The sequence below is a fragment of the Prescottella sp. GW823-FHT02E09 genome, from assembly GCF_058797375.1.
Genome location: NZ_JBXAJP010000002.1, coordinates 688,893 through 745,058, shown reverse-complemented (window position 1 = coordinate 745,058; position 56,166 = coordinate 688,893). Strand labels below are relative to the sequence as shown.

General features: G+C 69.6%; 59 protein-coding genes (2 of these 59 running past the window's edge). 41 read left to right on the top strand and 18 right to left on the bottom strand.

Annotated features, from left to right (window positions below; genetic code table 11):
* Nucleotides 1–1,628, bottom strand: the 5' portion of a protein-coding gene (locus tag AC1RIF_RS07660) for an alpha-1,4-glucan--maltose-1-phosphate maltosyltransferase (RefSeq protein WP_492600751.1). 382 nt of this gene lie to the left of the window's left edge; only the first 1,628 of its 2,010 coding nucleotides appear in the window; the start codon lies at nucleotides 1,626–1,628; the stop codon falls past the left edge of the window.
* A 219-nt stretch (nucleotides 1,629–1,847) separates the two neighbouring features.
* Here AC1RIF_RS07660 and AC1RIF_RS07655 point away from each other — a divergent pair, with 219 nt between their 5' ends.
* Entirely contained in the window at nucleotides 1,848–2,456 is a 609-nt protein-coding gene (locus AC1RIF_RS07655; protein WP_492600750.1) for a DUF1109 domain-containing protein, read from the top strand.
* 64 nt (nucleotides 2,457–2,520) lie between these two features.
* Nucleotides 2,521–5,121: an alpha-glucan family phosphorylase gene (glgP, locus tag AC1RIF_RS07650; RefSeq protein WP_492600749.1), complete on the top strand. Its 2,601-nt coding sequence runs from the start codon at nucleotides 2,521–2,523 to the stop codon at nucleotides 5,119–5,121.
* An 8-nt stretch (nucleotides 5,122–5,129) separates the two neighbouring features.
* Here glgP and AC1RIF_RS07645 read toward each other — a convergent pair whose 3' ends face one another.
* From AC1RIF_RS07645 to AC1RIF_RS07625, 5 genes are read right to left on the bottom strand one after another with little or no spacing between them, the layout of a single operon-like run.
* Entirely contained in the window at nucleotides 5,130–6,779 is a 1,650-nt protein-coding gene (locus AC1RIF_RS07645; protein ID WP_492600748.1) for an ABC transporter permease, read from the bottom strand.
* On the bottom strand, nucleotides 6,776–7,696 hold the full coding sequence (locus AC1RIF_RS07640; RefSeq protein WP_492600747.1) for an ABC transporter ATP-binding protein: 921 nt from the start codon (nucleotides 7,694–7,696) through the stop codon (nucleotides 6,776–6,778). Before AC1RIF_RS07640 ends, AC1RIF_RS07645 begins: the two co-directional genes overlap by 4 nt.
* A 56-nt stretch (nucleotides 7,697–7,752) precedes the next feature.
* A complete protein-coding gene (locus AC1RIF_RS07635) occupies nucleotides 7,753–9,813 on the bottom strand; it encodes an ATP-dependent DNA helicase (protein WP_492600746.1) in 2,061 nt (686 codons plus the stop codon).
* A gap of 25 nt (nucleotides 9,814–9,838) precedes the next feature.
* Entirely contained in the window at nucleotides 9,839–10,411 is a 573-nt protein-coding gene (locus AC1RIF_RS07630; RefSeq protein WP_492600745.1) for an isochorismatase family protein, read from the bottom strand.
* Complete coding sequence (locus tag AC1RIF_RS07625) at nucleotides 10,408–11,823, bottom strand: nicotinate phosphoribosyltransferase (RefSeq protein ID WP_492600744.1); 1,416 nt, start codon at nucleotides 11,821–11,823, stop codon at nucleotides 10,408–10,410. The genes AC1RIF_RS07630 and AC1RIF_RS07625 overlap by 4 nt, the downstream gene beginning before the upstream one ends.
* On the opposite strand from AC1RIF_RS07625, the gene clpS reads away from it, so the two are divergent.
* The 7 genes from clpS (at nucleotide 11,822) to rdgB (ending at nucleotide 16,894) form a co-directional block, all read left to right on the top strand.
* Complete coding sequence (clpS, locus tag AC1RIF_RS07620) at nucleotides 11,822–12,175, top strand: ATP-dependent Clp protease adapter ClpS (protein WP_492600743.1); 354 nt, start codon at nucleotides 11,822–11,824, stop codon at nucleotides 12,173–12,175. The genes AC1RIF_RS07625 and clpS overlap by 2 nt on opposite strands.
* 45 nt (nucleotides 12,176–12,220) lie before the next feature.
* The gene (gene aosR / locus AC1RIF_RS07615; RefSeq protein ID WP_492600742.1) at nucleotides 12,221–12,796 is read left to right on the top strand and encodes an oxidative stress transcriptional regulator AosR; all 576 of its coding nucleotides are present in this window, start codon (nucleotides 12,221–12,223) and stop codon (nucleotides 12,794–12,796) included.
* Nucleotides 12,793–13,866, top strand: a complete 1,074-nt coding sequence (locus tag AC1RIF_RS07610; protein WP_492600741.1) for a P1 family peptidase — start codon at nucleotides 12,793–12,795, stop codon at nucleotides 13,864–13,866. The genes aosR and AC1RIF_RS07610 overlap by 4 nt, the downstream gene beginning before the upstream one ends.
* Nucleotides 13,867–13,923: 57 nt before the next feature.
* Nucleotides 13,924–14,574, top strand: a complete 651-nt coding sequence (locus AC1RIF_RS07605; protein WP_492600740.1) for a rhomboid family intramembrane serine protease — start codon at nucleotides 13,924–13,926, stop codon at nucleotides 14,572–14,574.
* 150 nt (nucleotides 14,575–14,724) lie between these two features.
* Nucleotides 14,725–15,483, top strand: a complete 759-nt coding sequence (locus AC1RIF_RS07600; RefSeq protein ID WP_492600739.1) for a cyclic nucleotide-degrading phosphodiesterase — start codon at nucleotides 14,725–14,727, stop codon at nucleotides 15,481–15,483.
* A 20-nt stretch (nucleotides 15,484–15,503) separates the two neighbouring features.
* Nucleotides 15,504–16,286: a ribonuclease PH gene (gene rph / locus AC1RIF_RS07595; RefSeq protein ID WP_492600738.1), complete on the top strand. Its 783-nt coding sequence runs from the start codon at nucleotides 15,504–15,506 to the stop codon at nucleotides 16,284–16,286.
* Complete coding sequence (rdgB, locus tag AC1RIF_RS07590; protein WP_492600737.1) at nucleotides 16,283–16,894, top strand: RdgB/HAM1 family non-canonical purine NTP pyrophosphatase; 612 nt, start codon at nucleotides 16,283–16,285, stop codon at nucleotides 16,892–16,894. Before rph ends, rdgB begins: the two co-directional genes overlap by 4 nt.
* Nucleotides 16,895–16,949: 55 nt before the next feature.
* Here the strand turns inward: rdgB and AC1RIF_RS07585 are convergent, their stop codons facing one another.
* The gene (locus AC1RIF_RS07585) at nucleotides 16,950–17,333 is read right to left on the bottom strand and encodes a DUF3817 domain-containing protein (protein WP_492600736.1); all 384 of its coding nucleotides are present in this window, start codon (nucleotides 17,331–17,333) and stop codon (nucleotides 16,950–16,952) included.
* Nucleotides 17,330–17,728 (bottom strand): transcriptional regulator, encoded by a 399-nt coding sequence (locus AC1RIF_RS07580; protein WP_492600735.1) that lies wholly within the window; start codon nucleotides 17,726–17,728, stop codon nucleotides 17,330–17,332. Before AC1RIF_RS07580 ends, AC1RIF_RS07585 begins: the two co-directional genes overlap by 4 nt.
* Before the next feature lie 268 nt (nucleotides 17,729–17,996).
* Here AC1RIF_RS07580 and rpsP point away from each other — a divergent pair, with 268 nt between their 5' ends.
* From rpsP to AC1RIF_RS07555, 5 genes are all read left to right on the top strand, one after another.
* Entirely contained in the window at nucleotides 17,997–18,446 is a 450-nt protein-coding gene (gene rpsP, locus AC1RIF_RS07575; protein ID WP_492600734.1) for a 30S ribosomal protein S16, read from the top strand.
* Nucleotides 18,446–18,688: an RNA-binding protein gene (locus AC1RIF_RS07570; RefSeq protein ID WP_003939023.1), complete on the top strand. Its 243-nt coding sequence runs from the start codon at nucleotides 18,446–18,448 to the stop codon at nucleotides 18,686–18,688. The genes rpsP and AC1RIF_RS07570 overlap by 1 nt, the downstream gene beginning before the upstream one ends.
* Before the next feature lie 7 nt (nucleotides 18,689–18,695).
* Nucleotides 18,696–19,262: a ribosome maturation factor RimM gene (rimM, locus tag AC1RIF_RS07565; protein ID WP_492600733.1), complete on the top strand. Its 567-nt coding sequence runs from the start codon at nucleotides 18,696–18,698 to the stop codon at nucleotides 19,260–19,262.
* A 10-nt stretch (nucleotides 19,263–19,272) separates the two neighbouring features.
* Nucleotides 19,273–19,971 (top strand): tRNA (guanosine(37)-N1)-methyltransferase TrmD, encoded by a 699-nt coding sequence (gene trmD / locus AC1RIF_RS07560; protein WP_492600732.1) that lies wholly within the window; start codon nucleotides 19,273–19,275, stop codon nucleotides 19,969–19,971.
* Nucleotides 19,972–20,060: 89 nt separating this feature from the next.
* Nucleotides 20,061–21,437 (top strand): flavin monoamine oxidase family protein, encoded by a 1,377-nt coding sequence (locus tag AC1RIF_RS07555; protein WP_492600731.1) that lies wholly within the window; start codon nucleotides 20,061–20,063, stop codon nucleotides 21,435–21,437.
* On the opposite strand, the gene AC1RIF_RS07550 is transcribed toward AC1RIF_RS07555, so the two are convergent.
* Nucleotides 21,434–22,414, bottom strand: a complete 981-nt coding sequence (locus AC1RIF_RS07550; RefSeq protein WP_492600730.1) for a serine hydrolase — start codon at nucleotides 22,412–22,414, stop codon at nucleotides 21,434–21,436. The two genes, AC1RIF_RS07555 and AC1RIF_RS07550, sit on opposite strands and share 4 nt — an antisense overlap.
* Before the next feature lie 139 nt (nucleotides 22,415–22,553).
* Here AC1RIF_RS07550 and AC1RIF_RS07545 point away from each other — a divergent pair, with 139 nt between their 5' ends.
* Complete coding sequence (locus tag AC1RIF_RS07545; protein WP_492600729.1) at nucleotides 22,554–23,543, top strand: DUF6454 family protein; 990 nt, start codon at nucleotides 22,554–22,556, stop codon at nucleotides 23,541–23,543.
* Nucleotides 23,544–23,649: 106 nt separating this feature from the next.
* Nucleotides 23,650–26,013, top strand: coding sequence for a Tex family protein (locus AC1RIF_RS07540; protein ID WP_492600728.1), 2,364 nt, complete (start codon nucleotides 23,650–23,652; stop codon nucleotides 26,011–26,013).
* 75 nt (nucleotides 26,014–26,088) lie between these two features.
* On the opposite strand, the gene AC1RIF_RS07535 is transcribed toward AC1RIF_RS07540, so the two are convergent.
* Nucleotides 26,089–26,760: a GAP family protein gene (locus AC1RIF_RS07535; RefSeq protein WP_492600727.1), complete on the bottom strand. Its 672-nt coding sequence runs from the start codon at nucleotides 26,758–26,760 to the stop codon at nucleotides 26,089–26,091.
* A 109-nt stretch (nucleotides 26,761–26,869) separates the two neighbouring features.
* On the opposite strand from AC1RIF_RS07535, the gene AC1RIF_RS07530 reads away from it, so the two are divergent.
* The 9 genes from AC1RIF_RS07530 (at nucleotide 26,870) to dprA (ending at nucleotide 34,296) form a co-directional block, all read left to right on the top strand.
* Nucleotides 26,870–27,844 carry a formylglycine-generating enzyme family protein gene (locus AC1RIF_RS07530; RefSeq protein ID WP_492600805.1) on the top strand — a complete coding sequence of 325 codons (975 nt, stop codon included), beginning with the start codon at nucleotides 26,870–26,872 and terminating at the stop codon, nucleotides 27,842–27,844.
* Nucleotides 27,844–28,728: a hypothetical protein gene (locus AC1RIF_RS07525; protein WP_492600726.1), complete on the top strand. Its 885-nt coding sequence runs from the start codon at nucleotides 27,844–27,846 to the stop codon at nucleotides 28,726–28,728. Before AC1RIF_RS07530 ends, AC1RIF_RS07525 begins: the two co-directional genes overlap by 1 nt.
* Before the next feature lie 74 nt (nucleotides 28,729–28,802).
* A complete protein-coding gene (gene rplS / locus AC1RIF_RS07520; RefSeq protein ID WP_031939962.1) occupies nucleotides 28,803–29,144 on the top strand; it encodes a 50S ribosomal protein L19 in 342 nt (113 codons plus the stop codon).
* Between the two features lie 97 nt (nucleotides 29,145–29,241).
* Nucleotides 29,242–30,009: a signal peptidase I gene (lepB, locus tag AC1RIF_RS07515; RefSeq protein ID WP_492600804.1), complete on the top strand. Its 768-nt coding sequence runs from the start codon at nucleotides 29,242–29,244 to the stop codon at nucleotides 30,007–30,009.
* A gap of 50 nt (nucleotides 30,010–30,059) precedes the next feature.
* Nucleotides 30,060–30,746, top strand: coding sequence for a ribonuclease HII (locus AC1RIF_RS07510; protein ID WP_492600725.1), 687 nt, complete (start codon nucleotides 30,060–30,062; stop codon nucleotides 30,744–30,746).
* A gap of 48 nt (nucleotides 30,747–30,794) precedes the next feature.
* Entirely contained in the window at nucleotides 30,795–31,112 is a 318-nt protein-coding gene (locus tag AC1RIF_RS07505) for a DUF2469 domain-containing protein (protein WP_005513927.1), read from the top strand.
* Nucleotides 31,113–31,307: 195 nt separating this feature from the next.
* Complete coding sequence (locus tag AC1RIF_RS07500; protein ID WP_492600724.1) at nucleotides 31,308–31,664, top strand: YraN family protein; 357 nt, start codon at nucleotides 31,308–31,310, stop codon at nucleotides 31,662–31,664.
* Entirely contained in the window at nucleotides 31,664–33,172 is a 1,509-nt protein-coding gene (locus AC1RIF_RS07495; protein ID WP_492600723.1) for a YifB family Mg chelatase-like AAA ATPase, read from the top strand. Before AC1RIF_RS07500 ends, AC1RIF_RS07495 begins: the two co-directional genes overlap by 1 nt.
* Nucleotides 33,169–34,296, top strand: coding sequence for a DNA-processing protein DprA (dprA, locus tag AC1RIF_RS07490; RefSeq protein ID WP_492600722.1), 1,128 nt, complete (start codon nucleotides 33,169–33,171; stop codon nucleotides 34,294–34,296). Before AC1RIF_RS07495 ends, dprA begins: the two co-directional genes overlap by 4 nt.
* A 35-nt stretch (nucleotides 34,297–34,331) precedes the next feature.
* Here dprA and hadA read toward each other — a convergent pair whose 3' ends face one another.
* Nucleotides 34,332–34,865 carry a (3R)-hydroxyacyl-ACP dehydratase subunit HadA gene (hadA, locus tag AC1RIF_RS07485; RefSeq protein WP_492600721.1) on the bottom strand — a complete coding sequence of 178 codons (534 nt, stop codon included), beginning with the start codon at nucleotides 34,863–34,865 and terminating at the stop codon, nucleotides 34,332–34,334.
* Nucleotides 34,866–35,017: 152 nt separating this feature from the next.
* Here hadA and AC1RIF_RS07480 point away from each other — a divergent pair, with 152 nt between their 5' ends.
* Nucleotides 35,018–36,148, top strand: coding sequence for a GIY-YIG nuclease family protein (locus AC1RIF_RS07480; protein ID WP_492600720.1), 1,131 nt, complete (start codon nucleotides 35,018–35,020; stop codon nucleotides 36,146–36,148).
* Between the two features lie 86 nt (nucleotides 36,149–36,234).
* Entirely contained in the window at nucleotides 36,235–37,008 is a 774-nt protein-coding gene (locus AC1RIF_RS07475; RefSeq protein WP_492600719.1) for a siderophore-interacting protein, read from the top strand.
* An 8-nt stretch (nucleotides 37,009–37,016) separates the two neighbouring features.
* On the opposite strand, the gene AC1RIF_RS07470 is transcribed toward AC1RIF_RS07475, so the two are convergent.
* Entirely contained in the window at nucleotides 37,017–38,276 is a 1,260-nt protein-coding gene (locus AC1RIF_RS07470; RefSeq protein WP_492600718.1) for a multidrug effflux MFS transporter, read from the bottom strand.
* 61 nt (nucleotides 38,277–38,337) lie between these two features.
* Here AC1RIF_RS07470 and AC1RIF_RS07465 point away from each other — a divergent pair, with 61 nt between their 5' ends.
* Nucleotides 38,338–39,276, top strand: coding sequence for a tyrosine recombinase XerC (locus AC1RIF_RS07465; protein WP_492600717.1), 939 nt, complete (start codon nucleotides 38,338–38,340; stop codon nucleotides 39,274–39,276).
* On the opposite strand, the gene AC1RIF_RS07460 is transcribed toward AC1RIF_RS07465, so the two are convergent.
* Nucleotides 39,261–39,839, bottom strand: a complete 579-nt coding sequence (locus AC1RIF_RS07460; protein WP_492600716.1) for a M23 family metallopeptidase — start codon at nucleotides 39,837–39,839, stop codon at nucleotides 39,261–39,263. The two genes, AC1RIF_RS07465 and AC1RIF_RS07460, sit on opposite strands and share 16 nt — an antisense overlap.
* Nucleotides 39,840–40,158: 319 nt before the next feature.
* On the opposite strand from AC1RIF_RS07460, the gene rpsB reads away from it, so the two are divergent.
* From rpsB to AC1RIF_RS07425, 7 genes are all read left to right on the top strand, one after another.
* Nucleotides 40,159–40,992: a 30S ribosomal protein S2 gene (gene rpsB / locus AC1RIF_RS07455; protein WP_492600715.1), complete on the top strand. Its 834-nt coding sequence runs from the start codon at nucleotides 40,159–40,161 to the stop codon at nucleotides 40,990–40,992.
* Nucleotides 40,993–41,109: 117 nt separating this feature from the next.
* Entirely contained in the window at nucleotides 41,110–41,934 is an 825-nt protein-coding gene (tsf, locus tag AC1RIF_RS07450) for a translation elongation factor Ts (protein WP_492600714.1), read from the top strand.
* A gap of 279 nt (nucleotides 41,935–42,213) precedes the next feature.
* Complete coding sequence (gene pyrH / locus AC1RIF_RS07445) at nucleotides 42,214–42,942, top strand: UMP kinase (protein WP_492600713.1); 729 nt, start codon at nucleotides 42,214–42,216, stop codon at nucleotides 42,940–42,942.
* 79 nt (nucleotides 42,943–43,021) lie between these two features.
* A complete protein-coding gene (gene frr / locus AC1RIF_RS07440; RefSeq protein ID WP_492600712.1) occupies nucleotides 43,022–43,579 on the top strand; it encodes a ribosome recycling factor in 558 nt (185 codons plus the stop codon).
* Between the two features lie 2 nt (nucleotides 43,580–43,581).
* Nucleotides 43,582–44,442 (top strand): phosphatidate cytidylyltransferase, encoded by an 861-nt coding sequence (locus AC1RIF_RS07435; RefSeq protein ID WP_492600711.1) that lies wholly within the window; start codon nucleotides 43,582–43,584, stop codon nucleotides 44,440–44,442.
* A complete protein-coding gene (locus tag AC1RIF_RS07430; protein ID WP_492600710.1) occupies nucleotides 44,439–45,182 on the top strand; it encodes a class I SAM-dependent methyltransferase in 744 nt (247 codons plus the stop codon). The genes AC1RIF_RS07435 and AC1RIF_RS07430 overlap by 4 nt, the downstream gene beginning before the upstream one ends.
* A 50-nt stretch (nucleotides 45,183–45,232) precedes the next feature.
* Entirely contained in the window at nucleotides 45,233–46,522 is a 1,290-nt protein-coding gene (locus AC1RIF_RS07425) for an alpha/beta fold hydrolase (RefSeq protein WP_492600709.1), read from the top strand.
* A gap of 3 nt (nucleotides 46,523–46,525) precedes the next feature.
* On the opposite strand, the gene AC1RIF_RS07420 is transcribed toward AC1RIF_RS07425, so the two are convergent.
* Together AC1RIF_RS07420 and AC1RIF_RS07415 are read right to left on the bottom strand one after the other, a co-directional pair.
* Entirely contained in the window at nucleotides 46,526–47,365 is an 840-nt protein-coding gene (locus tag AC1RIF_RS07420) for an HpcH/HpaI aldolase/citrate lyase family protein (RefSeq protein WP_492600708.1), read from the bottom strand.
* A 71-nt stretch (nucleotides 47,366–47,436) separates the two neighbouring features.
* Nucleotides 47,437–47,838 carry a LapA family protein gene (locus tag AC1RIF_RS07415; protein ID WP_492600707.1) on the bottom strand — a complete coding sequence of 134 codons (402 nt, stop codon included), beginning with the start codon at nucleotides 47,836–47,838 and terminating at the stop codon, nucleotides 47,437–47,439.
* A gap of 80 nt (nucleotides 47,839–47,918) precedes the next feature.
* Here AC1RIF_RS07415 and rlmN point away from each other — a divergent pair, with 80 nt between their 5' ends.
* Entirely contained in the window at nucleotides 47,919–49,031 is a 1,113-nt protein-coding gene (rlmN, locus tag AC1RIF_RS07410) for a dual-specificity RNA methyltransferase RlmN (protein WP_492600706.1), read from the top strand.
* Nucleotides 49,032–49,101: 70 nt separating this feature from the next.
* Here the strand turns inward: rlmN and AC1RIF_RS07405 are convergent, their stop codons facing one another.
* On the bottom strand, nucleotides 49,102–49,371 hold the full coding sequence (locus AC1RIF_RS07405; protein WP_492600705.1) for a DUF2631 domain-containing protein: 270 nt from the start codon (nucleotides 49,369–49,371) through the stop codon (nucleotides 49,102–49,104).
* A gap of 149 nt (nucleotides 49,372–49,520) precedes the next feature.
* Here AC1RIF_RS07405 and dxr point away from each other — a divergent pair, with 149 nt between their 5' ends.
* The 4 genes from dxr (at nucleotide 49,521) to AC1RIF_RS07385 (ending at nucleotide 54,110) form a co-directional block, all read left to right on the top strand.
* Nucleotides 49,521–50,678 (top strand): 1-deoxy-D-xylulose-5-phosphate reductoisomerase, encoded by a 1,158-nt coding sequence (dxr, locus tag AC1RIF_RS07400; protein ID WP_492600704.1) that lies wholly within the window; start codon nucleotides 49,521–49,523, stop codon nucleotides 50,676–50,678.
* A 6-nt stretch (nucleotides 50,679–50,684) separates the two neighbouring features.
* Entirely contained in the window at nucleotides 50,685–51,917 is a 1,233-nt protein-coding gene (locus AC1RIF_RS07395; protein ID WP_492600703.1) for a M50 family metallopeptidase, read from the top strand.
* A gap of 79 nt (nucleotides 51,918–51,996) precedes the next feature.
* Nucleotides 51,997–53,151, top strand: coding sequence for a flavodoxin-dependent (E)-4-hydroxy-3-methylbut-2-enyl-diphosphate synthase (ispG, locus tag AC1RIF_RS07390; protein ID WP_492600702.1), 1,155 nt, complete (start codon nucleotides 51,997–51,999; stop codon nucleotides 53,149–53,151).
* 122 nt (nucleotides 53,152–53,273) lie between these two features.
* Entirely contained in the window at nucleotides 53,274–54,110 is an 837-nt protein-coding gene (locus tag AC1RIF_RS07385; protein ID WP_492600701.1) for a GNAT family N-acetyltransferase, read from the top strand.
* An 11-nt stretch (nucleotides 54,111–54,121) separates the two neighbouring features.
* Here the strand turns inward: AC1RIF_RS07385 and AC1RIF_RS07380 are convergent, their stop codons facing one another.
* Nucleotides 54,122–54,922: a nuclear transport factor 2 family protein gene (locus AC1RIF_RS07380; RefSeq protein WP_492600700.1), complete on the bottom strand. Its 801-nt coding sequence runs from the start codon at nucleotides 54,920–54,922 to the stop codon at nucleotides 54,122–54,124.
* Between the two features lie 67 nt (nucleotides 54,923–54,989).
* Entirely contained in the window at nucleotides 54,990–55,865 is an 876-nt protein-coding gene (locus tag AC1RIF_RS07375) for a helix-turn-helix transcriptional regulator (RefSeq protein WP_492600699.1), read from the bottom strand.
* A 98-nt stretch (nucleotides 55,866–55,963) separates the two neighbouring features.
* On the opposite strand from AC1RIF_RS07375, the gene AC1RIF_RS07370 reads away from it, so the two are divergent.
* On the top strand, nucleotides 55,964–56,166 hold the beginning of the coding sequence (locus tag AC1RIF_RS07370) for an AMP-binding protein (RefSeq protein WP_492600698.1). Its footprint extends 1,420 nt past the window's final position; the window shows 203 of its 1,623 coding nt (coding positions 1–203); it begins with the start codon at nucleotides 55,964–55,966; its stop codon lies beyond the right edge, outside the window.

Below are 56,166 nucleotides of genomic sequence, written 5' to 3'. Positions count from 1 at the left end.
CACGGTTCGAGGGATTCGCCCCGGGCCCGGGCGTCGGCGAAGTCACGCGGGCGCAGCTGGTACTTCTCCGAGTCCAGGTACTCCTCGCTGCCCGGGCGGACCGCGGCGTGCTCGAACAGTTCGTAGCCGGAGTACACGCCCCACGTGGGGGACAGCGTCGCCGCGAGCGCGGCCCGCACCGCGAACATGCCGGGGCCGCCGTGCTGCAGGCTCTCGTGCAGGATGTCCGGCGTGTTCACGAACAGGTTGGGGCGGGCCTCGTCGGCCTTGGCGGCGATCTCGTGGCCGAACTCGGTGAGCTCCCACTTGTTCACGCGCCACGTGAAGTACGTGTACGACTGCGTGAACCCGCGTCTCGCGAGCCCGTAGAGGCGCGCGGGCCGGGTGAAGGCCTCGGACAGGAACAGCACGTCCGGGTCGGTCCTCTTCACCTCGCCGATGAGCCACTCCCACAGGCTCGGCGGCTTGGTGTGCGGATTGTCGACGCGGAAGATCTTGACGCCCAGCCGGACCCAGTGCCGCACGACACGCAGGACCTCGGCGTGGATGCCGTCGGGATCGTGGTCGAAGTCGATCGGATAGATGTCCTGGTACTTCTTGGGAGGGTTCTCCGCGAACGCGATGGTGCCGTCCGGCAGTTGCGTGAACCACTCGGGATGCTGTTGCGCCCACGGATGATCGGGCGCGCACTGCAGCGCGAGGTCGAGCGCCACCTCCAGTCCCAGTCGCGCGGCGTCGGCGACGAACGCCGCGAAGTCGACCTCGGTCCCGAGTCGGGGATGGATCGCGTCGTGACCGCCGTCCGCGGATCCGATCGCCCACGGCGAGCCGACGTCGTCGGGTCCCGCGGTGAGGGAATTGTTGGGGCCCTTGCGGTTCACCTCCCCGATCGGATGGATCGGCGGCAGGTACACGACGTCGAAGCCCATTGCGGCGATGCGGGGCAGATCCGCCGCCGCGGTTGCGAACGTGCCGTGCCGGGGGGCGCCGTGCGTGTCCCGGCCGCCGGTGGAGCGGGGAAAGAACTCGTACCAGGATCCGAACAGGGCGCGTCGACGGTCGACCACTACGTCGTACGGGCGGGACGCGGTCACCAGCTCGCGCAGCGGTCGTGCCCGCAGCGCCTCCGCGACCTCGGATGCGAACGCCGGCGCGACCCGGACCGGCAGCTGGCGGTCGGACCGCAGCGACGCCGCCACCGTCAGCAGGCGGTCACGGTCGAGCCGGTCCGCGCCGTCGGCCGCCCGCTCGAACAGGCGCGCCCCGAGCTCGAGGTCGTTGGCGAGATCCGCCGGCCCCTGACCGACGCCGAGCTTGGCCTCCACCGCGTGACGCCACGTCGTGATCGGATCGCCCCACGCCTCGATGCGGTAGCTCCAGGTCCCGACCGCGGTCGGGGTGAACGTCGCGTGGAACGCGTCCAGCTGCGGCCCGGGATGCATGGGGATCCGCACGGTGTCGGACGGTCCGCCGGGGCCCTCGACGACCAGCGTCGCCGCCACGGCGTCGTGTCCCTCGCGCCACACCGTCGCGGACACGGGGAACACCTCGCCGACCACGGCCTTGGCCGGGAAACGACCGCCGTCGATCGAGGGCAGCACGTCGTCTATGGCGAGGCGACCTGTCACACGTACTCCGTTCGGGCTCCGACTGTCCGGGGCGGGGACAGTGTCGGATCAACGGTAGTTCAGAGGCTCGTGCGGCGTCGGGATCGTGGCGACGAAATCGGAGCAGCCGGGGGTTCAGCCGACAAAGCAGCAGCGAAGTAGTCACCCGCGCCCCTCCGGTTCGGCCCCCGCCGTCGACGGAAACCGGAGGGTGCCCGCTTGCGCCGGTACCTTTCCCGTATGGGGGAGCTTCAGGGTGGTCTCGAGGACATCGACACACGGAGCAGCCCGCCCGGCCGCGTCCTCGCCGCGATCGTGGGCGTCGCCGTGGGAGTTCTCGTGTGCATCCACTACGACCGGTGGCCGTCGAGGTTCGGGGCCGCGCGGTGGGCGGATCCGCTGCTGTTCGGGGGCGCAGCGATTCTCGTCCTCGCCGTCGCGGGCCTGGTGTGGGCGATCCGCACGCTGTACTTCGTGGGCCGGGACCGGCGCTGGTCGTGCTGGGTCCTGGTTGCGCCCGCGACAGTGATCGTCTCCGTGGCCGGTGCGCTGCTCTTCCCACCACCGAGCTTCGACGACCTGCGGCCGGATTTCGAACGCGTCGCCCTCGAGGTGCTTGCCTCGCCCGATCGGTCGCGTTCGAACGTCGAGCTCGGCCGCTTCGACTTCCTTTTCGTTCGGAAGGATGCCGGTGGGTCGGTCTATTTCGTCGACGCCGGTGGTCTCGGAATCTCGACGAGTTCCGGGTGGGCCTACTTGCCGGACGGGTCACCGGCAGGCTTCGACGACTTCACCGCGACGCATCTGGGCGGACCCTGGTACGAATTCAGCGCGGTTTGGTGGGACTGATCGCTGGCGGGAGGAGTCTCGACTCGGCGCGTCACCGGGCCCGAACATGGGTAGTGTTCGCGGCGTGAAAGCCCTGCGTCGGTTCACCGTCCGAGCCCATCTGCCCGAGCGTCTCGCGGCCCTGGGGCCGCTGTCGACCAACCTGCGCTGGTCGTGGCACCCGGCGACGCAGGACCTGTTCGCGTCGATCGACCCCGCCCTGTGGACGGCGGTGCGTCACGATCCGGTCCGGATACTCGGCGAGGTGGATCCGTACCGGCTCGACGAACTGGCCGTCGATCAGGCGTTCCTGGCGGAACTGGACCGTGTGGCCGCCGAGCTGGACGACTATCTGACCCGGCCGCGCTGGTATCAGGACCAGCTCGGGAAGGGCGCCGCGCTGGCCACCGGGATCGCGTACTTCTCGATGGAGTTCGGTGTCACCGAGGTGCTGCCGAACTACTCCGGTGGGCTCGGCATCCTCGCCGGCGATCATCTCAAGGCCGCGTCGGACCTGGGTTTGCCGCTGATCGGCGTCGGGCTGCTGTACCGCTCCGGGTACTTCCGGCAGTCGCTCACCGCGGACGGCTGGCAGGCCGAGCACTACCCGGCCCACGACCCGCAGGGGCTGCCGCTGCGGCTGCTCACCGAGAGCGCCGAGGACGGCGGACCGGGCGCGCCGGTGCTGATCCACATCGCGATGCCCGGCGGTCGCGTGCTGCGCGCACGGGTGTGGATCGCGCAGGTCGGCCGGGTGCCGCTGCTGCTGCTCGATTCGGACATCGCGGAGAACGATCCGGAGCTGCGCGCGGTGACCGACCGGCTCTACGGTGGCGACCAGGGCCACCGGATCAAGCAGGAGATCCTGGCCGGCATCGGCGGCGTGCGTGCGGTCCGCGCCTACACCCGCGCGCACGGTCTCGCCGACCCCGAGGTGTTCCACATGAACGAGGGACACGCCGGTTTCCTCGGACTCGAACGCATCCGGGAGCTGATCACCACCTCCGCACTGGACTTCGACGCCGCACTCGCGGCGGTACGCGCGGGCACCGTGTTCACGACGCACACGCCGGTCCCGGCGGGCATCGACCGGTTCCCGACCGAGCTGGTGCGCCGCTACTTCGGTGGCAGCGAGGGGGAGCAGGAATCGACGCTGCTCCCCGGACTGGGGGTGGACCGCATCCTCGCGCTCGGTGGCGAGAACGACCCGGGCGTGTTCAACATGGCGCACATGGGTCTTCGGCTGGGCCAGCGCGCCAACGGGGTCTCGAAGCTGCACGGCGAGGTGAGCCGGGCGATGTTCGAATCCCTGTGGCCAGGCTTCGACGCCGCCGAGGTGCCGATCGGCTCGGTCACCAACGGCGTGCACGCCCCGACGTGGGCGGCCCGCGAATGGATGGACCTTGCCCGCCGACTCGTCGGGCCGGACCTGCTGGAGGAGGCCCGCGGCTGGGAACGGTTGCGGGAGATCGACTCCGGCGAACTCTGGTCGACCCGGAACACGCTGCGGGCGCAGCTGGTCGACGAGGTGCGCCGCCGAGTGCGGGCGTCGTGGCTCGAACGCGGCGCGACCGAGGCCGAACTCGGCTGGACGACCGAGGTGTTCGACCCGAAGGTCCTGACCGTCGGGTTCGCGCGCCGGGTGCCGACCTACAAGCGCCTGACGCTCATGCTGCGCGACGCCGAGCGATTGAAGGCACTGCTGCTCGACGAGAGCCGTCCGGTGCAGCTCGTCGTCGCCGGTAAGAGCCATCCCGCCGACGAGGGCGGCAAGGCGCTGATCCAGCAGGTCGTGCGGTTCGCCGACCAGCACGACGTCCGGCACCGGATCGTGTTCCTGCCCGACTACGACATGTCGATGGCCCGGTACCTGTACTGGGGTTGCGACGTGTGGCTCAACAATCCACTGCGGCCACTCGAGGCGTGCGGGACGTCGGGCATGAAGTCGGCGCTCAACGGCGGACTGAATCTGTCCATCCGCGACGGCTGGTGGGACGAGATGTTCGACGGCGAGAACGGCTGGGCCATCCCCACCGCCGACGGTGTCGCCGACGAGACCCGCCGCGACGACCTCGAGGCCACCGCGCTGTACGAGCTGCTCGAGCGGTCGGTGCTGCCCCGCTTCTACGAGCGCGACGAGAGTGGCCTGCCGACCCGCTGGCTCGAGATGGTCCGGCACACGCTGCAGACGTTGGGTCCGAAGGTGCTGGCGTCGCGGATGGTGCGCGACTACGCGGTCGAGTACTACGCGCCGGCGGCGGACGCGGCCCGGAAGATGCTGCCCGACAACTTCGCCGGCGCCCGCGAGATGGCCGAGTACCGGCGCCGCGTGGGTGCGGCGTGGCCGGGCGTGCAGGTGGCGCAGGTCGACAGCGCCGGGCTGCCCGACAACCCGGAGATCGGCGCCGACCTCTCACTGCGCGCGTTCGTGCGCCTGGGTGGCCTCGCGCCGACGGACGTCGTGGTGCAGGCGGTGCTCGGAAAGGTCGGGCCCACCGAGGAACTCAGCGACGTCACGACCGTGCCGATGGTGCACACCGGGGCCGACGGACTGGGGGAGGTGTTCGAGGCGACCACACCGCTGCCGGTGTCGGGGTCCGTGGGCTACACCGTCCGCGTCCTGCCGCACCACGACCTGCTGGCCACCGACGCCGAACTGGGTCTCGTCGCGGCGCCCTACGTCTAGTCCTATCGTCAGGACTGGATGTCGCGGCGGCGGAAGCCCACCAGCGCGAGCGCGTAGAGCGCCGCCGCGATGACGAGCAGCACGATCAGCGGCACGACGTCGAACTCGTCCGCCGGCAGGTTCGGGGTGAAGTGGAACGGCGACCCCCACCCGGTCCAGTCGGGCAGTACCTCGAGGAACATCCCGATCACCAGGGCGTAGCCGATGTACACCCACACCACCGCCAACAGTCGCGGGAACCAGGCGTACACCGCCGCGGTGAGCCCGATGAGCGTCAGCGTCGCGGGCACGCCGTTCGCGGCGGCGCCGACGAGGCGCCCGAACATCGCACCGTCGTGCAGGGTCGCGGCCGCGGTGATGCCCATCGCGGCGCCGGCCGCCAGCACGATCATCGCGGTCGCGATCGTGATCACCACCAGTTGCGCGCCGAGCCATCGCCAGCGGGAGACCGGGCTCGCCAGGACGTCCTCGGCCCGGCCGGACGTCTCCTCGTTGCGGGCGGACTGGACGGCGGTGAGCGCGTACATGCACGCCATGATCGTCAGGAACACCAGGTACAGCGCGAACGCGCCCTGTGCGGCGTTGGCCTCGCCTCCCGGCAGCAGCCCGGCCAGACGGGGGTCCTGGTTCACGAAGTCGGCGACCTGCTGGCCGAGCGCACCGATCGGGAACGCGAGCGCGAAGACGCCGATGCCCCACGCCACGATCTGGTTGCGCTGCATCCGCACCGTCAGCGCCGCGATCCCGGTGAGGGCGCCGCTCGCGCGGGGCCGCCCGCCCCGCGGTGCCACCAGACCCGCGCCGACATCCCGCCGGCCCACCACCGCGTAGGCGAGGGCGACACCGATCACCACCGCGCCGAGCCCCAGCAGCAGAGGCCACCACCGCTCGTCGACATAGGCGCGCGTGGACTGCGCCCAACCGATCGGCGACAGCCAGGACCACACGCTGCCGTCCTCCTTGGCGCGGACGTCGCCGATCGCGCGCAGCAGATACGCGACGGCCACCGCGACGAGCCCCAATCCGCTTGCGGTGCGGGCATGCTCGGTGACCTGGGAGAACAGCGCCGACGTCGCGCCGAACGCGAGACCGACCATGAACACCCCGGCGGCCAGATTCCACGACCCGAGCGCCGGCAACCCGACCGCGGTCAGGCCGAGCCCGAGGACCAGTCCGATCAGCAGGTTCGCCAGCAGCACCACTGCGAGTCCTGACGTGATCGGCGCGAATCGGCCGACCACGGCCGAACGCAGCATCTCGGCGCGACCGGACTCCTCCTCGGTCCGCAGGTGCAGAGTCACCAGCAGCACCGACATGACCGCGACTGCGATCATCGTCATGCCCGCGATCTCGTTCGCCACCATCGCGCCGAGTGTGTAGTCGGACAGTCCGTAGCCGGGTCCGGCCAGCGCCGTCGCCGCCGGTGACTCGATGAGGGCGGCGCGTGCCTGCCGCGATTCGGGCGTGGGATACAGGGTGTTGTAACTCGACGCCAGCAGCACCGTCGACCCGCCGACCGTGATCACCCACGCGGGCAGCCGGATCCGATCGACCCGCAACGCCAACCGGGTGAGCGTCCAGGTTCCGGCGAGACGGTCCGTCGGCGAGGTACCGACGGGCCCGGCGACCCGCTCGACGCCCGCGACCTGCGCCGTCATCGTCGCTCGATGCCCAGCGAGTCGAACTCGTCGCTGTACTCGCGCAGGAAAAGATCCTCGAGGGTCGGCGGGTGCGCGGTGATCGTCAGCACGCCGAGCCCGGTGAGCGTCGACATCACCGAGTCGATCCGGTCGGAGTCCACGTCGAAGGTGACGCCGTTGGCCTGGTCGTCGAGCGACTGCAGATTGTGCACGCCCGGCAGCGCGGCGATCCCGTCCGGAGACTCGCGGGTGGTGGCGGTGATCGTGGTCCGGGTCAGGTGGCGCAGCTCGCGCAGCGTGCCGCTCTGCACCGTCCGCCCCGAACGGATGATCGTGACCACGCCGCACAGCGATTCCACCTCGGCCAGGATGTGGCTCGACAGCAGGATCGTGCGGCCGTCGCGGGCCGCCTCGCCGATGCACTGCTGGAACACCGCCTCCATCAACGGGTCCAGGCCAGACGTCGGCTCGTCGAGGATCAGCAGCTGCGCGTCGGCGGCCAGCGCCGCGACCAGCGCGACCTTCTGCCGATTGCCCTTCGAGTACGTGCGGCCCTTACGGGTGGGGTCGAGTTCGAATCGCTCGAGCAGGTCCTGGCGGCGCTTCTCGTCGAGGCCGCCGCGCAGCCGCCCGAACAGGTCGATGGCCTCACCGCCGGTGAGATTGGGCCACAGATTCACATCGCCCGGCACGTACGCGAGGTGGCGGTGCAGGCTGACGGCGTCGCGCCACGGGTCGGCGCCGAGCACGGACACCTCGCCGTCGTCGGCGCGCAGCAGACCCAGCAGCACCCGGATGGTCGTGGACTTGCCGGAACCGTTGGGGCCGAGGAAGCCGTGGACCTCACCGGGGGTGACCTCGAGATCGAGGCCGTCGAGGGCATGGACGTCACCGAATCGCTTGGCGAGTCCGCGAACCGAGATCACCGGGTCCATCGCCCGAGCATAGGGCGGATGCGGGAGCGTCGGCCCAGTTTTGCCGGGGTGCGTGCTCAGGGCCGCGACGCCGCGATCCGGGCGAGTGCCTGCCGGACCACCTTCGGGTCCGCGGTCTCCCAGAACGGCGGCAGCGACGCCCGCAGGTAGCCGCCGTAGCGGGCGGTGGCCAGTCGGGAGTCGAGGACCGCGACGACACCCTTGTCGTCGACGCTGCGCAGCAGACGGCCCACCCCCTGCGCCAGCAGCAGGGCGGCGTGGTTCGCGGCCACCGAGAGAAACCCGTTGCCGCCGCGCGACTCCACGGCCTGCTGGCGGGCTATGAGCAGCGGGTCGTCCGGGCGCGGGAACGGGATCCGGTCGAGGATCACCAGACTCAGTGACGGCCCCGGCACGTCGACGCCCTGCCACAGCGACAGCGTGCCGAACAACGTGGTCGCCTCGTCCTCGGCGAACTTCTTCACCAGCGTGCCCGTGGCGTCGTCGCCCTGGCACAGGATCGGGACGTCGAGGCGTTCGCGCATCTCCTCGGCGGCGGCCTTCGCGGCGCGCATCGACGAGAACAGCCCCAGCGTGCGGCCACCGGCCGCGGTCACCAACTCGGCGATCTCGTCCATGAAGGCGGGGGACAACCCGTCCCGCCCGGGCGGGGGCAGGTGCCGGGCGACGTACATGATCCCGGCCTTCGCATGGTCGAACGGTGAGCCGACGTCGAGCGAATTCCAGCGCAGCGCACCGGCGTCCGACGGCGCCTCCTTGCCGATCGCGGTCGCGGTGTCGCTGCGGGCCGGCGACTCCGGTGGCAGGCCCCAGTTGACGGCGAGCCCGTCGAACGAGCCACCGACCGTGAGTGTCGCCGACGTCAGCACCACCGTCGACTCCGCGAACAGGCTCGCCCGCAGCAGCCCGCCCACCGACAGCGGCGCCATCCGCACCACCCGGCGCACGTTGCCACGGTTCTCGTCGACCGAGAGCCACACGACGTCCCTGCGCTTGGCCGGGTCGGGCTCGTCGAACGCGGTGAGCACGCGGACCGCGCTGTCGTGGATCTCGTCGATCGCCGACAGCGCGGCGTTGCGGGCGGCCGCGGCTTCGGGGTCGGCGGCCGCCATGCCGGGCTTGGACGGCCCGATTGCCGTCCGGACGTTCCACGCGGCGTCGCGGACCGCGGCCAACGCCATCCCGACCCCGTCGGGCAACCCGTCCCAGCGCCCGGCGGGCAGATCCTCGAGCAGTTCCGCCCAGCCCTCGGCGGCGCCCTCGAGCCGGTCGACGTCCTGCTCCTCGACGATCTTGATGCTGCGGCGGGCGGCCGCGCTGATCGCCGACGCCGACAGCTCCGCCGTCGCGACGCCGGTGACCCGGTCGACCAGCTCGTGGGCCTCGTCGATGACGACGACGTCGTGTTCGGGCAGCACCGCGATGCCGGAGATCGCGTCGATCGCGAGCATCGCGTGATTGGTGACCACGACGTCGACCTGCGCGGCCTCGGCGCGGGCCCGTTCGGCGAAGCAGTCCTCGCCGACCGGGCAGCGCGACTTGCCGAGGCATTCGCGGGCGCTGACGCTGACCTGGCGCCAAGCCTGGTCGCTGACGCCGGGTACGAGGTCGTCGCGGTCACCGGTCTCGGTGTCCGACGACCACTTCGTCAGCCGCTGCACCTCGCGGCCCAGACGCGAGATCGCGAACGCGTCGAACAGTTCCGCCTCGGGCGGATCGTCCTGCGCCATGCCGGTGTGGATCTTGTTCATGCACAGGTAGTTGCCGCGGCCCTTGAGGATCGCGAACTGCGGGCGCCGTCCCAGCGCGGAGGTGAGCGCGTCGGCCAGGCGTGGCATGTCCCGGTCGACGAGCTGGCGTTGCAGCGCGATGGTCGCGGTCGAGACGACGACGGTGCGGCCGGACTCGACGGCGTGCCGGACGCTCGGCACGAGGTAGGCGAGCGACTTGCCGGTACCCGTCCCGGCCTGCACCGCGAGGTGCTCGCCGGTGTCGATCGAGTGGGCGACGGCGGACGCCATCGTCAGCTGGTTCTTGCGTGGCTTGCCGCCCAACGTCCGAACCGCGACCTCGAGAAGTTCCGGGACATTGGGCAGCTCTCGGGCACGGTCGGACACCGCAACAGGGTACTGCGCGGGACCGTCAGGTCCGGTCGCCGACCTGCCCGACGAGTTCGACGCCCGCCGCGTCGAGTTCGGCCAGCGCGGCGTCCACGGTGACGGGCGACACGCCGGCGGTGAAGGGGAGCAGCACCCGCGTGCGGAAACCCTCGGTGGCCGCGTCCAGCGCGGTCGCGCGGACGCAGTGGTCGGTCGCGATGCCCACCACGTCCACGGCGTCGATGTGATGGCGGCGGAGCCACGCGGCGAGCGACTCGCCGGTGGGGGAGACGCCCTCGAAGCCCGAGTACGCGGCGCTGTACTCGCCCTTCGTGAACACCTCCTCGATCGGCCCGGTCTCGAGCGCCGGATGGAACTCGGCCCCCGGTGTCCCGGCCACGCAGTGCGGCGGCCACGTGTCGACGAAGTCCGGCTCCTCGGAGAAGTGCGCGCCCGGATCGACGTGGTGATCACGGGTTGCGACGATCGCCGCGTACCCCGGGCCGAACAGGTCGTTGACGTCGGCGGCGACCGTCGCGCCGCCCGCGACGGCGAGCGAGCCGCCCTCACAGAAGTCGTTCTGGACGTCGGTGACGATCAGCGCCTTCCCGGTCACGGCCGCCACCCCTCTCCGACGAAACGGGACGGGACGGCCGGATCTCCGTGGGAGAGCTTGAGACCCTCCCACGGCAGGCTCACGAGATTGCTCGCGAGCAGCGCGCGGGCGTCCTCCAGCGTCGGCAGATCGCCGCGGATCTCGCCGCCTCGCACCATCGGGGCGAGCAGTTCCCGAGCCTCGAGGCCGCCGGTGTCCGGCACCGGCGCGTGCGCGCGGTACAACACCTCCTCGACGATGGTGCCCGACGGACGGCTCAGCCGCACCGCCCGCTTCGTGCCGCCGCGCGACTGCTTGTGGCTACTGCGCTTCTCCACCGGGACGCCGTCGACCTCGACGAGTTTGTAGACCATGCCCGCCGTCGGGGCCCCGGAACCCGTCACGAGCGATGTTCCGACGCCGTACGCGTCGACCGGTTCGGCGCGCAGGGCCGCGATCGCATACTCGTCGAGATCGCCCGACACGACGATCCTGGTGCCCGTCGCGCCCAGGCCGTCCAGTTGCTCACGGACCTGACGGGCGAGCACACCCAGGTCGCCGGAGTCGATGCGCACCCCGCCGAGACCGGTACCTGCAGCGGCGACGGCGTTCTCGACGCCCTGAGTGATGTCGTACGTGTCGACCAGCAGCGTCGTTCCCACCCCCAGCGCAGCCACCTGGGCGCGGAACGCGGCCTCCTCGTTCGAGGCGCCGTCGGTGGTGTGCAGCAGCGTGAACGCGTGTGCGCTGGTGCCCGCGCCCGGTACCCCGTGCCGCCGCACCGCCTCGAGGTTGGAGGTGGCGTCGAATCCCGCGAGGTAGGCCGCGCGGGCGCACGCGACCGCCGACTCCTCGTGCGCTCGCCGCGACCCCATCTCGATCAGCCGACGACCGTCGGCCGCACCGACCATGCGTGCGGCCGCCGACGCGATCGCGCTGTCGTGGTTGAGGATCGACAACACCAGGGTCTCGAGTAGGACACATTCGGCGAACGTGCCACGCACCGACAGGATCGGTGATCCGGGGAAGTACAGCTCGCCCTCGCGGTAGCCGTCGATGTCACCGGAGAATCGGAAGTCGCGCAGCCAGTTCACGGTGGAGGTGTCGAGGAAGCGGGACACGATCTCCAGCTCGGGGTCGCCGAACCGGAAGTGCGCCAACGCCTCCGGGATTCGGCCCATGCCGCCGACGACGCCGTACCGGCGTCCGTCGGGCAGCCGGCGGGCGAAGACCTCGAAGCTGCAGCGGCGGTGCGCCGAGCCGTCGGCGAGGGCCGCCTCGAGCATCGTCAGCTCGTACTGGTCGGTGAAAAGCGCGGTACTCGGACGAAGCGCGGTGCACTCTGCGGGAACGGTTGCCACGGGCCCAACTTTACGATTCGGGCGGCGGACGCGGGTGTCGAGTTCCGGAGCCACGCCGTACCCTGGACCCATGGCGCCGAGTTCCACACTGACTTTCCCGACCGCACTTCCGGTCGGCAAGATGCCCGCCGCAGCGCCCCAGGTCTCTCCGGCCGAGGCGGAGATCGAAGAGATGACCGAGGCTCAGGACCGGCCGTGGGTGACCGTGGTCTGGGACGATCCCGTCAATCTCATGCACTACGTGACGTACATCTTCCAGAAGCTCTTCGGCTACAGCAAGGCCAAGGCGACGGACCTGATGATGCAGGTCCACAAGGAAGGCAAGGCGGTCGTGTCGAGCGGTTCGCGCGACAAGGTCGAGAACGACGTGCGCAAGCTGCATGCGGCCGGCCTGTGGGCCACCATGCAGCGCGACAGCAGCTAGACGCTCCATCCATCCCTCTCGACGGTTAGGAACCCGGGTACAGACGTGCGGACTTGGACCAGGAAGAACTCACTCGGCGGACTGAAGCTGCGCTCGGAGATGGACGCCCACGAGGCGGCGGTACTGAGGTCGTTGGTGACGTCGGTGTCCGGGCTGCTCGAGGAGCGTGCCGCGTCGGCGCCGACGGACGAACTGGCCGCGCTGACAGGCCTGCGGACCGGCAACAGCGAGACGCCGTCCGACGAGGTCCTCGCCCGGCTGTTGCCCGACTTCCAGCGCGCCGACCCCGACCGGCCCGACGACGATCCCGAGCGCGGCAACGTCAACAGCGCCCTGCGCAGCCTCCACGAGCCGGAGATCATCGACGAGAAGATCGCCGCCGGGTCCGTGGTCCTGCGGACGGTGCCCGCCGAGGGCGGCCGGGTCGTCATCACCCCGGAGCAGGCCGACGCGTGGCTGGCCGCGCTCAACGACGTCCGGCTGGCGCTGGGAACCAATCTCGGCATCGACGCCGACACCCCGGACGAACTCGAGGAGGGCGACCCGCGGGCCCCGCACCTGGACGTCTACCACTGGTTGACGTGGATGCAGGACTCTCTCGTCCAGGCGCTGCTCTCGTGACGGCGGCGGCGGGGGCGTCGAACTCGCTGTGTGACGTCGCGGGTGTGCTCGTCGGCCACGACCACGTGCTCGACCCCGATGCGACGCTCGGTGGCGGTGCCGCCTCCGGATGCACCGTCGTGCTGGTGCCCTCGGGTGCGACCGCGGGCGTCGACGTGCGCGGCGGTGGTCCGGGCACCCGCGAGACCGATCTGCTCGACCCCAGCCACTCGGTGCAGCACGTGCACGCCGTCGTGCTGAGCGGCGGCAGCGCGTACGGCCTCGCCGCGGCCGACGGGGTCATGCGGTGGCTCGAGGAACACGACCACGGCATCCCGATGGGGGCTCCCGGTCAGGTGGTCCCCATCGTGCCCGGCGCCGTCATTTTCGACCTGCCCGTCGGTGACTGGAACGTCCGGCCCACCGCCGACTTCGGGTATCGCGCGGCGGCCCGTGCCTCGGACACCGTCGCCACCGGCAGCGTCGGGGCCGGGACCGGAGCTCGCGCGGGCGTCATCAAGGGCGGGGTGGGCACCGCGAGCACCGTCATCGACGGTGGTCCGGCCGACGGCGTCACCGTCGCGGCCCTCATGGTCGCCAACCCGGTCGGCTCGGTGTGGGACCCCGACACCGGTCTGCCGTGGGGGCTGTCGCTCGCGGACGCCGAGCGACGCGGGATGCGGCTGCCGTCGCCCGACGATCTCGCCGCCGCCAACGCGTCGGGGGTGAAGACGACCGTGCTCAACACCACGATCGGCGTCGTCGCGACCGACGCGCCGCTGTCCAAGGCCGCGTGCCGGCGGGTGGCGGTCGCCGGACACGACGGCCTGGCCCGCGCCATCCGCCCGGCGCATTCGCCGCTCGACGGCGACACGATCTTCGCGCTCGCGACCGGCGGCCACGACGTCCCCGCCCCCGAGGGCGTCCCGGCGGCGTTCCCGACGGAACTGCCTATCCTCGACGTGGTCTGCACCGCGGCTGCGGAATGCGTGCAGCGTGCGATCGTCGACGCGATCCTGTCGGCCACATCGGTCGCGGGCATCCCGAGCTACCGGGACCTGTTTCCGTCGGCATTCGGGACGTCCGGCTAGCCCACACGGTCGTTCGGCCCCGACCGCCCGTCGGCGACGGTCGGTACGCTCGGTTTCGTGACCGCCGGATCAGAACTGCGCCCCGACCTGCCTCGCGTCCCGCGCCCGCTGTGGCAGCGGGCGGCGATCACCGTCGGCGGGTTCGCGATGGTGCTCTACGTCCTCGAGGCCGTCGACACCGTCGCCGGCAATCCACTGGACCAGTGGGGGATCGAACCGCGCACGCTCGACGGCCTGTGGGGGATCCTGTTCGCGCCGATGCTGCACTTCGGCTGGGGGCATCTGTTCGCCAACACGGTCCCGCTGCTGATCCTCGGGTTCCTGGTGTTGATGTCGGGGATCGGCCGCGGGCTCGCCGCGACCGGGATCATCTGGGTGATCGGCGGGGTGGGTACGTGGCTCACCGGTGGTGTCGGCGCGCATCTCGGCGCCTCGGTCCTGGTGTTCGGCTGGCTCACGTACCTGCTGGTGCGGGGTATCTTCACCCGCAGCGTCGGGCAGATCCTGTTGGGTGTGGTGGTGCTGTTCGTGTACGGCGGCATGCTGTGGGGCGTGCTGCCCGGGCAGTACGGGATCTCGTGGCAGGGGCACCTGTTCGGCGCGATCGGCGGCGTCGTCGCGGCGTGGCTGGTGTCGTCCGACACGCGCAGGCGCCGGGCCGCGGTACCGACGGCCGGCACGTCCGGGATCCAGTTGCCGCGCAGCTAGAACAGCCCTCCAGGTGCGCGTCGCTGACTCGATGATCACACGCCGCGAGGGCACGACGCCGGATCACAATCCGGCAGCAGATGTGAGTTCACGCAGCCGAAAGTGCCCGAAGCTTTTTGAGAGCGCGGTGGTCGTGGCAGCATAGTTTGCATGCGCATTACGGTCCTGGGATGTTCGGGCAGCGTCTCCGGACCCGACTCGGCTGCTTCGGGCTACCTCGTGACGGCCCCGAACACCCCGCCGGTGGTCATGGATTTCGGCCCCGGTGTGCTCGGCGCCCTGCAGCGGTACGCCGATCCCGGCGAGGCCACGATCCTGCTGTCGCACCTGCATGCCGACCACTGCCTCGACATGCCGGGTCTGCTGGTGTGGCGCCGCTACCACCCCAATCCGCCGGCCGGCCGGGCCCTCGTCTACGGTCCCACGGACAGCGCGTGCCGCATCGGTGTCGCGTCCGCTGAATGCGGCGGTGAAATCGACGACATCTCCGACACCATCGACCTGCGCAGCTGGTCCGACGGCCACATCGCCGAGATCGGCGAGATCACCGTGCAGGCCCGCCGGGTCAACCACCCGCCCGAGGCGTACGGGTTCCGGGTCACCAGCAACACCGGCCGGGTCCTCGTCTACACCGGTGACACCGGGATCTGCGAGTCCGTCGTGGAACTGGCGCGGGGCGCGGACGTGCTGCTGTCGGAGGCGTCGTGGACGCACAGCCCCGACCGTCCCGAGGGAATTCACCTGTCCGGTACGGAGGCGGGGCAGATCGCGACCCGTGCCGGGGTCGGCGAGCTGCTCCTCACCCACATTCCGCCGTGGACGTCCCGCGAGGACGTCATCGCCGAGGCGAAGGCCGAGTTCTCCGGACCGGTGCACGCGGTCTCGGCCGGCGACGTCTACACCGTCTGACCCCGACTAGGCTCTCGGTCGTGACGACACGAGAAGACGGTAGGACGGACGATCAGCTCCGCGAGGTTCGGATCACGCGGGGATTCACCAACCACCCCGCGGGGTCGGTGCTGGTGGAGTTCGGCAACACCCGGGTGATGTGCACCGCCAGCGTCGAGGAGGGTGTGCCCCGCTGGCGCAAGGGTTCGGGGCTGGGCTGGCTCACCGCCGAGTACGCGATGCTCCCGGCCGCCACGCACACCCGCAGCGGCCGCGAGTCGGTCAAGGGCAAGGTCGGCGGGCGCACCCAGGAGATCAGCCGCCTCGTCGGTCGTTCGCTGCGCGCGTGCATCGACCTTGCCGCGATCGGTGAGAACACCATCGCGATCGACTGCGACGTGCTGCAGGCCGACGGTGGCACCCGCACCGCGGCCATCACCGGCGCCTACGTCGCGCTCGTCGACGCGGTGACCTACCTGCGTGCCGCCGGCCGCCTCGCGGACCCACAGCCGATCTCGTGCGCCATCGCCGCCGTCAGCGTCGGTGTCGTCGACGGACGTGTCCGCCTGGACCTGCCGTACGAGGAGGATTCGCGCGCCGAGGTCGACATGAACGTCGTCGCGACCGACACCGGCACCCTGGTCGAGATCCAGGGCACCGGCGAGGGCGCCACGTTCCCGCGCTCGACGCTCGACAAGTTGCTCGACTCCGCGCTCGCCGGCTGCGAGCAGCTGTTCGAGATCCAGCAGGCCGCGCTCGCCGAGCCGTACCCGGGCGTGTTGCCCGAGCCGGCCGAGCCGAAGAAGAAGGCGTTCGGCAGTTGAGCGGCCAGATCCTGGTCGCCAGCCGCAACGCCAAGAAGCTCGGTGAACTCCGTCGAGTGCTCGTCGCTGCCGGCATCGACGGACTCGACGTGATCGGCCTCGACGAGGTGCCCGCGTTCCCGGAGACCCCGGAGACCGGTGCGACGTTCGAGGACAATGCGCTCGTCAAGGCGCTCGACGGTGCCGCCGCCACCGGCCTGCCGTGCGTTGCCGACGACTCGGGGCTCGAGGTCGACGCGCTGAACGGGATGCCGGGGGTCCTGTCCGCCCGCTGGAGCGGCACCCACGGCAAGGACGACACGAACACCGCGCTGCTGCTGGCTCAGCTGTCGGACACACCCGACGAGCGCCGCGGGGCGGCCTTCGTGTCGGCGTGCGCGCTCGCGATCCCTGGCGCGGACCCGATCGTGGTGCGGGGGGAGTGGCGTGGGCGGATCGTCCGCGAGCCGCGCGGTGACAACGGATTCGGCTACGACCCCGTCTTCGAGCCCGAGGACGAGCAGCGGACGTCGGCCGAGCTGTCGCCGCAGGAGAAGGACGCGGCCTCGCACCGCGGCCGTGCACTGGCCCAGCTGGTGCCGGCGCTCGCGCAGCTCGCACGCGGATAGGAATGCACGAAGGGCCCGTCCTGGTGGACGGGCCCTTCGTCGTGTGCGGGTGGAATCAGACTCCGAAGTCGCGCTTGACCTGGACGGTCCGCTTGTGCTCGACGAAGAACGACAGGAACGGGACGGTGCCGGCCAGGAGGGTGCCGATCGTGCGGCTCGCGGGCCAGCGGACCTTCACCGCGAGGTCCATGGTGAGGATCAGGTACACGAAGTACACCCAGCCGTGCACGATCGCGATCCAGGTCGGCAGGTTGTCGACGCTGAAGATGTACTTCGCGACCATCTCGGCGGTGAGCACGAGCAGCCAGATGCCGGTCGCGTACGCGAGCACCCGGTAGCGCAGGAGTGCTCCGGCGATCTTCTTGTTGCCCTGCTCGGGGGTGGCCGGCGCGGGCGCGGTGGTCTGTTGTGGGGTGGTCTCGTTGGGGCCGCCGCTCACTTGTCGCTCCTATCGGGCTCGCGAGCAGAGAGCCCGGCGAGGTAATCGTTGTACTCGAGCATCTGCCGAGACTCGGGATCGTCGAGGTCGTCGGACGACGCCTGCACCTTAGGGCGCTCGGGCAGCAGCCCTTCGGGGACGTCGGTCGGTTCGTCCGCGGCGGCCTTCGCGGCGGCCTCGGCGCCGCCGTCCTCGAGTTGGACGAAGCGGCGGTACGCGTAGACGACGAATGCCGCGAACAGCGGCCACTGGAAGGCGTAGCCGAGGTTCTGGCCGTTGCCGCCGACCGCTTCGAATCGGGTCCACTGCCACCAGCCGAGCGCGAGGCATCCGGCAGCCGCGACGATCACCAGCACGATCAGTGCGGGGCGTCGATTTCGAACGGTTCTGGCCACACATCGACGGTACCCGAGGTGGGGGGCCTCCCCGTAGGGGTGCCCGGTGGCGCTCGTCACCCGCAGCGCGCCCGTCTGCGGCCTCTGCCGGGCCGCATTTCGCTCACCCGCCCGCATCTGGCAGAATGAACCGCTGTTCGTCGCTTCCGGTTACGCACCGCGCGACGGTCACAGGAGAGAGGCAAAACCGGACCCGCCACCCTGGCAGGTCGCCGAATTGCACGTGACACGTGTGCACTGGTGTGCGCACTGAAGGAGATACGCAGCAGTGGCTGTCAAGATCAAGCTCACCCGCCTCGGCAAGATCCGCAACCCGCAGTACCGGATCATCGTCGCGGACTCTCGCACCCGCCGCAACGGCCGTGCGATCGAGACCATCGGCAAGTACCACCCCAAGGAAGAGCCCTCGCTGATCGAGATCGATTCCGAGCGCGCTCAGTACTGGCTGGGTGTCGGCGCGCAGCCGACCGAGCCGGTCGAGAACCTGCTGAAGATCACCGGTGACTGGCAGAAGTTCAAGGGCCTGCCGGGCGCCGAGGGCACCCTGAAGACCAAGGAAGCCAAGCCGTCCAAGCTCGAGCTGTTCCAGGCTGCGCTGGCGCAGGCCGAGAACGAGCCGGTTTCCGAGGCCATCACCCCGAAGAAGAAGAAGGCCGCCAAGGAAGAGGCTGCAGAGGCTGAGGCTCCTGCCGCCGAGTCCACCGAGGCTGCCGAGTAATGAGCGCCGTTGTCGCCGACGCCGTGGAGCATCTCGTCCGTGGGATCGTCGCCAACCCCGACGACGTTCGCGTCGAGCTGATCACGGGGCGTCGGGGACGCACCGTCGAGGTGCATGTGCACCCCGACGATCTCGGTAAGGTGATCGGTCGCGGTGGTCGTACCGCGACCGCACTGCGGACCCTGGTCTCCGGTATCGGGGGCCGTGGGATCCGCGTCGACGTCGTCGACACCGATCAGTAGTACGGCTGTGGAGCTCGTCGTAGGCCGCGTCGCCAAGTCGCACGGCATCAAGGGAGAGCTGGTCGTCGAGGTTCGCACCGACGAACCCGGCGAGCGGTTCGCCGTCGGCGCCGAACTGCGTGGCCGCAAGCCGCGCGAGCAGAAGCTGCGCACCTTCACGGTGGAAGCCGCCCGGGAGCATTCCGGGCGGCTTCTGCTGCGCCTGCACGGTGTCGGCGACCGCACCGCCGCGGACGAGTTGCGCGGCACGCTGTTCCTGATCGACGCCGCCGACCTCACCCCGTCCGACGATCCGGACGAGTTCTACGATCACGAGCTCGAGGGCCTGGCCGTGCGGATCGCCGCCGGACGCCCCGATGCCGGCACGCCGGTGGGCACCGTGATCGAGGTATTGCATTCCGCCGCAGGCGAGTTGCTGTCCATTCGCCCGGAAGGGCAGACGTCGGGCGAGCTGTTGGTCCCGTTCGTCACCGCGATCGTGCCGACGATCTCGATCGCCGACGGCATCATCGAGATCGACCCGCCGGAGGGCCTGATCGATCCCGACTTCGGCGACAGCCGAAACGAGGAGTGACCGAACCGCCGTGCGTCTCGACGTAGTCACGATCTTTCCCGAGTACCTCGAGCCGTTGCGCGCCGCGCTGCTCGGCAAGGCGATCGACAAGGGACTCATCTCCGTCGGCGTCCACGACCTGCGACGCTGGACCCACGACGTGCACAAGGCCGTCGACGATTCCCCGTACGGCGGCGGGCCCGGCATGGTCATGAAGCCGACCGTGTGGGGCGACGCTCTCGACGAGGTCCTCACCGACGACGACGGTGAACCCGACTCCGAGGCCCTGCTTGTCGTCCCCACTCCCGCCGGTGTGCCGTTCACCCAGGCCACTGCGCACCGGTGGGCGGAGGAGAAGCACCTGGTGTTCGCGTGCGGCCGGTACGAGGGCATCGATCAGCGGGTGTTCGACGACGCGGCCCGGCGGGTGCGTGTCGAAGAGGTCTCGATCGGCGACTACGTCCTGATCGGCGGCGAGGCCGCCGTCCTCGTCATGGTCGAGGCGGTGGTCCGGTTGCTGCCCGGCGTTCTCGGCAATCAGCAGTCGCACCAAGAGGATTCGTTCTCCGACGGCCTGCTCGAGGGGCCGAGCTACACGCGTCCGGTGAGCTGGCGCGGACTCGACGTCCCCCCGGTGCTGCTGTCCGGCGATCACGCCAAGGTCGCGGCCTGGCGTCAGGCGCAGTCACTGCAGCGCACGGCCGAGCGTCGGCCCGACCTCCTTTCCTGATCGTGTCCTGATCGTTCTTCGGGGCCCACCCGAACGTCATTGACCCGTCGAGGTGCCCGCGAGTAGGCATGAACTCGAGGTGACCGGCAATGACTGATGTCGACTATTGCGTCGTGGGGGCCGGATTTGCGGGGTTGACCGCGGCGCTGCGCCTGAAACAGGCGGGACGCTCCGTCGCGGTGCTCGAGGCGCGCGATCGGCTCGGCGGCCGGACCTTCACCGAGACCCGCGACGACGGTGTGTGGATCGATCGCGGCGGGGCGTGGATCGGTCCCGGACAGGACCGGATCCACGCGTTGATGAGCGAGTTCGGCGTACCGAGCTACCGGCAGTACACCGACGGCGACGCGATGATGATGGTCGACGGCAAGAAGTATCGCTACCAGGGCACCGTCCCGATGACGATGAGCCCGTGGGCCGTCGCGAATCTGGGCGCGGTCTTCCTCGAACTCGGCGAACTGTGCAAATCGATACCGCTGGATGCGCCTTGGGAAGCGAAACGCGCCGCGGAATGGGACCGGATCAGTCTCGCGAAGTGGCTCGACGACAACGTGATGTCCAAGCCGGCCCACGAACTGCTCGAGATGGCGATCGCGGGCTGCTACACGTCGGCCGCCTCGGAGGTCTCGTTCCTGTTCGTGCTGTACCAGATGGCATCCGGTGGCGGACCGGGCTTCGTGCTCGGGGTGAAGGACGCCGCGCAGGACGCCCGTCCGGTGGGCGGTATGGGCGCGATCTACCGCCCGATGGCGGCCGAACTGGGGCGCACGGTACATCTGTCGCATCCCGTGCGGGCGATCGAACAGGACGCGGACGGCGTGACGGTTCGCGGTGACCAGGTGACGGTGCGGGCCCGCCGGGCGATCGTCGCGGTGCCCCTGGCGATCGCGGGGCAGATCCGTTACGAACCGTCGCTGCCGGTCGATCGATCCCTCCTGCATCAGCGGATGCCGAGCGGATCGATCCGCAAGGTCGCGGTGCTCTACGACGAACCGTTCTGGCGCGCCGACGGCTTGTCGGGGCAGTCCGCGGCGCCCGGTTCGGCGGCCATGGTCACGATCGACGCGGGCACCGATGCCGCCCGGCCGGGCATCATGTGCGTCATCGTGGAGGGGCCGCAGGCCCGGGCGCTCGGCCGGATGCCCGCCGCGGACCGGCGCAGCGCCGTCCTCGCCGCCCTCACCGAGCGGTTCGGGCCTCCGGCCGGGGCGCCGATCGACTACGTCGAGCAGGACTGGACCACCGAGCGGTACTCGGGCGGCGGGATGCTCAGCCACGCCCCGACCGGGGTGCTCACCGAATTCGGTCCCGCACTGCGCGCGTCGTGCGGGCGCATCCACTGGGCGGGCACCGAGAGTTCGGCGGTGATGTGCGGGTGGGTCGACGGAGCGGTGCGGTCCGGGGAGCGTGTCGCCCGCGAGGTGATCGCCGCGGACGATCTCGTCGGGGCGGCGTGCGGCGACTAGTCGAGCCGACTCTGCGGGAACAAGGTTCGGGTGGCCTCGGTGATCGTCTCGCGCGCGTGTGCGGCGCTGAGATCGTCGACGGCGGCGGTCAGCGAGGTGTCCGGGTAGTAGTCGACGTCCTCGTCGCCGTAGTCCAGATCCTCACGCGACAGCAGCACCAGCACGAAGCGGTCGTCGGCGCCGACGATCCCGGTGGACAGGTGGGTCCAGCGATCGTCCACGCAACACATCCAGCCCTGCTTGACGGCCTTCACGGTCTCGTCGGGCAGGCCGTCGGGGATCCCGAACCGCTGGTCGTAGCCGTCCGCCGCGATCGGGTGCGAGTTGCGCAGGTAGCCGAGCAACTCGTCGCGGTGCGGGGTGTCGAGCCCACCGTGGCCGTCGAGCAAGGCCGCGTAGTAGCCGACCAGATCGGCGGCTGTGGTCTCGGTGTTCCACCAGTTGTCGTCGTACGGCACCGACGTCGTCGGCAGTCCGTATCGGGACACGACGTCCTGGACGAGTTCGGACGCGCCGTACTGGTTCCACAGTTCGTTCGCCGCGTCGTCGTCGGAATCCTCGAGCATCCGCGCGACGAGAGCGTGCTCGTCCTCGGACAGGTCCAGTTCGGCGGTGGACTCGCGGTAGAGGAGGTCGTCGGCGATGAACAGCTTCGCGACGGATGCGGTCGCGAACGGCACGGTGTCGGCGAAGGCGACATAGCGGTTCTGCTGCCGGTCCAGTAGTGCCAGGGTGAGATCGGCACCCCGGTCGGCGGCGTCGGCCACCGCCTTGCCGATCCGGCCCTCGAGCGTGGTGGGCGCCGGGCCGGAGTCGGTCGCGACCACTTGAACGTCGGCATGTCGGCTGTCGGGGACGGCATCGCCCGTCGTCTGCGCCGCGCACGAGGCGAGCACGCCCACCGCGAGGCACGCGCCGCCCAGGCGTCGCACCCGTCCTGCCACCGGTTCCTCCTGCGATCCGTTCGCCGGGCTCATGACCGACGCCTCGGACAGGCTAGCGGTGGGTGCTCTGACCGTGACGACCGCGCTCGACGACCGGCGTTCATCCGGGCCATGCTCGCGTGCCGTCTGCCGGTCGCAGTCCGGTCACCGGGCACTCCTAGCGTTCCTTCGCGTGAAACGGATTAATCGTACGAATCTGACTATTCGGAAGGGTGCCGTTCTCGCCGTCGCGGCGCTCACACTCACCGGATGCTCGAACAGCGACGCCACCGCCGCCGAGTCGACACCGGCCGCGGCCGCGACAGCTGGGGACTCCGCGCTGCTCACCGAGATCGAGGGCTTCTCCCGCAGCACGAACTGGCAGACCACTGCCGGGCCGACGTTCTCCTTCGACACCTTCCACCCTCAGGGCATGATGGTCCTCGGCGACCGGATCTTCCTCAGTTCCGTCGAGATCATCGAACCGACCACGAAGTACCCGACACCGCAGGACGGGTACGACCGCACCGTCGGCAAGGGGAAGGGGCACCTGTTCGTCACCGATCTGGATGGCAACCTCGTCGAGGACATCGCGCTCGGCGAGGGCGACGAGTACCACCCGAGCGGATTCGGCTACGACGGGGAACGGCTCTGGGTGGCGTTGACCGAGTACCGGCCGCACAGTGCCACCACGATGTACACCGTCGACGTGGACACCTACGAGGTGCAGGAGAAGTTCGCGATCGCCGACAGCATCGGAGGCGTCGTCTGGGACGCCAGCCGTTCGGTCGTCGTGGGCGTGAACTGGGGTAGCCGTGTCTTCTACGAATGGGACGAGAACGGCAAGGAACTGGCCACGTGGAACAACCCCGGTGACTTCATCGACTACCAGGGCTGCCAGTACGTCGCCGACGGTCGGGCGCTGTGCACGGGTATCGCCACCGTGCCGGGCATGCCGGGCAGCCCGGACGGCGCCAAGTACGAGATCGGCGGACTTGCGCTCGTCGACCTCGCGGACCGTCGAATCGTCAAGGAGACTCCGCTGCAACAGTTCTCGGAGGGTCGACACGTCCTGACCCGCAATCCCGCCTTCGCGCACATGGTGGACGGCCGTTTCGAACTGGTCACCGCGCCCGACGACGGCGACGGGATCAAGATGTACCGCACGGTCGTCGGAGACTGACGTGGATCCCGCACGGACGGTCGACCGGCCGTGCGGGTCCCGGCACCGAGCCGGGGAGCAGCGCTCGCCCGGGTTTCGTCGTCCGGTCGCGGTAGGGTCGTACGCCGTGACGACTGCTCTCAAATCCGTGAACCAGCGCATCGCCGAAGAGCTCGACGTACGGGAGGGTCAGGTCGCCGCGGCCGTCGACCTCCTGGACGGCGGGGCCACGGTTCCGTTCATCGCCCGGTACCGCAAGGAGGTCACCGGCGGCCTCGACGACGCGCAGCTGCGTCAACTCGAGGAACGGCTGCGTTACCTGCGTGAACTCGACGACCGGCGGGTCGCGATCCTGGAATCGATCCGCTCTCAGGACAAGCTCGACGCGGCACTCGAACAGCAGATCATGCTGGCCGACACCAAGGCGCGGCTCGAGGACATCTACCTGCCGTACAAGCCCAAGCGGCGCACCAAGGCGCAGATCGCGCGCGAGGCCGGACACGAGCCGGTGGCCGATGCGCTGATCGGTGACCCGACGGTCGATCCCGCCCGGTACGACGCCGAGCAGCTCGAGGGTGCCCGGGCGATCCTCGTCGAGCGGTTCGCGGAGGACGCCGACCTCGTCGGTGAGCTGCGCGAGCTGATGTGGACCCGCGGGCAGGTCGAGTCGTCGGTCCGCAAGGGCAAGGAGGCCGAGGGCGCCAAGTTCGCCGACTACTTCGAGTTCTCGGAGCCGTTCGAGAAGGTGCCGTCGCACCGCATCCTCGCGATGTTCCGCGGCGAGAAGGAAGAGATCCTGTCGCTGACGCTCGCGTCGGATCGGGAACCGCTGGAGCCGGGGGAGACCAGCGTCTACGAGGGCCGGATCGCGTCCCGGTTCGAGATCGCCGACCGCGGCCGGCCGGCCGACCGCTGGCTGCTCGACACCGTCCGCTGGGCGTGGAAGACGAAAATGCTGATCACCCTCGGCATCGACACCCGGATGCGGCTGCGTCAGTCCGCCGAGAAGGACGCCGTCGACGTGTTCGCGGCCAACCTCAAGGACCTGCTGCTGGCGGCGCCTGCCGGCACGCGCGCGACGATGGGTCTGGACCCCGGCTTCCGCACCGGGACCAAGGTCGCGGTCGTCGACGCCACCGGCAAGGTCGTCGCGCACGACACCATCTACCCGCACCAGCCGCACAACAAGTGGGACCAGTCGCTCGCGACGCTGGCCGCACTCGCCGCCAAACACGGCGTCGAACTGGTCGCGATCGGCAACGGCACGGCGTCGCGCGAGACGGATGCGCTTGCCGCCGAACTGATCTCGAAGTTCCCCGAGGCGGGCCTGACGAAGGTCATGGTGTCCGAGGCCGGCGCGTCGGTGTACTCGGCGTCGGCGTACGGGTCGCAGGAGCTGCCCGACCTGGACGTCTCGATTCGCGGTGCGGTGTCGATCGCGCGGCGTCTGCAGGATCCGCTGGCCGAGCTGGTGAAGATCGACCCCAAGTCGATCGGCGTCGGGCAGTACCAGCACGATGTGTCCGAGACGATGCTCGCCCGCTCGCTGGGCGCGGTCGTCGAGGACGCCGTCAACGCGGTCGGCGTGGACGTCAACACTGCATCGGTGCCGCTGCTGTCGCGGGTCTCGGGCATCGCCGGTTCGCTCGCCGAGAGCATCGTGGCGTTCCGCGACCAGAACGGCCCGTTCCGCAACCGCAGGGGGCTCAAGGACGTGCCGCGACTCGGGCCGAAGGCGTTCGAGCAGTGCGCCGGCTTCCTGCGGATCCCGAACGGCGACGACCCGCTCGACGCGTCCAGCGTGCACCCCGAGGCGTACCCGGTGGTGCGCCGGATCGTGCAGACCTCCGGGTCGGGAGTGGGCGAGCTGATCGGCAACACCGCCGTCCTGCAGAAGCTGCGGCCAGCCGACTTCGTCGACGAGAAGTTCGGTCTGCCGACCGTCACCGACATCATCGCCGAACTCGACAAGCCGGGCCGCGACCCGCGCCCGGAGTTCAAGACGGCCACGTTCGCCGCCGGTATCGAGAAGGTCGCGCACCTGAAGCCCGGCATGGTGCTCGAGGGCGTCGTCACCAACGTCGCCGCGTTCGGTGCGTTCGTCGACGTGGGCGTCCACCAGGACGGGCTGGTGCACGTGTCCGCGATGTCGCGCACGTTCGTCAGCGACCCGCGTGAGGTCGTCAAGTCCGGCGACGTCGTCAAGGTCAAGGTGCTCGAGGTCGACGTCGACCGCCAGCGGATCGGACTGACGTTGCGACTCGACGACGAGGTCGGTGCCGCCAACGGGCCGCGCGGTGGGCAGCGCCCCGACGGTCGACGTCAGGGCGGCCAGGACAAGGGCGGCCAGGACAAGGGTGGTCAACGCCAGGGTGGTCAGCGCCAGGGTGGGCAGGGTCGCGGCGGCCATGGCCGGGACCGCCGCCCCGAGCAGCGCCCCGCGGGCGGCTCGATGGCCGACGCGCTGCGCAAGGCCGGCTTCGGCAAGTAGCGACGCACCGACGGCGCCCCGGGACCGAGGTCCCGGGGCGCCGTCGCCGTCCGGGGACGACGACAGCGCGGCAGATCAGTAGCCGCCGATGCCCTTGCCGATCAGCATCACGCCGATCACCAGCAGCAGTACCGCCATCACGGCGGCGTTGTTGGCGGTCAACCATGTCTTCAGGTCGTTCAGCCACGAGGTCGCGCGCTCGCGCATCGTGAAGTAGCCGATGACCGGGACGGCCACCGTGCACGCCGCGAGCACGGTGAACACGACGCCCGCCACGACGATCGTGCCGGCGGAGGCGTCGAGCTGGGACACCGCGACCGCGGCACCGACGATCATCAACAGGTTCTTCGGGTTGATCGCTGCCAGCGCGAAGCCGAGCCCGAGCGCCTTCACGGGTGTCACCGTGTCGATTGCGGCGAGCCACCCCGGCATCGACGGTTCCTCGCCGGGGGCCGGTCGCCCGCGCCACTGTTTCACCGACAGACCCAGCAGCACGACGCCGAGAACGATCCGGATGGTCGCGGTCACGGCATTGCCGTCCGAGTTCGACGACAGGTCCATCGTGCTGCCGACCACGATGAACAGGACGTACGCCACCGCGATCCCCAGGATCCAGCCCGCGAGGAAGGACGTCGCGGTGCTTCCCGCACGAGGGGTGAGCAGCATGAGGATGGTCGCGATGATCGGTATCGGACTGATCGCGACGCCGACGGCGAGGGGGAGCACGTCCCCGATAGCGGTACCCATCCTCGAATGCTGGCAGTGGAGAGCCGCCGCGGCACCACCCGTTGTGGGTGAATCGCCGGATGCGACTCCGGCTTTCGTGGTGGCCGAACAGATGGAAAGCTCATCGTCCATGCAGCCGATCGCGTCAGTACCCACCGATTCCTCCCGTGCGCCGAAGAACATGGTCTGGGTCCCCGGAGGAACGTTCTGGATGGGCTCCGAGGACTTCTATCCGGAGGAGCGTCCGGTCCACCAGGTGAGCGTCGACGGCTTCTGGATGGACACCCACCAGGTGACGGTCGCCGAGTTCAGACGTTTCGTGAAGGCCACCGGTCACGTCACGACCGCCGAGATCGCGCCCGATCCCGCCGACTACCCCGATGCCGACCCGGCGCTGCTCGTTCCCGGCTCGCTCGTGTTCACCCCGCCGGACCGTCCGGTCTCGCTCGACAACTACCAGCAGTGGTGGTCGTGGGTGCCCGGCGCGGACTGGCGTCATCCGGAAGGCCCCGGCAGCAACGTCGGGGGCCGCGAGCGGCACCCCGTCACGCATGTTTCGTACACCGACGCGCTCGCGTACGCGCGGTGGGCGGGCAAGGAGCTGGCGACCGAGGCCGAATGGGAGTTCGCGGCGCGTGGCGGACTCGACCGCGCGACGTACGTGTGGGGCGACGAGTTCACGCCGGGCGGCAAGCATCAGGCCAACACGTGGCAGGGGCAGTTTCCGTGGGAGAACCTCGTGGAGGACGGGTTCGTCGGAACGTCGCCGGTCGGCAGTTTCCGGCCCAACGGCTACGGCCTCGACGACATGGCCGGCAACGTGTGGGAGTGGACCACCGACTTCCACACCGCCGACCACAGCGCGTCCGGCAGGAATGTCGCTCCCGCGTCGTCGTGCTGCATCCCGCGCAACCCACGCGTCGAGGTGGGCGAGGCGCGGGACGGCGAGGTGTACCCGCGCCGGGTGATCAAGGGCGGATCGCACCTGTGCGCCCCCAACTACTGCCTGCGCTACCGTCCGGCGGCCCGACAGGGTGAGACCGAGGAGACCTCCACCTGCCACATCGGGTTCCGCTGCATAGTCCGTGGCCCGGTCCCGTCCTGATGCGGCACTGGCTCGAACGGGAGATCATCGCCAACGGGCGGCTCCCGTTGCTGTTCTTCCTCCTCGGGTTCCTGCTCGCGTTCCTCTTCATCCGGATCAGTGTCCGGATGATCCGCGCGGAGGTGCGGTGGTGGCCCGGGAACATCACCCCGGGCGGGCAGCACATCCATCACGTCGTCTTCGGGGTGGTGACGATGTTCGCCTCGGGCGTCGCGCTCATCGCGGTGTACGAGAGTGCGACGCAGGCGACCGGTGCGGTGATCGCCACGTTCTTCGGGATCGGCGCGGCCCTCGTCCTCGACGAATTCGCCCTCATCTTCTATCTCAAGGACGTGTACTGGTCCGACCAGGGCAGGGCGTCGGTGGACGCGGTCTTCGTCGCGCTCGCGGTGACCGGGTTGCTGCTGCTCGGGTTCCAGCCACTCGAACTGCTCGATCTCACCGAGTGGCGCGAGGATCCGCACATCGCGGTCCGGGCCACCATCGTGGCTCTCGTGATCGTCAACCTCGCCCTCGCCGCGATCGTCATTCTCAAGGGCAAGATCTGGACCGGCCTCGTCGGGCTGTTCGTGTTTCCGATCCTGTTGGTCGGTGCGATCCGGCTGAGCCGGCCCGGCGCGCCGTGGGCGAGATGGCGATACACGGCGAAACCCCGCCGGATGCAGCGCGCGCTCGAGCGTGAGAAGCGATTCCGGCGCCCGATGATCCGCGCAAAGATCTACGTGCAGGACCTTGTCGCAGGTAAACCGAGTGTCGAGCATGCGTTGACGGCCACCGAGGCGGAGCTCGAGCGCACCGTGCAACCGGCACCGGCGCCGATTTCCGCGCATGGTGCGGCGTCTGGCACAATGGTCGGGTTGCCTGGCGAAGGCGACTCAACTTGATCTGAGCACGAACCAGTCGAGCCACGGCCGCTCGGTTCCTCTGCTCCTGCGATTAACGCAAGGATGGAACAACCATGAACACCTTGGATTTCCTGGACGCCAAGTCCCTCCGCAACGACATTCCGGAGTTCCGCGCCGGTGACACCCTGAACGTGCACGTCAAGGTCATCGAGGGCTCGAAGGAGCGCGTGCAGGTCTTCAAGGGCGTCGTGATCCGCCGCCAGGGCGGCGGCGTTCGCGAGACCTTCACCGTCCGCAAGATCTCGTTCGGCGTCGGTGTCGAGCGCACCTTCCCGGTCCACAGCCCCAACCTGGCCCAGATCGAGGTCGTCACCCGCGGTGACGTCCGTCGCGCCAAGCTGTACTACCTGCGCGACCTGCGCGGCAAGGCTGCGAAGATCAAGGAAAAGCGCTGAGCCTCGACGCTCTGAGCTACTTCGGTTGGCCCGGCACCGCTTTCACGCGGTGTCGGGCTAATCTGTCTCAGTGGCAGATGCACCGCAGGACCCGGCCGTGACGTCGGACGCGCACGATGGCGAGGGCGCAGAGAAGCGCCGGCATCGACGCAAGGAGAAGAAGCCTCGCTCGTTCTGGCGCGAGATACCGATCCTCATCCTCGTCGCGTTGGTGCTGAGTTTCCTGCTGCAGACGTTCATCGCGCGGGTGTATCTCATTCCGTCCGAGTCGATGGAACCCACCCTGCACGGCTGTCCGGGTTGTACCGGCGACCGCATCGTCGTGGAGAAGATCAGCTACCACTTCGGTGACCCGGAACCCGGCGACGTCATCGTGTTCCGCGGTACCGATTCGTGGTCGGAGAGGTACGAGTCGACGCGTTCGTCGAACCCCGTCGTCCGCGGCGCTCAGGAACTCGGATCCCTGGTCGGACTCGTCCCGCCGGACGAGAATGATCTCGTGAAGCGTGTCATCGCCACCGGCGGTCAGACCGTCGAGTGCTGTGACGACCAGGGCCGCGTCCTGGTCGACGGCAAGCCGCTCGACGAGCCGTACATCACCATGGACTTCCCGTTCACCCCGGGCGTGCAGACCTGCGACACCGCGGTGAAGTCGGCGCGCTGCTTCGGTCCCGTCACCGTCCCCGAGGGCAACCTGTGGATGATGGGCGACAACCGCAGCAACTCGTCGGACTCGCGCTACCACGTCTCCGACGAACTCCAGGGCACCATTCCGATCGACAACGTGATCGGCAAGGCGACGTTCATCGTGCTGCCGCCGTCACGCTGGGGCAAGATCTCGTCCCCCGACATTCAGCAGCAGTGAGTACCTGGCCACCGAGAACCGTCATTCGCAGAGCATCCGGCTTGCGGACCATGGAGTCTGCACTGGTGCGCTGCGGTCTGGGGCCCGTAGCCGGCGTGGACGAGGCCGGCCGCGGCGCCTGTGCGGGACCGCTGGTCGTCGCAGCGTGCGTGCTCGGGGCCAGGCCGCAGGCGGCCCTGGCCGGGCTGGACGATTCGAAGAAGCTCACCGAGAAGGCACGCGAGGAGCTGTTCCCGGTGATCAAGCGGCTCGCGGTCGCGTGGAGTGTCGTCGAGATCCCCGCCGACGAGATCGATCGGATCGGGGTCCACGTCGCGAACATCGAGGGCATGCGGCGGGCAGTCGCCGGACTGTCGGTGCCCCCCGGCTACGTCCTCACCGACGGATTCCGGGTGCCGGGACTGCCGGCTCCGTCGCTTCCGGTGATCGGTGGTGACGCCGCTGCCGCGTGCATCGCGGCCGCGAGCGTGCTCGCGAAGGTCACTCGGGATCGGACGATGATCGCGATGGACGAGAAACTGCCCGGGTACGGTTTCGCCGGGCACAAGGGCTACAGCACCGCGGTCCACACGGCCGCGCTCCACGAACTGGGGCCGAGTCGTGAGCACCGGATGTCGTACGCGAATGTGGCCGCGGCGAGCCGCGAGTTCGATTCCGCGGCGAGCCGCGAGTTCGATTCCGCGGCGAGCCGCGAGTTCGAGTCGGCGGGGCGGCGCGGATTCGGGTCTGCGGGGTAGGTGCGAGATGATGAGTTTTCACAACAACGCAGGAGGACGTCGAGGCCGATGAGTGCCGAGGATCTCGAGAAGTACGAAACCGAGATGGAACTGTCGCTGTACCGCGAGTACCGGGACATCGTCGGTCAGTTCTCGTACGTCGTGGAGACCGAGCGCCGGTTCTATCTCGCGAACTCCGTGGAGCTGCTGCCGCACAGCGCGGACGGCGAGATCTACTTCGAGGTGCGGATGTCCGACGCCTGGGTGTGGGACATGTACCGGCCTGCTCGCTTCGTGAAGTACGTGCGGGTGATCACGTTCAAGGACGTGAACATCGAGGAGTTGGAGAAGTCGGACCTGCGTCTGCCGGACAACGGTCTGGGCTGATCGGTCGCGTTTCCGAGGACCGCGCACGCTTTCGGGGTGCGCGGTCCTCGTGTCTTCGGAGGGTGGTTGTCCACAGCTCCGCGGCCATCCACAGGGCAATCTTTTTCCCTGCTCGCGGTTCGGCCTGTCCGATCCGCGGCGGGCACAGTCCTCGTCACCGGCGGGAGGTTCCGGCCGGGTGAGGGGGAAGCCCGGATGGGACGCAATCTCGCGCTGGGCGCGATGGGGGAAGAACTGGCAGCCCGCGTACTGACGGACGCGGGGCTGCAGATCCTGGACCGGAACTGGCGGTGCCGTCACGGCGAACTGGACCTGGTGGCCGTGGACGGCGACACCGTCGTGTTCGTGGAAGTGAAGACCCGGTCGGGACTGGGATTCGGGAGTCCGGCCGAGGCGGTGACGTATCCGAAGCAGCGGCGGATCCGGATGCTGGCCCAGCGCTGGCTGTCCGCGTCCGAGCGGCACTGGCCGAACGTGCGATTCGATGTGGTGTCGGTGCTCGTGGATCGGCATCGGGAACCCGAGGTCACACACCTGGTGGCGGTGTTCTGATGGCGCTCGGGCGTGCCCACTCGGTCGCGGTGAGCGGAGTCGACGGGCAGATCGTGGAGATCGAGGCGGACATCGGCCGCGGACTGCCCGGGGTGCATCTGGTGGGGTTGCCCGACACGGCGCTGCAGGAGTCGCGGGATCGGGTGCGGGCGGCGGTCACCAACTCCGGCGAGAAGTGGCCCGAGTCGCGGGTGACGCTGGCACTGTCGCCGGCGACGCTGCCGAAGGTCGGCAGCGTCTACGATCTCGCGCTGGCGTGTGCGGTGCTCGACGCCGCCCGGCAGGTTCCGCGGGCGCGCCTCGCGAAGACGGTGCTGTTGGGTGAGTTGGCGCTCGACGGCCGGCTGCGCACGGTCCGCGGCGTGCTGCCCGCGGTGCTGGCGGCGAAGAACGCCGGATGGTCGACGGTGGTGGTCCCGGTCGAGGCGCTCGCGGAGGCCGGACTGGTCGACGGAATCGAGGTTCTCGGTGCCGACCATCTCACGGCGGTCACGCTGTGGCTGCAGGGCAAGGGGATGTTGTCCGAACCCGCGCCGTTCGACCCCGGGGCCGCGGCGTCGCGCGCCGATCTCAGCGAGGTCGTGGGGCAGGCCGAGGCGCGGTGGGCGATCGAGGTCGCCGCCGCCGGCGCCCACCATCTGATGCTCACCGGCCCGCCCGGAATCGGGAAGACCATGCTCGCGCAGCGACTGCCGGGTGTTCTGCCGGCGCTGACCGAGCCGGAGGCCTTGGAGGTCACGGCAATTCACTCCGTGGCCGGGCTGCTCACCTCGGAATGCCCGCTCATCACCGAGCCGCCGTTCATCGCGCCGCACCACACGTCGTCGGTGAGTGCGCTGGTCGGCGGTGGCAGCGGGATGGCGAGACCGGGTGCGGTCAGTCGCGCCCACCGCGGAATCCTGTTCCTGGACGAGTGCGCCGAGATGGGGACCAAGGCGCTCGAGGCCCTGCGGACGCCGTTGGAGGACGGGGAGGTGCGCATCGCCAGACGGGACGGGGTCGCGCGCTACCCGGCGCGGTTCCAGTTGGTGCTCGCCGCGAACCCGTGCCCGTGCGCACCGGCGCGGGAGGTGGACTGCGTGTGCGCGCCCACGGTCCGGCGCCGCTACCTGGGGCGGCTGTCCGGTCCGCTGCTGGACCGGGTCGACCTGCGGATCCGCATGAAGTCCGTGGCGACGGGAGCGTTGATGGACGAGGTCGGCGAGACCACCGATGAGGTGCGCGGCCGGGTTGCCGCAGCCCGGGCCGCGGCCGGCGAGCGGTGGCGGTCCTACGGGTGGCGGACCAACGCGGAGGTGCCGGGCCCGGCGCTGCGGCAACGGTTCCGGCTGCCACGCGAGGCGCTCGTGCCGCTCGAGAAGGCGCTCCGCCAGGGCGCGGTCACCGCTCGCGGCGCGGACCGTGCGCTGCGCGTGGCATGGACCCTCGGTGACCTCGCGGGCCTGGATTCGCCGGGTCGAGATCAGGTGTCGACGGCGCTCGAGTTCCGGGATCGAGGGGTGGCATGAGCGGGCACGATCCGCGGTTGGCGGCGTGGGCGTACCTGTCGAAGGTGGTGCAGGGGTCGTGCCCGCCGCTCGCGCAACTGGTCGCGGCGGTCGGTCCGGTCGACGCGGCGCGGGCGGTGCGGGAGCGGGATCTGTCGAGTTTCCTGGATCGGCGGACGTCGGCGCGGGCGCACATCGACACCGCGGCCCGGGATCTGGATCTGCTCGCGGCGATGAGCGGCCGTCTGGTGACGCCCGACGACGACGAGTGGCCGCGCTGGCGGCTGCTGGCGTTCGACGCGCTCGGCGACGGCCGCGACGACGGTGGCCCGCTGGCGCTGTGGGTGCTGGGGGATCGGCCGCTCGACGAGTTGGTGGCCCGGTCGGTCGCGGTCGTGGGTACCCGGGCGGCGAGTTCGTACGGCGAGCACGTGACCGCGGAGATCGTCGGCGATCTCGCGGCCGACGGGTGGACGGTGGTGTCGGGTGCGGCGTTCGGGATCGATGCGGCCGCGCACCGCGCGGCGCTCGGGGCGGGTGGTCTCACGGTCGCGGTCCTGGCCTGCGGGGTGGACCGGGCCTATCCCGCCGGGCACGGGCGTCTGCTGCAGCAGATCGCGCGGGACGGCGCGGTGATCAGTGAGTATCCGCCCGGCACGACCCCGGCACGGTATCGGTTCCTGGCCCGGAATCGGTTGGTGGCGGGTCTGTCCGACGGCGTCGTGGTGGTCGAGGCAGGCTGGCGCAGCGGCGCGCGGAACACCGCGACGTGGGGCCGACGGCTGGGGCGTCCGGTGCTGGCGGTGCCCGGTCCGGTGACGTCGGCGGCTTCGACCGGATGCCACCGGATGATCCGGGAGGGGGAGGCCCGCTTGGTCGCGAGCGCGAAGGACGTCGTGGAGGAGGCCGGCCCGATCGGTGTCGCAGATGGCGAAGGTGCCGGCGGCGGAGCGGTGCGCGCCCTCGACGCGCTCACCGACGACGCGGCGGCGGTGTACGAGGCGCTGCCGGGCAGCGGCACCCGGGGGACCCGGGAGTTGTCGGAGGAGTCGGGGCTTCCGGTGGCCCGGGTGCGGGCGTTGCTGCCGGTGCTCGAAATCGACGGCTTCGTCGGGTCGGACGAGACGGGATGGTTTCGGCGGTGAGCAGCGAGTGCTGCCGAACGTCGGACGAGGCCGGGTCACGCCTCGCGCATCATCACGTCCTTGATCCGGCGGAGGCGATCCGGATCGGCCTCGCTTCCGGTCCGCCCGACCAGGGTGGTCAGGGTGGTGATGACCGGCTCGCCGGTGTGGTCCGACACGACGTTCTTGGTCACGATGATGTCGCTGCCGGCGGTCTGCCGAAACGACTCGAGCGAGACGTCGACGGTCAACCGGTCACCCGCGCGCATCGGGCGGTGGATCACCAGTTTCTGGTCCGTCTGGAGAATCTGGCTCAGGTCGAATCCGGTGATGATCTGCTCGAGCAGGTACTTCTGCGCGATCGCTCCGATCACCGAGACGAAGGTGAGCGGAGCGATCAGTGCCGAATGCCCGAGCGCGCGTGCCGCTTCCTCGTCGTAGTGCGCGGGATGGTCGTTCAGGACAGCGGTCGCGTACTCGCGAACCTTCTCCCGGCCCACCTCGTAGTAGTCGGGCATCCGGTAGCTGAACCCCACCAGGCGCTCGGCGCGCGCGGCGCGGTCGTCCGTGGGTTCGGCTGATCGGGTCACCTGTCGAGTGTGACGGAAGAATCGTCGCGGCGTCCGAGATCGGACGTAGACGGACACAACCGGCCTCGGATCGTTTCCATACGGAAACGATCCGAGGCCACTGGGTAGTAAGGCGTACCGCATGCGGTCCGGTGATCGCCTACAGTCGCGTCATGGCTACCGTCTGGACCGTCCCCGAAGACATCACCCGAGTGCTGCTGGCTGCGCCGGGAATCCGCGATTTCCTCACGGACGACGAGGGGCGGGGTGTGGTGAGCGATCCCAAGGTCCGGCTCGCGGAGTTCACCGCGGTCGTCAACTCGCTGCAGGACAACGCGGGGCGCACGTTCACCTCCGTTCGCGACGCGTCCGGTGTGCTGTTCGACGGGCCTGCGGGCGGCGTCGTGGTCTCCGATGCGCTCCGGCTCGCCGTCATGCGGGTGATCACCGCCGAACCCCGCGAGCGCAAGCCGTCGCCCAATCCGCTTCCGGCCCGCGTGGTCGAGAACCTGGGTGTGTACGTCTATGCGTTGCGGGATCCGCGGGACCGGTCGATCTTCTACGTCGGCGCGGGGCGGGGCAACCAGGCCTACGCGCATGTGTGGGATGCGTTGGGGGAGGCGGGGACGCTCGACTCCGAGAATGTCGGCGATGCGGATCGTGACGACACGCGCAGTGCCTGGACTCGTCGGATCCGCGACATCTACGCGGCGGGGCACTCGGTCGATCACATCATTCTGCGGCACCGGGTCGAGGCGGCCCACGACACCGTCGGCGCAGCGCGGGAGGCCGCACATCTGGTGACCGATGCGCTGCGTCAGGTCGAGCGCCGGCCACAGCATCCGGTGTTGACGAACCTCGCCGGCGAACCGGTGGACCTCGAGAAGCGGGCCATGTCGGTGGAGGAGCTGGCCGTGCAGTACGCGGCGCTGCCCGCTCCGGAACTGCCGGTGCCGGGTGCACTGGTGCGCGTGCCCGCCGCGGCGGGTGCCGGGCTGTCCGCGGACGAGCTGTATGCGGCGGCCCGGGGCCCGTGGCGCGCCGGATCGGCTGCCCGCAACATCTCCGATCTTCCGGTGATCGTGTTCGCGGACAACATCGTTCGGGCGGTCTACCGAGCCACTTCGTGGGAGGGCGTGGGCCCGGCCACCGATCAGCTGTGGCGGTTCTCCGGGGCGGTGGATACGGAGCTCGAGGCGAAGTTCGTCGGAACCCGGGTGGCACCGGATCGTGCCGGACTCAAGGCGTGGCCGTCCCACGGTTGGGTACAGCGACTCACGTTGGCCCGCCCGCACGGGCGCTGACGAGGCGCCGCCGCCGGACGCACGGTCTGTATGGTGGTTAGGTAAAGCTAACCAATTGCATTCGGGATCGTCAGGAGTGTGTCGCAGTGGCCAGGAAGACATCGACGTTGACAGTGGTGCGCACCGAGCGAATCGCACCGCACATGGTTCGCGTCGTGCTGGGAGATCCGGGTTTCGAGTCCTTCGAACCGTCCGAGTTCACCGACTCGTACGTGAAGATCGAGTTCGGTCCCGCCGACGAGCCGGTCCTGCGCACGTACACCGTTCGGTCCGTCGACCGGGTCGCGCGCGAGCTGGCGATCGACTTCGTCGTCCACGGTGACGACGGTGTCGCGGGGCCCTGGGCGGCGTCCGTCGCGCCGGGGGAGACGGTGACCGTCCGCGGCCCCGGCGGTGCGTACTCGCCCCGTCCGGACGCCGACTGGCATCTGATCGCCGGTGACGAGTCGGCGCTGCCGGCCATCTCGACCGCCGTCGAAGCCCTCGCTCCGGACGCGGTGGCCAAGGTCTTCATCGAGGTTGCGGACGCGAGCGACGAGGTCGCGTTGGCGGGCGGTGACAACGTGGAGATCACGTGGATCCATCGTGGTGTCACCTCCGATGTCGCGGGCGATGATGTGGCGGGCGAGAACGCGCCGCTGGTGACGGCGGTCCGGGAGACGGCCTGGCTGCCCGGCGACGTGCACGTGTTCATCCACGGCGAGGCGCAGGCCGTGATGCACGGCCTGCGCCCCTACATCCGGAAGGAACGCGGAGTCCCGGCCGCATCGGCGTCGATCTCCGGGTACTGGCGTCGCGGGCGCACGGAAGAGGGCTTCCGCGTGTGGAAGTCGGAACTGGCGGCCGCCGAGGCGGTCTGAGCCTGCCGTCACCCCGCCTCGTCGACGGCGGCGCGGGGTGACGCGACTGCGGTGTGTGCATCCTCCGGCGCATCCGACGGTTCGGGCCCGGCGGCGCGGCTCAGGACCTTCAGAGCGGTCATGGCGATCACGCCCGACGCGAGGATCGCGACGGCCATCGGCACGGCCGAGTCGCCGCCGCCGAGTCCCACCAGCGGGGACATGACGGCTGCCAGGCCGAACTGCCCGGCGCCCATCAGTGCCGAGCCGGTTCCGGCCGCCTCGGGCACCCGTCCCTGGGCCAGGGCGGTCGCGTTGCCCATGATGAAGCCGATGCTCGAGACGACACCGAACATCAGGGGCAGTACCAGCCACATGTGGCTGTCGCCGACCGTGGTCGCGAGGGTGAGCAGCAGTCCGGACGCCACCAGCAGGCCGACGCCGAAGGTGAGCAGCTGTCGCGGTCCGAACCGACCGATCAGCTTGGTGTTGACGATGCTGCCGATCATGATGCCCAGCGAGTTGACCGCGAACACGATCGAGAACTGCCCGGGTGTCAGGCCGAGGACGTCCTGCACGACGAACGGCGAGGCCGAGATGTACGAGAACAGGGCGCCGAATCCGAACGCGAACGTCACCGCGTAGCCGACGTACACGCGGTTGGTGCCGACGTTGCGGATGTTGCGGGCCAGCGCGGTCAGTCCACCCCCGTGCCGGCGTTCGACGGGCAGTGTCTCGGGCACGATCGTGAGCACGCCGACGAGCATCACGACCGAGAGCGCGGTGAGGACCCAGAAGATCCCGCGCCAGCCGATCGGCCCGAGCAGCGCGCCGCCCATGAGCGGTGCGACGACGGGTGCCACACCACCGATGACCATCATGAGGCTGAACAGGCGTGCCGCCGAGTCGCCCCGAGCCCGGTCGGCAATCACGGCGCGCGCCAACACGATTCCGGCGCCGCCGCTGAGCCCTTGGAGCAGACGTGCTGCGATCAGGACGCCGATGTTGGGCGCGATCGCGCACAGCAGCCCACTGATCGCGCACACCACGGTTGCACCGATCAGCAGTTTGCGGCGGCCGAGGCCGTCGGACAGCGGGCCGATCAGCAACTGGCCGATGCCGAGTCCGGCCATGAACGTGGTCAACGTCAACTGAACGTTCGTCGGGGAGGTGTCGAGGCTGTCGGCCATCGACGGCAGGCCGGGCAGGTACATGTCCGTCGACAGCGGTGCAGTAGCCGAGATCAGAGCAAGGACGCAGAGAAGGGGAATCGGTAGAGCGCGTTTCACGTGAGAACCCTACCGGCGCGGCCGCTTGCGATTTCGCGAGGACGCCGCGACCGTTGTCGGTATGGACGTCGACCCGAACCCGCAGCTTCCGCCCGGGTTGCGCACGCATCTCGACGACTACGAGGAGTACCTCACGCTCGAGCGCGGGCGTTCGGCGCACACCGTGCGCGCCTATCTCGCCGACGTCAGGAGCCTGCTCGAGTTCCGGATCCGCAACCACCCCGACGCGACACTGGCCGACCTCGATCTGCGGGTGCTCCGCGGATGGCTGGGAGGCCAGGCCGCGGCGGGCGTCGCCCGCACCACCCTGGCCCGGCGGACGTCGTCGGCCAAGGGATTCACGGCGTGGGCGCAGCGGACCGGTCGGATGGAGGTCGACCCAGGGGTCCGGCTCGTCGCGCCGAAGGCACACCGCACGCTGCCGCCGGTCCTGCGCCAGGACCAGGCGGCCGAGGCGATGGCTGCCGCGCAGTCCGGTGCCGACCAGGAGGATCCGATCGCGCTGCGGGACCGGCTGATCGTGGAGCTGCTCTACTCGACCGGGATCCGCGTCGGCGAACTGTGCGGACTCGACGTCGCCGACATCGACATCGGCAGGCGCGTGCTGCGGGTGCTCGGTAAGGGCGACAAGGAACGTGTGGTTCCGTACGGCAGGCCGGCGGAGGACGCGATCGACGCGTGGCTGCGCGCGGGTCGACCCGAACTCGTGAACGAACGGTCCGGTGATGCGCTGCTACTCGGACGCCGGGGCGGACGCCTCGATCAGCGTCAGGCCCGCGGCGTCGTGCACGACGTGGTCCAGGCCGTGCCCGGAGCGCCCGACCTCGCGCCGCACGGGCTGCGGCACTCGGCGGCGACGCACCTGTTGGAAGGAGGCGCCGACCTGCGCGTGGTCCAGGAACTGCTGGGGCATTCGAGTCTGGCGACCACTCAGCTCTACACCCACGTCTCGGTTGCGCGGCTGCGCGCCGTCCACGATCAGGCTCATCCTCGTGCCTGACCGTCGGGTTCGGTAGGTAGAAGCCGGATCGGTACCGCGCGGACCAGGGGCAGGGGGTCGAGGTACTCCCGGTCGCGGCGTAGACCCCAGTGCAGGCACGCCGTCGCCGCACATTCGGGGTGCCCGGGTACGACAGTGCCGAGGGCGGAGCCGCGTTCCACGCGTCGGCCCGCGGTGACCGTCGCGTCCACCGGTTCGTACGTGGTCCGCAGTCCGCCCGGGTGATCGATCGAGACGACGGGCTTTCCGGCGACCGAACCGGCGAAGACCACCGTTCCGGCACCGGCGGCGAGCACCGGCTGTCCCGGCGCCGCCGCCAGGTCGACGCCGCGGTGCCCGGGCAGCCAGTTCCGCTCGGGTTTGTCGAACGCGCGTGCCACTCGCGGTCGGGGGCGCAGTGGCCAATCGAACGCCGAATCTGCCGCGCCGACGGTCCGGGCCGCCGGAGTGGTCGGACGCGGCTCCGGTTGCGGTGCGGCCGCTGCGGGGGAGACGCAGAGACAGAACAGCGCCGTCGCGGTCACGGCGCCGCATACGGCGCGGGGCGGGCCAGGGAACCTCATGGATCGACTCTGTCGCGCGATCCGTCCCCGCAGGACCGATCCGCCGATCTGTGGATACCCGAATTCGTCATCCACAGATTTCCCGACCGTCTCGCCACCTGCGTCTTCCGCACCCTCGGGTCGCGGGTTAGGAACGGCGGCGGTCAGGCCGTACACTTGTCGAGCGGTCTGTGCACGCACAGTCCGACTTCGCGCGCCCGCGCATTATCCGGTCTTCGGCTGGTCCTGCATTCGTGCAGGTCCGACGATCGGGCGGGCGCCAGGGCAGAGGTCACCCGACCACTGCAACAACCGGCAACGAAAGAAGAGGTACACAGCCATGGCTGTTGTGACCATGAGGCAGCTGCTCGACAGCGGCGCACACTTCGGGCACCAGACCCGCCGCTGGAACCCGAAGATGAAGCGGTTCATCTTCACCGACCGCAACGGCATCTACATCATCGACCTGCAGCAGACGCTGACGTACATCGACAAGGCGTACGAGTTCGTCAAGGAGACTGTCGCCCACGGCGGCACCGTCCTGTTCGTCGGTACCAAGAAGCAGGCCCAGGAGTCCATCGCGGCCGAGGCGACTCGCGTCGGGATGCCCTACGTCAACCAGCGTTGGCTCGGCGGCATGCTCACCAACTTCTCGACCGTCCACAAGCGCCTGCAGCGCCTGAAGGAGCTCGAGTCGATGGAGCAGACCGGCGGTTTCGAGGGTCGCACCAAGAAGGAAATCCTCATGCTCACGCGTGAGATGACCAAGCTCGACCGCACTCTCGGCGGCATCCGGGACATGGCCAAGGTTCCGTCGGCCATCTGGGTCGTCGACACCAACAAGGAGCACATCGCCGTCGGCGAGGCGCGCAAGCTGAACATCCCGGTCATCGCGATCCTGGATACCAACTGCGACCCCGATGTCGTCGACTACCCGATCCCGGGCAACGACGATGCGATCCGTAGCGCCGCCCTGCTGACCAAGGTTGTCGCTTCGGCAGTGGCCGAGGGTGTGCAGGCCCGTGCCGGCCTGAGCGCCGACAAGGACGCCAAGCCGGAGGCCGGCGCAGGCGAGCCGCTCGCCGAGTGGGAGCAGGAGCTCCTCTCGCAGGCGGCTCCGGCCGCCGAGGCACCGGCCGCTGAGGCCCCCGCCGCGGACACGCAGCAGTCCTAGTCGATTCGGCCCCGACCCTTGCGGTCGGGGCCGTTTCACTCAGCTGCTCCGGCCCGGCCCCGCACTTCGCGTCGCGGGAGTCGGGCACCGAAACTCATCCGAGGAGGATTGCCCCCGATGGCGAACTACACCGCCGCTGACGTCAAGCGGCTCCGCGAGCTCACCGGCTCCGGAATGATGGACTGCAAGAACGCGCTCGCGGAGACGGACGGCGACTTCGACAAGGCTGTCGAGCTGCTCCGCATCAAGGGTGCCAAGGACGTGGGCAAGCGCGCCGAGCGCACCACGGCCGAGGGCCTGGTCGCGGCCAAGGACGGCGTCATGATCGAGATCAACGCCGAGACCGACTTCGTCGCCAAGAACGCCGAGTTCCAGGAGCTGGCCGAGAAGGTCGTCACCGCGGCTGCCGCCGGCAAGCCTGCCGACCTGGAGGCACTCAAGGCCCTCGAGGTCGACGGCAAGACCGTCGACGCCGTGGTCCAGGAGCTCTCCGCCAAGATCGGCGAGAAGCTCGAGCTGCGTCGCGTCGTCTCCTTCGACGGCCCGGTCGCGACCTACCTGCACAAGCGTGCCTCCGACCTGCCCCCGGGCGTCGGCGTGCTCGTCGAGTACACCGGTGAGGGCGAGGCTGCCGCCGAGGCTGCCCGTGCCGCCGCGATGCAGGTCGCCGCGCTCAAGGCCAAGTACGTCACTCGCGACGAGGTCCCCGCGGACGTCGTCGAGGCCGAGCGTCGTATCGCCGAGCAGACGGCCAAGGAGGAGGGCAAGCCCGAGGCTGCGCTCCCGAAGATCGTCGAGGGTCGCGTCAACGGTTACTACAAGGACGTCGTCCTGACCGAGCAGTCCTCGGTCACCGACTCCAAGAAGACCGTCAAGGCCATTCTGGACGAGGCCGGCGTCACGATCACCCGCTTCGCGCGGTTCGAGGTCGGCGCCAGCTAGTCTCACTTCCACACATCGGCCCCGCCGGCCGGGTGGGTGCAGTCGTCGATCCGGTTCACCCGGATCGACGGTCCGCCCACTCGGTCCGTGCGGGGCCGACGTGTGCGGCGGGCGGGGTCAGCGCTGGTGATCCCGGGTCGATGAGGCAGGATGGTAGAGCCTGTTCCGGAGGGTCTGCCGGACGGGTCGTCGACGCCCGGCCCGGCCCGTTCGTGGCCCGCTCGCCGAAGAACCGCAATACTTCTAGAACCGCACAACCTGCAGAACCGAGGGAGAGTTATGACCGCACCGGCCGACGAACGTCCAGGATTCCGACGTGTGCTCCTCAAGCTCGGCGGTGAAATGTTCGGTGGCGGCAAGGTCGGGCTCGATCCGGACGTCGTGACGACGGTTGCCGAGCAGATCGCCGAGGTCGTGCGCTCGGGCGTGCAGGTCGCGGTGGTCATCGGTGGCGGCAACTTCTTCCGTGGCGCCGAGTTGCAGCAGCGAGGTCTCGACCGCGCGCGCTCGGACTACATGGGCATGCTCGGCACCGTCATGAACTGCCTTGCGCTGCAGGACTTCCTGGAGAAGCAGGGTGTCGACACCCGGGTGCAGACCGCGATCACGATGGGGCAGGTCGCCGAGCCGTACCTGCCGTTGCGCGCCCGCCGTCACCTCGAGAAGGGGCGTGTGGTGATCTTCGGGGCCGGCATGGGTATGCCGTACTTCTCGACCGACACCACCGCTGCGCAGCGCGCGCTCGAGATCGGCGCCGAGGTGGTCCTGATGGCCAAGGCCGTCGACGGCGTGTACTCCGCCGATCCGCGACTGGACCCGGACGCCACGATGTACTCGGAGATCACCCACCGCGAGGTGATCGAGAAGGGGCTCAAGGTCGCCGACGCCACCGCGTTCAGCCTGTGCATGGACAACCAGATGCCGATCATGGTGTTCAATCTGCTCACCCAGGGGAATATCGCGCGCGCGGTGTCCGGTGAGAAGATCGGAACGCTGGTCAAGTCATGATGGCGTCCAGTGTGATCATGATCCGGGACGGATACGACCGTGACCGTCGAGATAGCCAACGAGTTGGAGGAGAACAGCCGTGATTGATGAAGCTCTCTTCGAGGCCGAGGAGAAGATGGAAAAGGCCATCACGGTTGCGAAGGACGACCTCGGCTCCATCCGGACCGGTCGAGCGAACCCGGGCATGTTCAACCGGATCGTCATCGAGTACTACGGCTCGATGACGCCGATCACGCAGCTCGCGAGCATCAACGTGCCCGAGGCTCGGATGGTCATCATCAAGCCCTACGAGGCGTCGCAGCTCGCACCGATCGAGAACGCCATCCGCAACTCCGATCTGGGCGTCAACCCCAGCAACGACGGCAGCATCATCCGCATCTCGGTCCCGCAGCTCACCGAGGAGCGCCGTCGCGAGTTCGTGAAGCAGGCGAAGGGCAAGGGCGAGGACGCCAAGGTCTCGATCCGCAACGTCCGCCGCAAGACGATGGACGAGCTGTCGCGCATCCAGAAGGAAGGCGAGGCGGGTGAGGACGAGGTCGGTCGCGCCGAGAAGGAGCTCGACAAGACCACCGCGCGCTACGTCAACCAGATCGACGATCTGGTGAAGCACAAGGAAGCAGAATTGATGGAGGTTTAGCCGTGGGGAAAGCTGACGGCGCCTCCGCGGCGACCGCCGCCCCGGCCTCCAAAGCCGGACGCAACCTGCCTGCCGCGATCGCCGTCGGCGGCGGCATCGGCGCCGCGTTGATCTTGATCCTGATCTATGCGCCGCTGGTGTGGATCGGCGTTGTCGCCGTGGCGATGGCGATCGCCACGTGGGAGGTCGCCAAGCGACTGGGCGAGGCCGACATCCGCGTCCCGGTGGTCCCCTTGTTGCTGGGCGGTCAGGCCGTCATCTGGCTCAGTTGGCCGTACGGGACCGAGGGGGTACTCGGGGCGTTCGCCGGCACCGTACTGGTGTGCATGGTGTGGCGCCTGTTCGACCACGGGCTGGGGGCCACCCCACGCAACTTCCTGCGGGACACCGCGATCTCGGCCTTCGTGGCCGCGTGGATCCCGTTGCTGGCGTCCTTCGCGACGCTGATGGTGCTGCAGGACGACGGCGCCGGCCGGGTGTTCTGCCTCATGATCATCGTGGTGTGCTCCGACGTGGGTGGTTACGTCGCCGGGGTGTTCTTCGGTAAGCATCCGATGGTGCCGGCGATCAGCCCGAAGAAGTCGTGGGAGGGATTCGCCGGCTCGCTCGTCTTCTGTGTCGTCGGTGGCGTCCTCACCGTGACGTTCATCCTGGACGCGAACCCGCTGATCGGCGCCCTCCTGGGTGTCGCGCTGGTGTTCACCGCGACGCTGGGCGACCTGATCGAATCCCAGGTCAAGCGCGAGCTTGGCATCAAGGACATGGGCACGCTGCTGCCCGGGCACGGCGGCATCATGGATCGGCTCGATTCGCTGCTGCCGTCCGCTTTCGTCACCTGGCTCGTGCTCACCGCGCTGGTGTGAGCCGGTTCGACCGCAGTCGGGGGCGGGCTCGGGGACCGATCCCGAGCCCCAACATCTGGCACTGGCCCGACATCTACGAGGTCGAGAACCGCGCCCAGGACGTCGACGGTGTCGTGTTCGACGTCCTGTCCGAGGTCGCGGATTGGTGCGGCCGCGACGTCCTCGACGTCGGGTGCGGTGCGGGCTTCCACCTTCCGCTGTTCGCGGCGTCGGCCCGGTCGGTGGTGGGAGTCGAACCGCATCCGCCCCTGGTGGCCGCCGCCCGCGGTCGCACCGCCGGACATCCCTCGACGAGGGTGCTCGAGGGGTCCGCGGACGCGCTGCCACTGCCCGACGACAGTGTCGATGTCGTGCACGCGCGCACCGCGTACTTCTTCGGCCCGGGTTGCGGCCCGGGCATTCTCGAGGCGATGCGGGTGCTCCGTCCGGGTGGGGTGCTCGTGATCGTCGATCTCGATGCGACGGTGGCGCCGTACGGCTCCTGGATGCGTGACGATCTTCCGCACTACGACCCGGTGGCCGTCGAGGCCTTCTTCGACGCCCAGGGTTTCGCAATGCGTCGGGTGCGGACCCGTTGGGAGTTCGAGGACCGGGACGCGCTGCGGGCGGTGCTGGGCATCGAGTTCACCGCGCGGACCGCGGCCCGTGCCTTCGCGGAGACGCCCGGCCTGGGACTGGAAGTCGGGTACCGCGTCCATACGAGGTCGGTGTCGAGCGGTCTCATCCTCCCGCGCAGTTAGTGTTACTCGGAGTATTGACACCGGCGCTGCCGTCGTGTGAGCTGGGTCGCATGCTCTCAGTGCGACGGAACCGTTGGACGGCAGTGATTCTCGGCGTGTGCCTTGCGGCCGCGACCGCCGGCGTGGCCGGAGCCGCCCCTGCGCCTACGGACTTCTATCAGGTAACGGCACCGCTTCCGGCGGGCGATCCGGGTGCCGTGCTGCGCGCCGATCCGTACGCGCCGCTGCTGTCGATCCCGAACCAGGCCGGGCCGTGGCCGTCCGGTGCGAATCGGATCATGTACCGCACCACGGATCCTCACGGCGCCGCGACGGCCGCTACCGCCACGTACTTCGACGCGAGCCTGCCGTGGGTGGGCGCGGGTGCGCGACCGCTCGTGGTCCTCGCGCCGGGGACACAGGGGCAGGGCGACCAGTGTGCGCCGTCGAAGCTGTTCGCGCAGGGGCTCCACTACAGCCCCCCGTTGGACTTCGCGGTCGAGTACGAACTGCTGCAGGTGCACGCGCTGCTCTCCCGCGGCATCGACGTCGTGGTCACCGACTATCAGGGGCTCGGCACCGAGGGCATGCACAGCTACGTCGACCGTCGGGCCGAGGCGCACGCCGTGCTCGACGCCGCGCGGGCGGTGAAAGCGTTGCCGGGAAGCAGGATCGGCGCGGACAGCCCGATCGGGCTGTGGGGGTACTCGCAGGGCGGGGGAGCGGCGGCGGCCGCGGCCGAACTGCAGGCCGCATACGCGCCCGAACTGAACATCAGCGGCACCTATGCCGGCGGCCCTCCGGCCGATCTGCGTGCCGTGTCGGCCGCACTCGACGGTGGTCTCGCAGCCGGCCTCCTCGGCTACGCGGTCAACAACATCTACGCCGGCTACCCGGAGACCCGGGCCGAGATCGACGGCGTCCTGAGCCCGGCCGGGCGGCAGGCGCTCGACGACATCGCGAACCAGTGTGTCCCCGAGACGATCGCGCGGTACGGCATGCACCGGACGTCGGAGTGGACTCGGGACGGACGCTCGGTCGCGGAACTGATCGACGCGCTGCCTACGGTGCGCGCGGTCGTCGACGAGCAGCGGATCGGACGGGCGGTGCCGACGGCGCCGGTCCTGATCGTGCAGGGGCGCAGCGACGACGTGATTCCGCATGCGCAAGCGCAGCAGCTCGCCGCGGACTGGTGTGGAGCAGGCGCCACCGTCCAGTTCTCGACGGCCGAGTTCCCGCCGATCGCACCGGGGCTCGTCGTCGGGCACGGTCTGCCGATGGTCTCCGGGCTGCCGGAGGCGCTCGACTGGATGACCGACCGCCTCGACGGGGTGCCGGCGACGTCGAACTGCACCGTCTGACGGTCAGTGGAGGCCGAACACGTCGGCCAGGTGGGTGAGCTTCTTGGCCTTGGCGAGTCGGGGTAGGTCGCTGCCGTCTCGTACGCGCTCGCCGTCGGCGCCGAGGTCGGCGATCACATCGTGAGCCCAGGCGATGTCGTGGGGGCTCGGGCTCAGTGCGCGGTTGACGGTCGACGCCTGGTCGGGGTGCAGGCACAGCTTCCCGGTGAGACCCAGCGAGACCGTCGCCTCGCAGTCCCGTTGCAGGATGGTCTCGTTCGCGGACACGGTGGGGCCGTCGATCGGGCCCCCGGCCAGTCGTGCTGCCCGGCTGGCGATCACCAGACGTGAGCGCGGGTACGCCATCGCCGTGACGTCGTCGCTCATCCCGGTGTCGCGGCGGAAGTCGCCGCTGCCGAACGCGAGCCGGAACGTGCCGTCGGCGCGGGCGATCTCGGGCGCCGCCTCGAGCCCGACCGCGGATTCGATCAGTGCCAGGATCGGGGTGTCCGGCAGCCGTTCGGCGGTCGCATCGACCTGTCCGCCGCTCTCGGTCTTGGCGAGCATCACCCCCTGCAAGCCCGGGAGCCCGGCGAGGGCCCGCAGGTCCTCCTCCCAGTAGGGGGTGGTGGCGTCGTTGATCCGCACCCACGCGGCGCCCCGGCCGGACAGCCACTCGGTGACCGCGGTGCGCGCCTCGGGTTTGCGGTCGGGGGTGACGGCGTCCTCGAGGTCCAGGATGATGGCGTCGACGTGTTCGGGACGAGCGAAGCTGTCCGGTTTCGTGGCCGCGGTCAGGAGCCAGGAGCGAGCGAGTTCGGGGCGGACGGTGCGGCGCTCGGATGGCTGTGTACGGGTCGTCACGGATCGGCTCCTCGGGTGAAAGACCGTGCTCCTGTCGTGGCTCCCATCGTGCCCCCGAAGTGTCGCCGCAGCTACTCCGGCGAGGTGTGGTCGGTCACGGCTCCCGCGCGTTTGGCGACCCGGCGTATCTGGATGATCCGTACGCCGCCCGCGAGCGCCATGATCAACGCTCCCGCGATCGCGGCCATCAGCAGGCTGATGCCGGCCGGGAGCGTGAACTGCCATCCGAACAGCTGGAACGTCACGGAGTCGAGGTTCTGCAGGATGAAGATCAGCAACAGGATCGCGACGACGATGCCGATGACGAGCCCGGTCCAGGTCGATGCGGCCCGGGTGCGGGCGATCTTGCCGGCGTCGTGGGTCGGGGTGGGCGCGCCGGTCTCGTGCCGGCCCTTGGCGGACGATGGGGGTGCCGGCTCGTCGGGGACCGCCTCGTGAGCCCTGCCGGGTTCCTCGCTCGGTGCATCGGTCATGTGTCGATCATCACTCACACTATGGCGTTGCGCACGCGCATCGGACGCAGAGGCCGGGTAATGGGAGAATGGCGGGCACTATGACTGCCACCCCCCTTCCCCTCGTCTTCAATGCGCCGCGCCGCGGGATGCCGCCGCGCCACCTCGCCGACCTCGACGCCGACGAGCGCAAGGCGGCGGTCAAGGAGCTCGGTCTGCCCGGTTTCCGTGCTGATCAGCTGGCCCGCCAGTACTACGGTCGGCTCGAGGCCGACTCGGAAAAGATGACCGACCTGCCGGCGGGGATGCGTGAGAAGGTGGGTGCGGCACTGTTCCCGCAGCTGCTGACGGCGGTCAAACACGTCGCGTGCGACGCCGGGCAGACCCGAAAGACGCTGTGGAAGGCGAACGACGGCACGCTGCTCGAGAGCGTGCTGATGCGCTACCCGGACCGGGCGACGCTGTGCATCTCCAGCCAGGCGGGCTGCGGCATGGCCTGCCCGTTCTGCGCGACGGGACAGGGCGGTCTGCAGCGGAACCTGTCCACCGCGGAAATCGTCGACCAGGTGCGCGCGGCCGCGGCCGCGTTGCGGGACGGCGAGGTGGAGGGCGGTCCCGGACGCCTGTCGAACATCGTGTTCATGGGCATGGGGGAGCCGCTGGCCAACTACAAGCGTGTGGTGGCCGCGGTCCGTCGGATCACGTCGCCTGCGCCGGACGGCCTCGGCATCTCGCAGCGCGCCGTCACCGTCTCGACGGTCGGGCTGGCGCCGGCGATCCGCAAGCTCGCCGACGAGGACATGTCGGTGCGTCTGGCGGTGTCGCTGCACACGCCCGACGACGAGCTGCGCGACACCCTCGTGCCGGTCAACAACCGCTGGCCGGTGGCCGAGGTCCTCGACGCCGCGCGCTACTACGCCGACAAGTCGGGTCGGCGGGTGTCGATCGAGTACGCGCTGATCCGGGACGTCAACGACCAGCCGTGGCGCGCGGACATGCTCGGCAAGAAGCTGCACAAGGCGCTCGGCCCGTTGGTGCACGTCAACCTGATTCCACTCAACCCGACGCCCGGCAGCGAGTGGGATGCCAGCCCCAAGCCGGTGGAGCGGGAGTTCGTCCGCCGCGTGCAGGCCCAGGGCGTGTCCTGCACCGTGCGTGACACCCGCGGGCAGGAGATCGCCGCCGCGTGCGGTCAGCTGGCCGCCGAGAACTGACACACCACGAACGGAGAAGCCCCCGCACTCGACGAGTGCGGGGGCTTCTCCGATATCTGTGCGGCGTCGCCTACCGAGGCTTGCGGCGCAAGACCATGTCGCGAACGAGCGCGAAGACGATCGCACCGGCGAAGCCGATGAGGAACAGGTCCTCGACCTTGCCGCCGTGGTTGCCGATCATCATCAGCAGCAGGAATGCGGCGAAGAACCAGCCGGCGAAACGGAACAGTCGCGGAGCCTCACCACTCCAGCCCCATGCGGCCGAGGGAACCTCGGCAGTGTCGACGTGCGCTGCGACGACGGGGTCGTTGGAAGTGGGGTCCAACTGGGTACCGGCCACGGCTCGATCCTCCTGATCATACGAATGCGCTATCGCCGCATATCGTGGCATACGACCGCGCGTCGTACGAACCGGGGTCCCGACCGTGTCGCCGCGGCGGAGATCAATCCTGTGTGATTCTCTCAGCATCCGTCAGGAACAATGGATCCGTGGCTGACACCCAACCGACTCGCGTCCTGCTGCTGGGCAGCACCGGTTCCATCGGCACCCAGGCCCTCGAGGTCATCGCCGCCAACCCCGACAAGTTCGAGGTGGTCGGGCTCGCGGCGGGTGGCGGAAACATCGACCTGCTCGCCCGCCAGATCCGTGCGACCGGCGTGGCCCGGGTTGCGGTCGCCGACCCCGCGGCGGCCGCTCGACTGGACCTGCCGGGTGTGCTGTCCGGGCCCGACGCGGTCACCGAACTGGTCCGTGGGACCGAGGCCGACGTCGTGCTGAACGCGCTCGTCGGGTCGCTCGGGCTCGAGCCGACGCTGGCGGCGCTGGCGTCCGGTGCACGCCTGGCCCTCGCCAACAAGGAGTCGCTCGTCGCCGGGGGTCCGCTCGTGACCGCCGCGGCGGCTCCGGGCCAGATCGTGCCGGTCGATTCCGAGCACTCCGCGTTGGCGCAGTGCCTGCGCGGCGGTCGCGCCGAGGAGGTGGACCGACTGGTCCTCACGGCGTCGGGTGGACCTTTCCGGGGCTGGACGGCCGCGGCACTCGAGGACGTCACGCCCGAGCAGGCCGGTGCCCACCCGACGTGGTCGATGGGCCCGATGAACACCCTCAACTCGGCGTCGCTGGTGAACAAGGGGCTCGAGCTGATCGAGACGCACCTGCTGTTCGGAATCGACTACGACCGCATCGACGTCACCGTGCACCCGCAGTCGATCGTGCATTCGATGGTGACGTTCACCGACGGTTCGACCCTCGCGCAGGCCAGCCCGCCCGACATGAAGCTGCCGATCGCGCTGGCGCTGGGCTGGCCGGATCGAGTGGCGGGTGCGGCCGCGGCATGCGACTTCTCCGCCGCATCGACCTGGACGTTCGAGCCCGTCGATTCCGCGGTGTTCCCGGCGATCGACCTGGCGCGTCGGGCCGGGCAGGCGGGTGGCTGCATGACCGCGGTCTACAACGCCGCCAACGAGGTGGCGGCCGAGGCCTTCCTCGGCGGGGCGCTCCGATTCCCCGGCATCGTGCGGACCGTCGAGCGGGTTCTCGCGGCCGGCGGCGAATGGGCCGCACCCCCCGCTACCGTGGACGACGTGCTCGCCGCCGACGGGTGGGCCCGTGCCCGGGCACGCGAGCTCGTGAAGCAGGAGGGCTAGAACCGCATGGTCTTCGCATTGGGTGTGGTGCTGTTCGCCCTCGGTATCGGCGTGTCCATCGCGCTGCACGAGGCCGGGCACATGTGGACCGCCAAGGCCCTCGGGATGAAGGTGCGGCGGTACTACATCGGCTTCGGCCCCAAGATCTTCTCGTTCCGCCGCGGCGAGACCGAGTACGGCCTCAAGGCGATCCCCGCGGGCGGGTTCTGCGACATCGCGGGCATGACCGCCGTCGACGAACTCGCACCCGACGAGGTCGACCGCGCGATGTACAAGCAGAAGGCGTGGAAGCGGATCGTCGTGATGTCGGGCGGCATCGCGATGAACTTCGTGCTCGGGATCGTGTTGGTGTTCATCCTCGCCGTCGGGTGGGGGCTGCCGAACACGGAGACGCGGGCTGTCGTGGAGGGCACGGTGTGCGTGTCGCCCACGCAGGCCGACAAGGAGGGCGAGTACGCGCTGGCCGACTGCACGGGTTCGGGTCCCGCCGGCGAGGCCGGTATCCGAGCCGGTGACGTCATCACCGCGGTGAACGGCGAACCGACCGACACGTTCTCCGACCTGGTCAAGGCCACCCAGCCGCTGTCCGGAACCGCGGAGTTCACCGTCGACCGCGACGGTGACACCCTCGTGATCCCCGTCCAGATCCAGCAAGCGCAGCGGTGGGTCAACAACCCCGACTCGACCCCGGAGAAGACGCTCCCCCCGGTTTCTGCGGAGGTCGGCGCGATCGGTGTCCAGGCGCCGCCGCGGGTGGTGCAGTACTCGGGGCTCGCGGCGATTCCCGCGACCTTCGTCTACACCGGCGACATCTTCGTGCAGACGGTGCACGCGCTCACCGAGATGCCGGGCAAGGTCGCGGACCTGTGGACCGCAGTGACCGGCGGCGAGCGCGGACTGGACACGCCGATCAGTGTGGTCGGCGCGTCGGTTATCGGTGGCCAGGTTGCCGAGCAGGGCCTGTGGGAGGTGTTCATCGGCCTCCTCGCGACGCTGAACTTCTTCCTCGGCATCTTCAACCTGTTGCCCCTGTTGCCCCTCGATGGCGGGCACATCGCCGTGACGATCTACGAGAAGATCCGCAACTCGATCCGGCGGATGCGTGGCTTGGCGGCCGGTGGTCCGGTCGACTACATGAAGCTGATGCCGCTCACGTACGTGGTCGTCGTCATCGGTGGCGCGTACATGCTGCTCACGCTGACCGCCGACATCGTCAATCCGATCCAGCTGTTCCCGTGACACCGGTGCTCGCTACGAACCGGAATGCGGAAACCACCGAACGATAGACTTGCCCCGTACCAACGAAAGAAGGCGAAACGTGACCAGCCCCGTCGGTTTGGGCATGCCCGATGTTCCTGCGGTCCTCGCACCGCGACGCAAGACCCGTCAGCTGATGGTCGGCAACGTGGGTGTCGGTAGCGACCACCCGGTGTCGGTGCAGTCGATGTGCACCACCAAGACCCACGACGTCAACGCGACCCTGCAGCAGATCGCCGAGCTCACGGCGTCCGGCTGCGACATCGTCCGCGTCGCGTGCCCGCGTCAGGAGGACGCGGACGCGCTCTCGACGATCGCGAAGAAGAGCCAGATCCCGGTGATCGCGGACATCCACTTCCAGCCGCGGTACATCTTTGCCGCGATCGACGCGGGCTGTGCCGCGGTCCGGGTCAATCCCGGCAACATCAAGGAGTTCGACGGCCGGGTCAAGGAGGTCGCGAAGGCGGCCGGCGATGCCGGGATCCCCATCCGGATCGGCGTGAACGCCGGCTCGCTCGACCCGCGCCTGATGCAGAAGTACGGCAAGGCCACCCCGGAGGCGCTCGTCGAGTCGGCGTTGTGGGAGGCCGGACTGTTCGAGGAGCACGGCTTCGGTGACATCAAGATCTCGGTCAAGCACAACGACCCCGTCGTGATGGTCGAGGCGTACCGCCAGTTGGCCGCGCAGTGCGACTACCCGCTGCATCTCGGTGTGACGGAGGCCGGCCCGGCGTTCCAGGGCACCATCAAGTCGGCAGTCGCGTTCGGCGCGCTACTGGCGGAGGGCATCGGCGACACGATCCGTGTGTCGTTGTCGGCGCCGCCGGCGGAAGAGATCAAGGTCGGCACGCAGATACTGCAGTCGCTGAACCTTCGTCCCCGCAAGCTGGAGATCGTCTCGTGCCCGTCGTGCGGGCGGGCGCAGGTGGACGTGTACACGCTCGCCAACGAGGTCACCGCCGGTCTCGAGGGCATGGAGGTCCCGCTGCGGGTCGCGGTGATGGGCTGCGTCGTCAACGGACCCGGTGAGGCGCGCGAAGCCGATCTGGGTGTCGCATCCGGCAACGGCAAGGGACAGATCTTCGTCAAGGGCAAGGTCATCAAGACCGTTCCCGAGGCGCAGATCGTGGAAACCCTCATCGAAGAGGCGATGCGCATCGCAGAGGAGATGGAAGGCGGCGAGACGAGCGGCGCGCCGGTGGTCACCGTGGGCTGAATCCGCCCACCTCGGCGCACCTTCATGGCAATGTGGTTCCCAGATCCGGCACTGACAGCCCGACGCTGACAGACATCACGCCGAGCGGTCTCACAGAGACGTGTGACGAAGGGGGTGCGTCAGTGCTCAAGCTCCTCGGGGCGAGGCAACTGGGCGGTCGGGACACCGCCGAGGTGCTGCGGGTGCTCGAATCGGACCCCGTCGCGGCATGCATGGTCGCGGCGAGAGTGCAGCATTCGGGTCTCGACCCGCGTGCGTTGCAGGGTGAGATGTGGAGCCGTGGAGGCCCGGCCGAGTCGTTGTGCTTCGCGGGCGCGAATCTGGTTCCACTGCTGGGGGAGCCGGACGACCTGCGGTCCTTCGCCGACCGGGCCAGTCGGTTTCCACGAATGTGTTCGTCGGTGGTCGGACGCGCCGAGTTGGCGCTTCCGCTGTGGGAGTTGCTCGAATCCGATTGGGGCCCGCCGCGTGAGCTCCGCTCCGAGCAGCCGCTGCTCGCGCTTCGCGACGAACCGTTGGTGCGCCCCGATCCGCGGGTGCGGCAGGTGCGGATGGACGAGATCGAGACGTACCTTCCCGCGGCGATCTCGATGTTCATCGAGGAGGTCGGGGTCGATCCGCGTGCCAGCGACGGTGGCCGGAGCTACCGACGTCGCGTCGCGAACCTGATCGCCTCGGGGCGAGCGTGGGCCCGGTTCGAGGACGGGCGGGTGGTCTACAAGGCGGAGGTCGGTTCGATGTCGGCCACCGTCGGCCAGATCCAGGGCGTGTGGGTCGATCCCGCGCGGCGTGGGGAAGGCCTGGGCGCGACCGGGACGGCCGCCGTCGCGGGTGCGGTCACCGCGGGCGGCCGCACCGCGAGCCTGTACGTCAACAGTTACAACGAGCGAGCGCGCCGCACGTACGCGAGAGTGGGGTTCACGCAGGTCGCCACCTTCGCGACGGTGCTGCTCGACTGATCGTTCGCCGGTTACGAATACACGACGGCGTTCGTGACCTGCATCGTCTTCCGGTCGAGGTAACAGAACAGCACCGCGTGCGCGCCGTCGACGGTGCACGTCGCCGTGACGGCGTCGCCCGCGGCAATGATCTTGGTGACGTCTGCGACGGGACGGCCGCCGAGGAGATCGAGTGCTGCGCGATCGCCGCGCTGCGCCGAGTCCACCAGTCGGCGGACCGCCTGCTTGCCCCGCTCGCCGACACTGCGCACCGCGAGCCCGAAGGCGAGTGAGCCGCCGAGGCCCTGCAGGCGGAGCATGCGCGCGCTCATCGCCGCGGCGACACCGAGTTTCGCGCGGTCGATGCCCGCCACCTGGGCGAACATCGGCGCCACCTCCCAGTGCGCCGCGATCCGGCGGATGCGGGGTGCGCCGTGGTCGAGTGTCGTCTCGTACAACAGGTGCATCGGCGCCTTCGCGACGACGCCGCCGCCCAGTCGGGTTTCGATCGTGACGTCGCGGACGACGTCCAGTCCGCTGACGATGTCGTCGTGCTCGACGTGGAACCGGATGTCGTTGGGGGCGATGAACGTGTCCCAGAAACGGGCGAGGGGATCGCCGCCGCGGACGTGGCTACGGCGGTCGTACAGACCGCCGAGGACAGGGCGTCCACCGACCGGGTCCTCGACGACGTGGCGGTCGGCGAACAACCCCAACCAGGCGTTCTTGTCGTGCACGGCGACGGCGGCGGGGGACTGCCTCGCCAGATCGAGCAGGTCCTCCGCGGTAGCCGTTCGCGTGATCGTGGTGGGTTCGGCCGGTGTCGCTGACATGGCCGCGAGTATCGCACAGAGCTGGAACGTGTTCCAGAAAATCGCGGAGTCCGGACGCGGGTGCGTCCTACGGGAGCAGCCCCAGTCGTCGTGCTGCCACGACGGCCTCGCGCCGCGAGTGCGCATCGAGCTTGCTCATCGCGCTGCGCAGGTAGCTCTTCACCGTCTCCGCCTTTACCGAAAGGCGCTCGGCGATAACGGGGTTGGAGCAACCGAGCGCGGCGTGACTGAGTACGTCGATCTCGCGCGGCGACAGCGTGATCCCCGGGGCGTCGCGGTCGGGTGCCGGGGTCGATCCCACCCCGGCGAGTCGGCTCGACAGGTGACGGAGCCGTTCCTGCAGCGCGGGGTCGTCGATGCTGTGCGCGAGGGAGCGGAGTTCGGCGTGGACGTCCCGGATCTCCTCGGTATCGGCGGCGCTCGGGGCGGTGCGCTCGGCGGCTGCCGCGTCGAGCAGCTGAACGCGGCGGTCCACCTCGTCGCGAATCGCGATCTCGTTCGCGACGCGACGGCCGGCCTGCATCATGACGTCGGCGATGCGGTCACCCAGTTGCACACGTTCACGGATCGCGGCGTACATGACGGCGCGGGAGTTCCCGCGAACGACCACCGGCACCGCGAGCACCGAGCACAGGCCCTCCGCCAGGACGGGGCGGTCGTAGTGGTGGGTGATGGTGCGCGCGCGACCGTAGTCGTGGACCGCCGCGGGATTGCGGCGCGCGACGACGTGTCCGCCCAGCCCGGAACTCTCGGAGACGGCCAGGCCCCGAAGTCCGTCGGTGTGGGTGCCGACGAACTCGCCCAGGTGCAGGGTGCCGTCGTAGACCTCGCCGCCGAACACGACCGGAACGATGCCGGTCGCAGCCACTTTTCGTAGCTCGGTGCGCAGTAGGTCGCGGTCGCGGGGCCGCAGCAGGGACGAGGTGTGGGTGGGCACCCTCATCACCCCTTTCCGGGGGTAGCAGGTCGATGCTGTGACTCGGATCATAAGGGGTAACGAAGGCCCGATGGTGAGCTGGGCCCCGACGACGAGGAGTGACGATGACCGTCGACACCACCGCCCGTGTGCGCGAACTCTTGGCGCTGTACGACACCCCGCAGGCGTGCGCCGCCGACGTGTTGTGTGACCGGCATCCGGCGGACGCGGTGGCATTCACCGTCGTCGAATCCGACCTGTCGTCGACCGACCTGACGTACGGCTGGCTGCGTGAGCAGTCCACGCGCTTCGCGGTCGCCCTGGCCGA

Coding starts and splice junctions, on each gene's coding strand:
- AC1RIF_RS07550 (WP_492600730.1), bottom strand. CDS start 22,414: ATGAGCCCGGCGAACGGATCGCAGGAGGAACCGGTGGCAGGACGGGTG.
- AC1RIF_RS07640 (WP_492600747.1), bottom strand. CDS start 7,696: ATGGACCCGGTGATCTCGGTTCGCGGACTCGCCAAGCGATTCGGTGAC.
- AC1RIF_RS07395 (WP_492600703.1), top strand. CDS start 50,685: ATGGTCTTCGCATTGGGTGTGGTGCTGTTCGCCCTCGGTATCGGCGTG.
- clpS (WP_492600743.1), top strand. CDS start 11,822: ATGGCGCCGAGTTCCACACTGACTTTCCCGACCGCACTTCCGGTCGGC.
- AC1RIF_RS07655 (WP_492600750.1), top strand. CDS start 1,848: ATGGGGGAGCTTCAGGGTGGTCTCGAGGACATCGACACACGGAGCAGC.
- AC1RIF_RS07425 (WP_492600709.1), top strand. CDS start 45,233: ATGCTCTCAGTGCGACGGAACCGTTGGACGGCAGTGATTCTCGGCGTG.
- AC1RIF_RS07555 (WP_492600731.1), top strand. CDS start 20,061: ATGACTGATGTCGACTATTGCGTCGTGGGGGCCGGATTTGCGGGGTTG.
- AC1RIF_RS07600 (WP_492600739.1), top strand. CDS start 14,725: ATGCGCATTACGGTCCTGGGATGTTCGGGCAGCGTCTCCGGACCCGAC.
- tsf (WP_492600714.1), top strand. CDS start 41,110: ATGGCGAACTACACCGCCGCTGACGTCAAGCGGCTCCGCGAGCTCACC.
- rlmN (WP_492600706.1), top strand. CDS start 47,919: ATGACTGCCACCCCCCTTCCCCTCGTCTTCAATGCGCCGCGCCGCGGG.
- AC1RIF_RS07380 (WP_492600700.1), bottom strand. CDS start 54,922: ATGTCAGCGACACCGGCCGAACCCACCACGATCACGCGAACGGCTACC.
- rplS (WP_031939962.1), top strand. CDS start 28,803: ATGAACACCTTGGATTTCCTGGACGCCAAGTCCCTCCGCAACGACATT.
- dprA (WP_492600722.1), top strand. CDS start 33,169: ATGAGCGGGCACGATCCGCGGTTGGCGGCGTGGGCGTACCTGTCGAAG.
- AC1RIF_RS07465 (WP_492600717.1), top strand. CDS start 38,338: ATGGACGTCGACCCGAACCCGCAGCTTCCGCCCGGGTTGCGCACGCAT.
- AC1RIF_RS07415 (WP_492600707.1), bottom strand. CDS start 47,838: ATGACCGATGCACCGAGCGAGGAACCCGGCAGGGCTCACGAGGCGGTC.
- pyrH (WP_492600713.1), top strand. CDS start 42,214: ATGACCGCACCGGCCGACGAACGTCCAGGATTCCGACGTGTGCTCCTC.
- AC1RIF_RS07525 (WP_492600726.1), top strand. CDS start 27,844: ATGCGGCACTGGCTCGAACGGGAGATCATCGCCAACGGGCGGCTCCCG.
- AC1RIF_RS07535 (WP_492600727.1), bottom strand. CDS start 26,760: ATGGGTACCGCTATCGGGGACGTGCTCCCCCTCGCCGTCGGCGTCGCG.
- AC1RIF_RS07480 (WP_492600720.1), top strand. CDS start 35,018: ATGGCTACCGTCTGGACCGTCCCCGAAGACATCACCCGAGTGCTGCTG.
- AC1RIF_RS07570 (WP_003939023.1), top strand. CDS start 18,446: ATGAGCGCCGTTGTCGCCGACGCCGTGGAGCATCTCGTCCGTGGGATC.
- AC1RIF_RS07460 (WP_492600716.1), bottom strand. CDS start 39,839: ATGAGGTTCCCTGGCCCGCCCCGCGCCGTATGCGGCGCCGTGACCGCG.
- AC1RIF_RS07530 (WP_492600805.1), top strand. CDS start 26,870: ATGCAGCCGATCGCGTCAGTACCCACCGATTCCTCCCGTGCGCCGAAG.
- AC1RIF_RS07645 (WP_492600748.1), bottom strand. CDS start 6,779: ATGACGGCGCAGGTCGCGGGCGTCGAGCGGGTCGCCGGGCCCGTCGGT.
- rpsB (WP_492600715.1), top strand. CDS start 40,159: ATGGCTGTTGTGACCATGAGGCAGCTGCTCGACAGCGGCGCACACTTC.
- AC1RIF_RS07375 (WP_492600699.1), bottom strand. CDS start 55,865: ATGAGGGTGCCCACCCACACCTCGTCCCTGCTGCGGCCCCGCGACCGC.
- AC1RIF_RS07495 (WP_492600723.1), top strand. CDS start 31,664: ATGGCGCTCGGGCGTGCCCACTCGGTCGCGGTGAGCGGAGTCGACGGG.
- AC1RIF_RS07500 (WP_492600724.1), top strand. CDS start 31,308: ATGGGACGCAATCTCGCGCTGGGCGCGATGGGGGAAGAACTGGCAGCC.
- AC1RIF_RS07510 (WP_492600725.1), top strand. CDS start 30,060: ATGGAGTCTGCACTGGTGCGCTGCGGTCTGGGGCCCGTAGCCGGCGTG.
- AC1RIF_RS07505 (WP_005513927.1), top strand. CDS start 30,795: ATGAGTGCCGAGGATCTCGAGAAGTACGAAACCGAGATGGAACTGTCG.
- AC1RIF_RS07625 (WP_492600744.1), bottom strand. CDS start 11,823: ATGGGTCCAGGGTACGGCGTGGCTCCGGAACTCGACACCCGCGTCCGC.